General features: G+C 47.2%; 43 protein-coding genes (2 of these 43 cut by a window edge). 12 read left to right on the top strand and 31 right to left on the bottom strand.

What is annotated here, in order from left to right; genetic code table 11:
* Together ACO08K_RS03555 and ACO08K_RS03550 are read right to left on the bottom strand one after the other, a co-directional pair.
* On the bottom strand, nucleotides 1–459 hold the 5' end (the start) of the coding sequence (locus tag ACO08K_RS03555; protein WP_421795021.1) for a T9SS type A sorting domain-containing protein. The gene continues 1,782 nt to the left of window position 1, outside the view; the window shows 459 of its 2,241 coding nt (coding positions 1–459); the start codon lies at nucleotides 457–459; its stop codon lies beyond the left edge, outside the window.
* Nucleotides 460–592: 133 nt separating this feature from the next.
* The gene (locus ACO08K_RS03550; protein WP_421795020.1) at nucleotides 593–967 is read right to left on the bottom strand and encodes a winged helix-turn-helix transcriptional regulator; all 375 of its coding nucleotides are present in this window, start codon (nucleotides 965–967) and stop codon (nucleotides 593–595) included.
* A gap of 99 nt (nucleotides 968–1,066) precedes the next feature.
* Here ACO08K_RS03550 and ACO08K_RS03545 point away from each other — a divergent pair, with 99 nt between their 5' ends.
* Together ACO08K_RS03545 and ACO08K_RS03540 are read left to right on the top strand one after the other, a co-directional pair.
* Nucleotides 1,067–1,297, top strand: a complete 231-nt coding sequence (locus ACO08K_RS03545; protein WP_421795019.1) for an SDR family NAD(P)-dependent oxidoreductase — start codon at nucleotides 1,067–1,069, stop codon at nucleotides 1,295–1,297.
* A gap of 58 nt (nucleotides 1,298–1,355) precedes the next feature.
* Entirely contained in the window at nucleotides 1,356–1,706 is a 351-nt protein-coding gene (locus ACO08K_RS03540; RefSeq protein WP_421795018.1) for a SnoaL-like domain-containing protein, read from the top strand.
* 160 nt (nucleotides 1,707–1,866) lie between these two features.
* On the opposite strand, the gene ACO08K_RS03535 is transcribed toward ACO08K_RS03540, so the two are convergent.
* Nucleotides 1,867–2,157, bottom strand: coding sequence for a hypothetical protein (locus ACO08K_RS03535; RefSeq protein ID WP_421795017.1), 291 nt, complete (start codon nucleotides 2,155–2,157; stop codon nucleotides 1,867–1,869).
* 371 nt (nucleotides 2,158–2,528) lie between these two features.
* On the opposite strand from ACO08K_RS03535, the gene ACO08K_RS03530 reads away from it, so the two are divergent.
* The gene (locus ACO08K_RS03530) at nucleotides 2,529–4,976 is read left to right on the top strand and encodes an ABC transporter permease (RefSeq protein ID WP_421795016.1); all 2,448 of its coding nucleotides are present in this window, start codon (nucleotides 2,529–2,531) and stop codon (nucleotides 4,974–4,976) included.
* A 13-nt stretch (nucleotides 4,977–4,989) separates the two neighbouring features.
* On the opposite strand, the gene ACO08K_RS03525 is transcribed toward ACO08K_RS03530, so the two are convergent.
* Both ACO08K_RS03525 and ACO08K_RS03520 read right to left on the bottom strand, forming a co-directional pair.
* The gene (locus tag ACO08K_RS03525; RefSeq protein ID WP_421795015.1) at nucleotides 4,990–5,814 is read right to left on the bottom strand and encodes an RNA polymerase sigma factor; all 825 of its coding nucleotides are present in this window, start codon (nucleotides 5,812–5,814) and stop codon (nucleotides 4,990–4,992) included.
* Between the two features lie 66 nt (nucleotides 5,815–5,880).
* Nucleotides 5,881–6,876 (bottom strand): quinone oxidoreductase family protein, encoded by a 996-nt coding sequence (locus ACO08K_RS03520; protein ID WP_421795014.1) that lies wholly within the window; start codon nucleotides 6,874–6,876, stop codon nucleotides 5,881–5,883.
* Between the two features lie 166 nt (nucleotides 6,877–7,042).
* Here ACO08K_RS03520 and ACO08K_RS03515 point away from each other — a divergent pair, with 166 nt between their 5' ends.
* The 4 genes from ACO08K_RS03515 to ACO08K_RS03500 are packed head-to-tail and all read left to right on the top strand — an operon-like array spanning nucleotide 7,043 to nucleotide 11,315.
* A complete protein-coding gene (locus ACO08K_RS03515; protein ID WP_421795013.1) occupies nucleotides 7,043–7,483 on the top strand; it encodes a DUF1905 domain-containing protein in 441 nt (146 codons plus the stop codon).
* A gap of 1 nt (nucleotide 7,484) precedes the next feature.
* The gene (locus ACO08K_RS03510; protein WP_421795012.1) at nucleotides 7,485–8,090 is read left to right on the top strand and encodes a DNA-3-methyladenine glycosylase family protein; all 606 of its coding nucleotides are present in this window, start codon (nucleotides 7,485–7,487) and stop codon (nucleotides 8,088–8,090) included.
* Entirely contained in the window at nucleotides 8,087–9,268 is a 1,182-nt protein-coding gene (locus tag ACO08K_RS03505; protein ID WP_421795011.1) for a DUF763 domain-containing protein, read from the top strand. Before ACO08K_RS03510 ends, ACO08K_RS03505 begins: the two co-directional genes overlap by 4 nt.
* 34 nt (nucleotides 9,269–9,302) lie before the next feature.
* Nucleotides 9,303–11,315 carry a beta-galactosidase trimerization domain-containing protein gene (locus tag ACO08K_RS03500; RefSeq protein ID WP_421795010.1) on the top strand — a complete coding sequence of 671 codons (2,013 nt, stop codon included), beginning with the start codon at nucleotides 9,303–9,305 and terminating at the stop codon, nucleotides 11,313–11,315.
* A gap of 14 nt (nucleotides 11,316–11,329) precedes the next feature.
* Here the strand turns inward: ACO08K_RS03500 and ACO08K_RS03495 are convergent, their stop codons facing one another.
* Entirely contained in the window at nucleotides 11,330–11,620 is a 291-nt protein-coding gene (locus ACO08K_RS03495; protein WP_421795009.1) for a hypothetical protein, read from the bottom strand.
* A 138-nt stretch (nucleotides 11,621–11,758) separates the two neighbouring features.
* On the opposite strand from ACO08K_RS03495, the gene ACO08K_RS03490 reads away from it, so the two are divergent.
* Both ACO08K_RS03490 and ACO08K_RS03485 read left to right on the top strand, forming a co-directional pair.
* Complete coding sequence (locus tag ACO08K_RS03490; protein ID WP_421795008.1) at nucleotides 11,759–12,181, top strand: acyl-CoA thioesterase; 423 nt, start codon at nucleotides 11,759–11,761, stop codon at nucleotides 12,179–12,181.
* A gap of 181 nt (nucleotides 12,182–12,362) precedes the next feature.
* On the top strand, nucleotides 12,363–13,457 hold the full coding sequence (locus tag ACO08K_RS03485; protein WP_421795007.1) for a serine hydrolase domain-containing protein: 1,095 nt from the start codon (nucleotides 12,363–12,365) through the stop codon (nucleotides 13,455–13,457).
* A 238-nt stretch (nucleotides 13,458–13,695) separates the two neighbouring features.
* Here the strand turns inward: ACO08K_RS03485 and ACO08K_RS03480 are convergent, their stop codons facing one another.
* From ACO08K_RS03480 to ACO08K_RS03435, 10 genes are all read right to left on the bottom strand, one after another.
* Nucleotides 13,696–17,217 carry a DUF1553 domain-containing protein gene (locus tag ACO08K_RS03480; protein ID WP_421795006.1) on the bottom strand — a complete coding sequence of 1,174 codons (3,522 nt, stop codon included), beginning with the start codon at nucleotides 17,215–17,217 and terminating at the stop codon, nucleotides 13,696–13,698.
* A 23-nt stretch (nucleotides 17,218–17,240) separates the two neighbouring features.
* The gene (locus tag ACO08K_RS03475) at nucleotides 17,241–18,671 is read right to left on the bottom strand and encodes a DUF1501 domain-containing protein (protein WP_421795005.1); all 1,431 of its coding nucleotides are present in this window, start codon (nucleotides 18,669–18,671) and stop codon (nucleotides 17,241–17,243) included.
* Nucleotides 18,668–20,206 (bottom strand): c-type cytochrome domain-containing protein, encoded by a 1,539-nt coding sequence (locus tag ACO08K_RS03470; RefSeq protein WP_421795004.1) that lies wholly within the window; start codon nucleotides 20,204–20,206, stop codon nucleotides 18,668–18,670. The genes ACO08K_RS03475 and ACO08K_RS03470 overlap by 4 nt, the downstream gene beginning before the upstream one ends.
* Nucleotides 20,207–20,470: 264 nt before the next feature.
* Complete coding sequence (locus tag ACO08K_RS03465; protein WP_421795003.1) at nucleotides 20,471–22,168, bottom strand: GMC oxidoreductase; 1,698 nt, start codon at nucleotides 22,166–22,168, stop codon at nucleotides 20,471–20,473.
* Complete coding sequence (locus ACO08K_RS03460) at nucleotides 22,161–23,378, bottom strand: Gfo/Idh/MocA family protein (RefSeq protein WP_421795002.1); 1,218 nt, start codon at nucleotides 23,376–23,378, stop codon at nucleotides 22,161–22,163. The genes ACO08K_RS03465 and ACO08K_RS03460 overlap by 8 nt, the downstream gene beginning before the upstream one ends.
* 5 nt (nucleotides 23,379–23,383) lie before the next feature.
* A complete protein-coding gene (locus tag ACO08K_RS03455) occupies nucleotides 23,384–24,343 on the bottom strand; it encodes a phosphotriesterase family protein (RefSeq protein ID WP_421795001.1) in 960 nt (319 codons plus the stop codon).
* A gap of 1 nt (nucleotide 24,344) precedes the next feature.
* Nucleotides 24,345–25,691 carry an FAD-dependent oxidoreductase gene (locus tag ACO08K_RS03450; RefSeq protein WP_421795000.1) on the bottom strand — a complete coding sequence of 449 codons (1,347 nt, stop codon included), beginning with the start codon at nucleotides 25,689–25,691 and terminating at the stop codon, nucleotides 24,345–24,347.
* A 5-nt stretch (nucleotides 25,692–25,696) separates the two neighbouring features.
* Nucleotides 25,697–26,503 (bottom strand): sugar isomerase domain-containing protein, encoded by an 807-nt coding sequence (locus ACO08K_RS03445; RefSeq protein ID WP_421794999.1) that lies wholly within the window; start codon nucleotides 26,501–26,503, stop codon nucleotides 25,697–25,699.
* A gap of 47 nt (nucleotides 26,504–26,550) precedes the next feature.
* Complete coding sequence (locus ACO08K_RS03440; protein ID WP_421794998.1) at nucleotides 26,551–27,330, bottom strand: SDR family NAD(P)-dependent oxidoreductase; 780 nt, start codon at nucleotides 27,328–27,330, stop codon at nucleotides 26,551–26,553.
* Nucleotides 27,331–27,353: 23 nt separating this feature from the next.
* The gene (locus ACO08K_RS03435; protein ID WP_421794997.1) at nucleotides 27,354–29,480 is read right to left on the bottom strand and encodes a PQQ-binding-like beta-propeller repeat protein; all 2,127 of its coding nucleotides are present in this window, start codon (nucleotides 29,478–29,480) and stop codon (nucleotides 27,354–27,356) included.
* Nucleotides 29,481–29,615: 135 nt separating this feature from the next.
* Here ACO08K_RS03435 and ACO08K_RS03430 point away from each other — a divergent pair, with 135 nt between their 5' ends.
* On the top strand, nucleotides 29,616–30,500 hold the full coding sequence (locus ACO08K_RS03430) for an AraC family transcriptional regulator (RefSeq protein ID WP_421794996.1): 885 nt from the start codon (nucleotides 29,616–29,618) through the stop codon (nucleotides 30,498–30,500).
* Between the two features lie 67 nt (nucleotides 30,501–30,567).
* Here ACO08K_RS03430 and ACO08K_RS03425 read toward each other — a convergent pair whose 3' ends face one another.
* Nucleotides 30,568–33,168, bottom strand: coding sequence for a glycoside hydrolase (locus tag ACO08K_RS03425; protein WP_421794995.1), 2,601 nt, complete (start codon nucleotides 33,166–33,168; stop codon nucleotides 30,568–30,570).
* Nucleotides 33,169–33,217: 49 nt separating this feature from the next.
* On the opposite strand from ACO08K_RS03425, the gene ACO08K_RS03420 reads away from it, so the two are divergent.
* Nucleotides 33,218–33,745 (top strand): AraC family transcriptional regulator, encoded by a 528-nt coding sequence (locus ACO08K_RS03420; RefSeq protein ID WP_421794994.1) that lies wholly within the window; start codon nucleotides 33,218–33,220, stop codon nucleotides 33,743–33,745.
* 30 nt (nucleotides 33,746–33,775) lie between these two features.
* Here ACO08K_RS03420 and ACO08K_RS03415 read toward each other — a convergent pair whose 3' ends face one another.
* The 5 genes from ACO08K_RS03415 to ACO08K_RS03395 form a co-directional block, all read right to left on the bottom strand.
* Nucleotides 33,776–35,047: a polysaccharide pyruvyl transferase family protein gene (locus ACO08K_RS03415; RefSeq protein ID WP_421794993.1), complete on the bottom strand. Its 1,272-nt coding sequence runs from the start codon at nucleotides 35,045–35,047 to the stop codon at nucleotides 33,776–33,778.
* 79 nt (nucleotides 35,048–35,126) lie between these two features.
* Nucleotides 35,127–36,812: a RagB/SusD family nutrient uptake outer membrane protein gene (locus tag ACO08K_RS03410; protein ID WP_421794992.1), complete on the bottom strand. Its 1,686-nt coding sequence runs from the start codon at nucleotides 36,810–36,812 to the stop codon at nucleotides 35,127–35,129.
* Nucleotides 36,813–36,844: 32 nt separating this feature from the next.
* Nucleotides 36,845–40,231 (bottom strand): SusC/RagA family TonB-linked outer membrane protein, encoded by a 3,387-nt coding sequence (locus ACO08K_RS03405; RefSeq protein WP_421794991.1) that lies wholly within the window; start codon nucleotides 40,229–40,231, stop codon nucleotides 36,845–36,847.
* 32 nt (nucleotides 40,232–40,263) lie between these two features.
* Nucleotides 40,264–41,268 carry a FecR family protein gene (locus ACO08K_RS03400; RefSeq protein ID WP_421794990.1) on the bottom strand — a complete coding sequence of 335 codons (1,005 nt, stop codon included), beginning with the start codon at nucleotides 41,266–41,268 and terminating at the stop codon, nucleotides 40,264–40,266.
* Between the two features lie 50 nt (nucleotides 41,269–41,318).
* Nucleotides 41,319–42,017 (bottom strand): RNA polymerase sigma-70 factor, encoded by a 699-nt coding sequence (locus tag ACO08K_RS03395; protein ID WP_421794989.1) that lies wholly within the window; start codon nucleotides 42,015–42,017, stop codon nucleotides 41,319–41,321.
* Nucleotides 42,018–42,157: 140 nt separating this feature from the next.
* Between ACO08K_RS03395 and ACO08K_RS03390 the strand changes: the two genes are divergently transcribed.
* Nucleotides 42,158–42,622: a YybH family protein gene (locus tag ACO08K_RS03390; protein WP_421794988.1), complete on the top strand. Its 465-nt coding sequence runs from the start codon at nucleotides 42,158–42,160 to the stop codon at nucleotides 42,620–42,622.
* Between the two features lie 88 nt (nucleotides 42,623–42,710).
* Here the strand turns inward: ACO08K_RS03390 and ACO08K_RS03385 are convergent, their stop codons facing one another.
* From ACO08K_RS03385 to ACO08K_RS03345, 9 genes are all read right to left on the bottom strand, one after another.
* Nucleotides 42,711–44,093, bottom strand: coding sequence for a sulfatase (locus ACO08K_RS03385; RefSeq protein ID WP_421794987.1), 1,383 nt, complete (start codon nucleotides 44,091–44,093; stop codon nucleotides 42,711–42,713).
* 92 nt (nucleotides 44,094–44,185) lie between these two features.
* Nucleotides 44,186–46,588, bottom strand: a complete 2,403-nt coding sequence (locus ACO08K_RS03380) for an alpha-L-rhamnosidase N-terminal domain-containing protein (RefSeq protein ID WP_421794986.1) — start codon at nucleotides 46,586–46,588, stop codon at nucleotides 44,186–44,188.
* 101 nt (nucleotides 46,589–46,689) lie between these two features.
* A complete protein-coding gene (locus tag ACO08K_RS03375) occupies nucleotides 46,690–48,282 on the bottom strand; it encodes a sulfatase (protein ID WP_421794985.1) in 1,593 nt (530 codons plus the stop codon).
* Nucleotides 48,283–48,450: 168 nt separating this feature from the next.
* Nucleotides 48,451–49,953, bottom strand: coding sequence for a RagB/SusD family nutrient uptake outer membrane protein (locus ACO08K_RS03370; RefSeq protein ID WP_421794984.1), 1,503 nt, complete (start codon nucleotides 49,951–49,953; stop codon nucleotides 48,451–48,453).
* Between the two features lie 160 nt (nucleotides 49,954–50,113).
* The gene (locus ACO08K_RS03365; protein ID WP_421794983.1) at nucleotides 50,114–53,668 is read right to left on the bottom strand and encodes a SusC/RagA family TonB-linked outer membrane protein; all 3,555 of its coding nucleotides are present in this window, start codon (nucleotides 53,666–53,668) and stop codon (nucleotides 50,114–50,116) included.
* 138 nt (nucleotides 53,669–53,806) lie between these two features.
* Nucleotides 53,807–54,817, bottom strand: coding sequence for a FecR family protein (locus tag ACO08K_RS03360; protein WP_421794982.1), 1,011 nt, complete (start codon nucleotides 54,815–54,817; stop codon nucleotides 53,807–53,809).
* A gap of 7 nt (nucleotides 54,818–54,824) precedes the next feature.
* Complete coding sequence (locus ACO08K_RS03355) at nucleotides 54,825–55,382, bottom strand: sigma-70 family RNA polymerase sigma factor (protein ID WP_421794981.1); 558 nt, start codon at nucleotides 55,380–55,382, stop codon at nucleotides 54,825–54,827.
* Nucleotides 55,383–55,725: 343 nt separating this feature from the next.
* Entirely contained in the window at nucleotides 55,726–56,721 is a 996-nt protein-coding gene (locus ACO08K_RS03350; RefSeq protein WP_421794980.1) for a ThuA domain-containing protein, read from the bottom strand.
* Between the two features lie 4 nt (nucleotides 56,722–56,725).
* A protein-coding gene (locus tag ACO08K_RS03345; RefSeq protein WP_421794979.1) for an alpha-galactosidase crosses the window boundary here: on the bottom strand, nucleotides 56,726–57,671 show its 3' portion. 1,127 nt of this gene lie beyond the right edge of the window; the window shows 946 of its 2,073 coding nt (coding positions 1,128–2,073); the start codon falls outside the window, past its right edge; the stop codon is at nucleotides 56,726–56,728.

Here is a 57,671-nt window from a genome sequence, read left to right as displayed (position 1 = left end):
GAACTTGGCTCCAGTTACATCCAGGGCTGCACAAATGTTGCCGCCGCCCTGGATGAGTAAGCCATTGACGTCAAAACCCGTAGTTATGCCGGGCTTGACAATGCTCAAATCCAGGGTACTGGGATTGTACACTAGAGTGTGAATGGTGTAATTGGCATCAGGGGTTACGCGGAAATAGGGAAAGCGGCTCACGCCCTGAATGACCAGGCTGTCTCCTTTGGTCAATACATAAAGTACTTGAAATCCGGTGGGTACACTGGGCGCTACTACTTGGGTAGCCTGCACACTGTTGCTGGTGCCGATTTGACACATTTTGAGGTCACCCAAACGGCCTACACTTGCGCGGCAACTGTTTTGGGCCTGGGCTGAGGTAACAATACTAAAACTGAAGAGGGTTAAAAAAAGGCTGTAGGCAAAGCTCCGCCAGCCTCTTGAATTGAGGTGAACTTTCTGATTCATAATGGTTTCGGTTTTTAGAAATCTGCTTTTCCTAACTAAAAAGAGCGGTGATTGTTGACGGAAAAATGGAGAAACAACAATTTTGTCACATACATGACTTACTACCTATATTAACTAAACAAATACAAAGGTGTTATTTCTGAATACCAAGTTTCACTTTCTCGATGATATCGTTTTCTACACCCCAGGAATAAATGTGATCCAAAATTGGAATAAAAGATGCCCCTAGTTTGCTCAGGCTGTACTCCGTTCTGGGCGGAATTTCACCATAATCTTTTTTTAAAACCCATCCATCTTCCACCAAGACCGATAATTGCTGGGTGAGCATTTTTTCTGAAATGTGGGGTATACTCCTTTGCAGCGCTTTGTAACGCAAGGGCTGTTCCCGCAGATTCCACAAAATAATCAGTTTCCAGCGTCCTCCAATCACTTTGAGGGTAGCCGCAATAGGGCAATCATCCGTAATGGACTGCTCATTGATGAAATTGGTAGAAGTTTCTTTTCGCATAATTACACGCACTTTTTTGTAGGTACCTTACTTTTTGTGAGTAAAGATAATTCTCCTCAACTTTGTCCTATCATTTTATTTAAAAGAATTTCAATGGAAATGAAAAAAAAGAAAATCATCGTCATTGGAGGCAGTTCGGGCATCGGCAAAGCTGTTGCAGAGATGGCTGCTGAGTGGGGCAATCAGGTCATCCTGACCAGTAGATCGCTGGAAAGAGCTGAGGCTACTGCTCGTGCAATAGGTAGTTCAGCCATTGGGCGAGCCCTGGATATATCAGATGAAGCTCAGGTACAAGCTTTTTTTGATGTCAAATGCCTCCATAAATGGTGAGACCATTCATATAGACGGAGGTAGCCGATTAATCTAATCTTTTCAAATCTATCTAATCATGTCAACAATACAAATTGCAACTTCGGTTGAGGAATTGGTTTCATTGGCTCTGGAAGGCAAGTGGGAGCTTGCTTTTGAAAAATTTTACCATCCAGATTTTGAAAAAACCGACTTGGATGGTATCCCAGTTGTGGGGATGGAGCAAAATTTAACCAACGGCCGCGCCTTCTCGGCCAAGATTTCTAATGTGAGAGATTTTTCGTGTACGGGAAAAATCGTCAAAGACAACCGCAGCTTTATTGTCTGGTCTTTTGACTTTGATTTGGATGGTAGTCCGTTTAAAGTGCTCGAAGTAGCCATCCAGGATTGGGAAAATGGAAAAATTGTAAAAGAGCGGTTTGTAGCTTAAAACCGCCCATTGGCACAGCGTCAAGTTTTATGCATAACTACTGGCAATTTCCAATCGCCACAATTTTATGTGTAAACTTGACGGTGCTAAGGGTCTTTAATGCTCTACGGTTTTTGAAAATTTGCTAACAAAAAATCCTGGGGAATCAGAAAAATTTTGCTTATCCTAATTGAGCTTTAAGGTCGCCAAGAATGGAATTAGGATGAGCATCCAGGATTTTTATCCCAGAATTGATGGCCGGAAAAAGGTTGTGAAATAATGCTTTACTTTCTGCATCCACTCCGCCACCAATTACCACAGCATCAAAGTTTCTAATCCTGAATAAATCAATGGCTTCCTCATTTTGATTGGCCCCTGTTGCGTCGTAGCCATTTTTTTCAAGCAGGACAATTACCTTTTCCATGATCGCAGGATGTCGACCAATAATGAGTATTTTTTTCTTTTGCGCCATATCACTTTTTAAATAGATGGTTCACAACTTTATCACTACCCCTAAAATTTGACCATAAGAATATTGAAATTTAAAATCCGACATAGACAACGCTTAAACATGCAACAAATTTAGGTGATTTATATGGGATTAGCCAGTTATTTTATTAGCTGACTCATATAATTGAATCATACAACTGATCAGGCGTTTAACAAATCCGAACAGCTTTGTCCGAATCTGGACATGTATTTTTTTTAATATTTTGTAAAGAATTGATATTCATTTTTTTTAAAAATATGGCATGTTTTATGGAGTTCTTCTATAACAAAGCTTGAGATTCTCCAATCGAACCTTTGTTTGATTTTTCGGTTACACTCCAAAACTGCTCATTTATGTTCAGCACGCTCTTCAAATTATCCCTGCGGCGGTTCCGTCAGAATCCATTATTTAGCTTGTTGCAAATCGGCGGCTTAGCCCTCGGGATTGCCACTGCGTTGTTGCTTTGGACGTACATCAGTGCTGAACTGTCTTTTAATCGTTACCACCAAAAAACCGAACAATTGTATCGAATCCTGATTGAGGACAAGGATGGCACAATCAGCGATTATACGCCCCCTGCTTTGGCACCCTGGCTGAAGAAGGAGTTCCCTGAAGTTCAAAATTTTGCCCGTACCAACAGCAACAGTGAGGGCGTGGTATCTAGTTTTGGTACCAGCCTTAACGAAGACAAGCCCCGCAATGCTTTTCGGGAGGTGAGTACCATTGCTTATGCAGACGGTGAGTTATTTCGCCTCTTTAGTTTTGAATCAAAAAGCGGAAAGGTCAATATTGACCGGGCCCAGGAAGTAGCTATTTCCGAATCCTATGCCAAAAAATATTTCGGCGAAGATGATCCATTGGGCATGACCCTGAAGTTGAACAACCAGTTTGGTGCACTGCCTTATACCATCACCGGGGTCTTTAAAGACATGCCGGAGACATCAGACTACCGCTTTGATCTTCTGTTTTCCCTACGCACCCTGGAGAATCCCGCTAATTTGAACGGAAATGATTGGGCCGCTTTGGATACCTGGTATTCGGCGTCGTATGCCAGTTTCCTGGAGCTGCGTGACGGCATAGCTTTGGATCGATTGGAGCAAAAAATCAATGCGGGTTTAAAAAAAGTATTGCCTGAAAATGAGTCTCGGGTACGGTTACAGCCACTTGCAGAAATGCACCTTGGAAAAAGTAATGACGATCCATATCCTACTTTTGGCAATCGCAGCTTGATTTTGGCTTTGGGCGCCATTACCTTTTTGATCCTCTTTATAGCATGGGCCAATTATGTCAATTTGTCTACGGCTCAGGGGTATCAGCAAGTTCAAAATGTAGGTATTCGCCGTACCATTGGTGCTACCCGAATCCAGGTAGCTGCACCTTATTTTATGGATTCTTTGCTATTAACCGCTTTTGGCGTACTGATTGCTTTGCCCTTGATTGCGGCATTTCGTCCAATGGTATCTGCCATGATCGGACGTGATATCAACCCCTTTAGCCTTTTTGGCCAATCTTATTTGTGGCTTTTTGTTGCCGTAGTTTTGCTAGGCACTGCTACGGCTGGAGCTTATATAGCCTGGTTGCTGTCGGGAGTTAAGCCGGTTCAAATGCTGAATAAACAAACCCAAGGCGCTCGCTCGGGAATAGGAACCCGGAATGTATTGGTAATTGTACAATTTGCCATTTCTATCTTGTTTATCATCGGAGCTTTGGTTATGCAGCGTCAATTGCACTTTATGCAAGGCAAGAACCTGGGCATGAACCTCGAACAAATTTTGGTCATTCGCGGTCCTGAAAGTGGTGAGGCAGAGGCAAGAAAACAAAACCTGAATGTACTGCGTAGTGAGCTGGAAAAATATGCCTGGGTAGAGGATTTTTGTTTTACCGGCTGTTTACCAGGCGCTACGTTCAACCAAAACTTCTCCACAGCAGGGTTTGCTTCACAGTTTTCTACCCCTGAGGACACCAAGAAGAGTTACACCATGGCCATGGTTGATCACTTGTTTCAACCTACTTATGAAATCCCCCTCCTCGCAGGCAAAAACCTCACGGCTGAAGATGCCCGCAATGGATATAGCCAAAGCAATTCCCTTATGTTGAATGAAACAGCCGCCCGGCAAATGGGATTTGATCGTCCCGCGGAAGCGGCAGGCCAGTTGATTAAGTGGAATGATCAAAATCTGTTGGTAAAAGGCGTACTCAAAGATTACCACAACCGGGGCTTGCAACAAGCCATCGAGCCCATGGTGTTTTTGCCATCCACCAATTCTAATTTGATCAGTATCCGAGTGGGTACGGAGCAATTAGCCAATCACTTAACCCAACTTAAAGAGCTGTATAATAAACTTTTTCCTACCGAGCCATACGAGTATTATTTCGAAAAAGACGACTTCGACAAGCAATACCTGGCCGAGCAACGCCTGGGCAATATTGCCACTGCTGCTTCTTTTATGGCCGTGTTGTTGTCTTGTTTCGGTTTGTTGGGCTTGATTATCCATTCGATTGGTCGGCGCACCAAAGAGATTGGGATTCGGAAGGTATTGGGCGCTTCAATAGCAAGTATTACCAATATGCTTACGCTGAATTTCCTCAAACTGGTGCTGATTGCGATTCTCCTGGCAAGCCCAATTGCCTGGTATTTCATGCAGCAATGGCTGAGTGGTTTTGCTTACCACATCAATCTGGATTGGTGGATTTTTGCTTTGGCTGGAACCATGGCTTTACTCATTGCCGCCATTACGGTGGGTGTTCTTAGTGTAAAAGCGGCAATGACCAATCCAGTGGAGGTGTTGAAAACAGAATGAATTGGGGGGGCGCTCATTGAGATTCCTCCATTGCCAGACGGTTACAACCTAACAGCACCTCCTGGAGTTGGGAACCCTGTGAGCGCAAAGGATCGATTCCTTTGACCAGCCTTGCCCTTAAAAAGTACAATTCTTCCCGATTGTATTTTTTTGAGCCTCTAACCAGGTCATTTTTGATTAACATTTCCTGCTGATTTTGTTTGGGGTTGAACCAACCGTTCAATTCCGAACATTGATGGCAAACCCCGTTTTTATTTACTAAGGCACAACGGTGGTCGAATATTTCAGTCATGGTTTTCCGGCCATCCTGCAATAAGTATTTGATCACACCTTCTGTCTTGTCAAGGATGATGCAAATCTCGGCAACTGAAAAGTCATACACGTCTTTCAACAGAACTGCAATTTGATTTTCAATGGGGAGATTTTTGCCAATGCAGGTAAAGCAGGTATCAATGTGCTCATTCATCTCATACCTTGAATCTACTGCGCTTTCGTGAACCTGGACAATCTTTGCGCGTAAAACTTCGTTTCCGAGCACCAGTTTTTTTGCCTTTTCACTCACATCAGCTGTCCAGCGTTTTTGCCTTTTTAAGTAATTGTACGCGAGGTTGGTAGCAATTTGAAAAACCCATGTTTTTAGAGAGGACTCGCCCTTAAACGTCGATAATTTATCAAATGCCTTGATGAAGGTATCGTGAAGGATGTCCTCTGTATCATTGCGATTGGCCAAAAGTCGATACAGATAGGATTTTAATTGTGCTTGAAACCCGATAAATAGTTCTTGAAAGGCATTGATGTCACCTTCTATGGCCTGTTTTAAGGTTGTTTCTTCTTTCATTTTCAAAATTGCTAACTGGGTACAGCGAATGAGCTATACCCAGTTTGAATGAATATTGCAGGATTTTTATTTGGTAGTCAACACTACTTTGCCCGTCGTTTTGCGGGCTTCGATTTGACGATGGGCTTCCGCAGCATCTCGCAATAAAAACGAATGGGGCGTGGAAATATGCAATTTACCCTTAGCTATCATTCCGATTACTGCGCCTAATGCTTCTTGCCAAACCGCAGTTTGATGGGTGATGAAATGCGCCAAATTAAAACCAATCTGACTCAAATTTTCATCCACAAAATACTCTGGATGGACAGTGCCCTGAATTCCACTGGCGCAGCCATAGATAACAAGTTGCCCTCCAGGTGCCAATGATTTTACAGTTTCATCATATACATCGCCGCCTACCATTTCAAAGGCAAGATCTACACCTTTTCCATCATTTTGATTTTTAAGTTCAATACCCCAGTTGGGCTTAGAGTAGTTGATGAGCACATCGGCTCCATTTGCTTTGGCTACTTCCAATTTTTGATCAGAACTACTCGCAGCAAAAACTTTGGCGCCACCCATTTTGGCCAACTGTACCAATAAAGAACCCACACCTCCAGCAGCAGCATTGACCAATACGGATTTTCCTTTTACGTCTTTAGCTACCTGTGCCATCATCAATTGAGCGGTAGAACCTTGCACAAAAATAGCCGTTGCTGCTTTGGCATCCAAGTGTGGAGGGATTGGTACACAATATTGGGCGTGGGCAGTCACACATTCGGCGTAGCCCCCACCAGCAGGAAGTATTGCCAATACCCTTGCACCTAGGGTGTAAGGCGCAACAACACCTTCACCCACCGCAATGATTTCCCCTACAACTTCCGAACCCAACACATGGGGTAGAGGAGTCGGCATAAAATACTGGTTGCGCCTGCGCAGGGTGTCGGAATAGTTTACGCCGATGGCTTCCGTTTGAAGAATGACTTCGCCTGGTTTGGGTTGTGGAATCTCTGCTTCAACCAAGGTTAACACCTCTGGGGCACCATAAGCACTAAGCAGTACTTGTTTGAATTTGTTTGTCATACTGAATAAATTTTGATTGTTGCAGTTGTGACAAACGAGGAGGTGGAAACGGATGAAAAAAGAGATGTATTGTTGAACAAAGGTCTGGATTTTTTTTTATGATCATACGCGATTAATACATCACATCAACATGATACTTTTCAGTGATCAACAGTCCATTGGGCAATTGGAAAAAAGGAAGGGAGGTTATTTTTATCTTACCCTCTCTGCTGAAACTGTCAATGGTTTCCAAAACAAGCGCAATACTCGCTTACTTTGCACCCTGGATCAACAATTGACTTTTCAATGTGGTCTTAATCACCTGGGCGACGGGAACTTTTTTATCATCATTAGTGGAAAAAACTTAAAAGCCATCCATAAACAATTGGGCGATGTGGTCGCTTTTGAGCTTCGAGAAGACCCCAATCCTTTAGGGGTTGACATGCCAGAGGTTTTGATGGTACTACTAGAGCAGGATGAAGAGATCAACGCTCTATTCCAAAAATTGTCTTTAGGCAAACAACGGCATGTGATCCACGCTATCAAGAACCTTAAGGACATTGATAAACAGATTGGAAATGCGATAAATATAATTCAAACTCATACTGTTTCAAAAAGAAATTTATAGCATGTCAACTCAAGGCAAAATATTCCTGTCGACGGCTGATGAAAAACTCGCCCACATCATCAGCCTCATTCCCGAGCCTTTGGTCGAAAGTACCGGGGATGTATTTTTTGACCTGATGAGTTGTATTCTGGAGCAGCAAATTCATTATCGGAGCACCAAGAAAACTTTTGCCAAAATGCTTCAACGGGCCGAGATCGACCGCTTGACTCTACAAAACTTTCCTGCTTTCGAAGCAAAGGCCTTGGGGGATGCAAAATTATCGCTCAGTAAGTATGAGACCGTACTTGCTGTGCTGGATTTTTTTACAGAAAACAAGTTGGATTGGAATGCCCTGAGTGATGATGCGATCAGGCAACAATTGTCTTCTATCAAAGGAATTGGCAAGTGGACGATCGATATGATCTTGCTTTTTACGCTAAATCGACCTAATGTTTTTCCTTATGATGATTTTCACCTCAAACAGGTCATGCCCCGGGTCTATGGCCTGGATCCAAGTTCGAAACTAAAAGCACAAATGTTGGAAATAGCCAGTTTATGGGGGAATCATCGCTCTTTAGCCGTAAAATACTTATTGAGTTGGAAAGACCATCAAAACAAAGTCAAATGAAGCGTTCAGGTACAGCGGATCTTAAATTGATGGGGGGAAGTATTCCTGCATGGTTGTTTGAAAGAATGATCAAACTGAGCCTGCCGATTGTCCAGTCAATCGTTTTGGAATATGGGCAAAAGGAGTTTTTGCGCAAACTTTCTGACCCTTTTTGGTTTCAAAGCTTTGGCGCAGTCATCGGCATGGACTGGAATTCTTCCGGTGTAACCACTGCGGTAATGAGCGCTTTGAAAAAATCGCTGAACCCCCATGCTCCCGAACTGGGCATTTACATCTGTGGAGGAAAAGGTAAGGAGTCTTTACAAACGCCACATGAACTGCTCAAGATTGGCGAAAAAACGGGCTTAAACGGGGATGAATTGGCCAAATGCAGCCGCCTGACCGCCAAAGTGGATAATACTGCTGTTCAGGACGGATTTCAGGTTTACCTGCACAGTTTTATCCTCAGTGCCGAGGGTGATTGGTCGGTGATCCAGCAGGGGATGAATACCGATACTGCACAGGCCCGGCGTTACCACTGGAATTCGGCCAGTTTGCACTCTTTTGTGGAGGAGCCCCATACGGCCATTTGCGGCGAAAACCAGGGTGAAATTTTAAACCTGACCGATAAACGGGCACTACCTGCCCAAAAAGCCATGCTGGCCATCGCTCAAGAACATCCCGATAAAATTTTGCAGGAGATCCCTCACATGAAACTGCCTGACTATTGCGACATTAAATCCAAAGATGTAGATTTGAAGCGCCTGGGTAGTATTTTGTGGCTTGCTCAGGAAAGCCAAACCCAATCCTTTGAAGATTTATTGTTGCTCAATGGTTTGGGGCCAAGAACTTTACAGTCTCTGGCTTTGGTCAGCGAAGTCATCCATGGCACGCCTTCCCGTTTTTCAGATCCGGCTCGCTATGCTTTTGCCCACGGCGGAAAAAGTGGCCGCCCCTTTCCGGTACCCATCAAGGTGTACGATGAAACCATTGAAACTTTGACTAATGCGGTAGAAAAGGCAAAACTGGGGGATTTGGACAAACAAGAGTCAATCAAAATGCTTAGCCTGCTGGCACAAAAGGCTGAAAAGGACTTTACGCCCCAGGATAATTTAGATGCACTCCTCAACAAAGAAAAAGAGGATGCCTGGAAGTACGGGGGCAGGACGATTCATGGATTGGCTAAGCCGAAGCACTGAACAAATGCTTATACCAAGACCAATATCGATCACCATGCGTAACCTACTTTTTATCCCCCTGTTCGCCCTGCTCTGCACTCAGTTGCTCGCGCAAAAAACGCCTTTGCGCCGCGCGGACAGTTTCTTTGGCCTTCATTTTGATTTTCATGCCAATACGGGAGATAGCCTGGTTGGGAAAACCCTTACCGAAGGGATGATCGATAGTTTGTTGAGCGCCGTCAAACCAGATTTCATTCAAGTTGATTCCAAAGGCCATCCGGGCGTAGTGAGTTATCCGAGCAAGGTAACCAATGGCACAATGGTCAAAAGTTTTGCCAAAGATCCACTGGCCTTGTTTCGCCAGGTGACCCAAAAACACGGAGTTGCGCTTTATGTGCATTATTCCGGTGTGTGGGACGATGCTGCCCTCCGCAAACACCCCGAATGGGCTGCCGTGGACGCCACGGGGAAGGCCAGCACTCAAAAGACCTCGGTACATAGTCCTTACGTGGATGAACTCCTGATCCCTCAGCTAAAAGAAATAGCCGATTACGGCGTGGACGGGGTATGGGTAGATGGGGACTGCTGGGCAACCGTGCTGGATTATGGGACGCAGGCCCTGGAAAAATTCAAACGCAACACTGGTATCAAAACGGTACCCAAAGCGAAAACTGATCCCGATTACCCCGCTTTTATGTATTTTGCCCGCGAGTCGTTTAAAAGCTACGTGGGACGCTACACCGATGAGTTGCACCGCTACAAACCTGGTTTCCAGGTGGCTTCCAACTGGGCTTTTTCTTCCTTCATGCCCGAACCCGTTGAGCTCAATGTAGACTTCATGTCGGGTGACCTGGCACCCATGAATGGCGTCAATTCAGCCCTTTTTGAAGCCCGCGTTTTGGCGGCGCAGTCTCGGCATTACAACAAGCCCTGGGATTTGATGTCCTGGAGTTTCAATACCCAGTGGGGTACAAGCAATCATTGTGCAAAAACGGCGCTTAACCTGAGCCAGGAAGCAGCCGAGGTCATCGCCATGGGCGGGGCTTTTCAGTGTTACTTCACCCAAAACCGGGATGCTTCGATCCGGGTGCAACAGGTCAAAACGATGGCGGAGCTGGCTAAATTTGTACGCGCCCGGCAACCCTTTACCCAAGGTGCCCGAGCCATTCCCCAGGTCGCCTTGCTGTATTCGCTGGCCAGTTACCACAAGTACAGCTCTAGCATTTACGGAAACGGGGTAGCCGAGGCTTCGAAAGCCATCCTCAGCGCGCTGATGGATGCTCAGCATGCGGTTGAGGTATTGTCGGAGCACCACCTGCGGGGCAATTTGGCCAAGTACCCCTTGGTCGTGATCCCGGAGTGGGCCTATTTGGAGGAGGATTTTTTGCAAGAACTCAAAACCTATGTGTACAATGGCGGGAAACTGCTGGTGATCGGAGCTGAGGCCTGTCAAAACTTCAAAACTGAACTGGGGATAGAACCACAGGGCCAAGCCCTGAAAAGTCGGTTTTGGGTCATGGGAAAAGGCAATCTCGGCTTGGGTAACGATTGGATACAGCCCGTCAAATTGTTGAGCCAGGTGCGTAGTTTGGGATCGTATTATCTTCAGGAAGATTCACGCTTTCCGGCTGGCAGCATTGCGTCGATGGCGGATTATGGCCGGGGAAAAATCGCTGGTATTTATGGCAATCTGGGCTCGAGTTACCGCAACTTTCAATCACCACAGTTACGCGATTTTTTGGATGGGATAGTAAAACAATTGTTCCCCCAGCCCTTGGTGGAGGTCAGTGGCTCCAAGCTCGTGCACCTGACCGTAAATGAGTTGAACGGTAAGCTGACCATTAACCTGGTCAATGCTGGAGGGAACTACAACAGTGACAAGGTCTCGACTTATGATGAACTGCCCGCTTTGCGGAACCTGACCCTTAAAATTCGCAGCAGCCAAAAGCCGCTGCGAATCATCCAACAACCAGAGCAACGGCCCCTGGCGTTCAGTTATGAGCGTGGAATCGTCACGGTGAAGGTGCCAGAGGTGGGGATTCATTCGATACTTGTGGTATCAAAGTGATTTCATTTTTTTCCTCATTTCATACCGATCGATACTGCTACTACCACACCGTGTTCATTCACATACTCAAGATTGATGACGTCTTTGGAGGTGTAATCGCCCATCATCAGTTCACAGTCAAGCGTAGGTGTTCTTTTGGAAAAGTCAACTCCTTCGATGCGCTGGATTTTCCCATTAATGAATTCAATGAGGATGGTATCATGAAAAACCTTGGGAAATACCTTGCCTTTATTCAGCGTGTTTTGCGCTTGTAGGAAACTAGCCACAAAGACGATGAACAGTATAACCAGCAGTCGATTGATCATGTCTAATTGGATTTTGGTTTATAAATGTTTTAGCTAAAATTGTATTGCTTTGGATGCTTCAGATTGTACAATTGATCAATTATTTCAACATTTGTATTCCGATTCTGTTCTTTTGAATACCCAAAACATGGATTCCCAATGAAATTGTTAGCCCTTCACGATTTCCCTCTCCAAGCGTTCGACAAGCTGCGCTATGCCGACACTGATCGTCAGGGTCATGTCAACAATGCCAACTTCTCTACTTTTCTGGAAACTGGACGGGTGGAGTTTTTATACCATCCAGAAATACCCATTTTGCAGGATGGCTTCAGTTTTGTCATTGCGGCGCTACACTTGAATTTTATCGAAGAAATGACTTGGCCGGGACGGGTGGACATTGGGACCGCTGTACTGAAGGTTGGCAATAGTTCGATCACCCTTTATCAGCAATTGTTTCAACAAGACAAATGTGTAGCCAGTGCGGAAACAGTGATTGTGCAAATGGACGACAATAGTCGGAAAAGTGCTCCGCTTGGTGCCTTGGCAAAGGATAAATTGGATCGGTGGAAAATTGAGATTTAGGTATACTCGAAAGCATTCGTTCTTTAAGGAAAAGCCAAGGTTTGTCCGCATTCAATTCCGATTTTTCGTTTGAGCATCGGTTCAAAACTCTGCGTTCATCCCCGTTTTTCGGCATTCCTGTAAATTGATTTTTAACCCTTATCTACATTCGATATTTTGGAATCATCAAAAAGACGCCAAAATGTTTGCATGCACTAAGATTCTATTTATTGCCATTGTCAGCTCTTTGCTATTGACTTCCTGTCAATTGGGACGCTTTGTTTTTTACAACTTCGCTGACATCAATGACCACAAAAAATTCCAGTCGAGACCATTAAAAAGGGGCGCTGATACATTTAGCTTTCCTAAGGCTAGTAGGGGCAAAGTCCCCAAAGAAATTTACAATGGTCCGTTCGACCAGTACCTTGAAGACCATAAAACGGTAGCGTTTTTAATCATCAAAAACGATACGATTCAATATGAAAAGTACTTCAAAGGTTATGACCACGAAAGTATTGTGCCCTCTTTTTCAATGGCAAAATCGGTAACTTCTATTCTAATCGGCTGTGCCATCGACGAGGGACTCATTCAATCGGTTGATGAGCCAATTGTGAAATACATACCCGAGCTAAACAAGGTTGGATTTGATCGGGTAACAATCAAACATCTTTTGCAGATGACCTCTGGAATTCAATTCAATGAAAGTTACGCCAACCCTTTTGGAGATGCCGCTTCCTTTTACTACGGGCTCAACCTGAGGAAACAAATTGAGAAAATGAAGTTAAAAAGTGAGCCTGGAAAGCAGTTTGAGTACATCAGTGGCAATACTCAGCTATTGGGATTGATCCTGGAGCGTGTGCTGAAAGGAAAAACAGTCACCCAATATTTGCAGGAGAAATTATGGACTCCACTCGGAATGGAATATGACGCAAGCTGGAGTATTGACCGAAAAAAAAATGGCCTGGAAAAAACATTTTGCTGTTTAAACGCTAGAGCCAGAGATTTTGCCAAAATAGGACGACTGTATAAAAACGAAGGCAATTGGAATGGCCAGCAAATTGTTTCGCAAGCATGGGTTGAAGCATCCACAAAGTTGGACACCACGAATGGTAGTGTCAGGTACTATCAATACCAATGGTGGTTGCCAACCCCAGGTGAAGACTTTATGGCAGAAGGAATACTGGGCCAATTTGTATACGTAAATCCAGCTAAGGATTTGATCATCGTGAGACTTGGGAAGAATGAAGGCAAAGCAGATTGGTGGACGATTTTTACGGCTCTGGCCAAGGTGTATTGATTTTTTTAGGGCGTCGATTAGCCAGTGACAAGGGTAGTTTCCCACAACTGCCGAATTTTTCATAAACATACAACCAGTAGCTGCCATCACAATTAAAGCGCGTTTGAAAATCGGGGGCATTGTTTTTTGTAGCGTCAAATCTTCTTTTACTCGTTGCTAAACGTTTGTACCAATAGTGAGATTAGGGCCGTTCACGCCTAAAGAACGGGCGAAATAAAGTTACAGCAATATGCCAAAATTATCGTTTTACAGAAAACTCATCAAAATTCATCAACGTAGAAGCCACAATGGTGTAAGCAGCCACCTCCAACTCGTTCAATTGAGCATCACGGGGGTATTCGCCCACTTTCAGCAATTGACTGGCCAACTCAGGATGTTGTTGGAAATAGGTCAATTGTTTTTCAAACAAACGACTCAACTCCAACAATTCATTTTCCCGCGGTTTGCGACTGATCAAGGCTTGAAACCCATACTCCAGGCGCTCGGCGGCCTGGGGTGCTCTTTTGACCATTTTTTCGGCCAAAATCCGGGCGGCCTCCACAAACTGTGGATCGTTCATCAGCACCAGGGCCTGTAAGGGCGACGCCGTTTTTTGCCGCCTCACCACGCAGTACGAGCGATCGGTGGCATCAAAATTGAGCATAGAGGGTGGGGGAGCGCTGCGTTTCCAAATCGTATACAAGCTGCGGCGGTACAAACTATCGCCGTGGTTTTGCACATAGTTCGTAGCATTGCGGGTTGCCAAGGCTTCCCACAATCCGGTAGGCTGGTAGGGGTACACACTGGGTCCACCAATTTGTGGTACCAAAAGCCCACTGGCGGCCAGGGCATTATCGCGCACCAACTCTGCGGACAAACGATGGGCAGGGTAGCGGCTATACAAGTTATTGCTGAAATCCAGTTCTTTGGCCGCAGGACTCGGGGTGGACGATTGCCGGTAAGTCGCCGAGAGCACAATTTGCCGGATAAAGGCTTTCACATCCCAGTTTTTGGCCCTGAAATCAAGCGCCAGCCAATCCAACAAAGCAGGGTGGGAGGGAAGTGCCCCCTGGTTGCCAAAGTCCTCCTGGGTTTCGACCAAACCTTTGCCAAAAAGCATTTGCCAATACCGGTTTACAGCTACCCGAGTAAACAATGGATTTTCGGATGCCAGCAACCATTGCGCCAAACCGAGGCGGTTGCGCGGGTATTTTTTTTCATCAAAAGGAAAAACCTTGCCGAGGGTGCCTGGAGTCACTTCGATGTTGGAGGGCGCATCGTAGGCACCCCGATTGAGGATATAGGTTTTGCGGTAAGTTGGGCGATCGCGCATAACCATCACCTCCTCCTGATCGGTCACCAACTCGTTTTCCTGTTGGCGCAAAGCCAATAAACTGGCCTGGCTAGCGGCAAATTCCGGCTGGAGTCCCCGGAGCAGGTAAAACTCCAGTGCTTGTTGTTGTTCAGTCGGATTGAGGGTAGGTTTAGCCAACAGTTTGCTGAAACGTTCCTGACCGTCAAAAAGCTCCAATACTTCGATTTCCGATAATTGCCGTTTGAACACCTGCAATTCATCCATCACAACATGCTGGATCGTTTTGGAGTTGTTGCCCTGCTCCATCCCCAGCATGAAGTTCTTTTTGGCGCGGATGAATTGATGGCGGGCAAAAACGATGCTTTTTTGCAAATCATCAGTCAACAGCTCGTAGCGGGGGATGCTGCCATTGACCCAAAAGCGAACCCCTGCCGCTTTACTGCTGCCATCATAGGTGAGGGCAAGATGGGTCCACTGGCCCACTTTAAGCGAATCGAGGGTTCTAAAATCGATGGCATTGGCTGGCCAAACGTGATTGAACTGGAAGGACAAAGTGCCGTCCTTATTCAATTTACAAAGCCAGCCGCGGTAGCCCTCTGCATCCCCATTGGTGCGGTTAAAAATGGGCCCTTCTTCTCCTTTTTTGAGCAATTTGACCCAAATGCTGACTGAAAAAGGCTGCTGGCGGTCATAATTGAGCGCTGGGCCAGTGTACAGCCCAGCGTCGCCCCGGAACAAAACGCCGAAGCCTTTTTTGCCCTGGGTTTGTTGGGGGTATTTGTCCCGATCGCCTAAAAATGAAGCCGCTTTGAGGCTAGTGTCGCTTTTTTCCAAGTTCCAGAAGCCTTTAATTTTAGGTAAGGGTTTGATTTTTACAGTACTGTCCTTTTTGCTTTTTTCAATTTCTTTGGCGCGTTTGGCCAGTTCTTCTTTAGATGGCGGGACAATATGGTCAACGGTAAGAGTGCTATCCAGCTTTTCAAAATCGAGGTAGAGTACCCGGCCTGAAGGCTGACTAAAGGCAGTTTTGTCCTCGGTTTTAAGCGCCTGCATCCATTTCTCCAGGTCTTGGAGATATAGTTTGGACACTTGTACTTTGGACAAATGGGGCTGCATCAAGGCGCGCAAACTGTCCAGGCTTTTTTCGGCAGCGGGGCTAGGCAGAATAATGGTAGGCGAAGCCTCTCCGTTGTAAGGCACAATCCCCGTATCGTTGTTCTGGTTAAAAAAAGCGAAAAGGGAATAATAATCTTTGTGTTCGATGGGGTCATATTTGTGGGTATGGCAGCGGGCACACTCGGTGGTGAGGCCCAAAAAAGCTTTGCCAAAGGTGTTCACCCGGTCGGCCACGTATTCGACGCGGTATTCTTCATCCACCACGCCCCCTTCCTGGCTTTGTTGGTGGTTGCGGTTGAAACAAGTAGCCAGGAGCTGATCGCGGGTAGGGTTGGGCAGGAGGTCGCCCGCCAGTTGCCAGGTGATGAATTCGTGGAAGGGTAAATTTTGATTGAAGGCCCGGATCACCCAGTCGCGATAGGGGTAAGTATTGCGCAAGCCATCGTCCTGATAGCCATGGGAGTCGGCATAACGCGCCACATCCAGCCATTCCAGCGCCATTCGTTCGCCATAATGCGGGGAGGACAACAAACGATCCACCAGGTTTTGGTAGGCCAGGGGAGAGGGGTCATTCACAAAAGCACGCACTTCGTCCACGGTGGGAGGTAAGCCAGTGAGATCCAGGTATAGTCGCCGTATCCAGGTTTCTTTGCTGGCCTCCACATTGGGTTTGAGGCCTTTTGCCTCCAGTTTTTCGGCAATAAAATAATCGATGGGATTTTTGACCCAGGCTTTGTTTTGGACGGCTGGGACAGGATGGATTGCCGGAGGAATAAAGGCCCAATGCTGTTGGTATTCCGCACCCTGTTCAATCCATTGGATGAGTAAGTTTTTTTCGGCTTCGCTGAGGCTTAGATTGGATTTGGGAGAAGGCATTACATCATCTGGATCGGTAGTCAGGATCCGTTTGACCAATTCACTTTCCTGGGGTTTGAAAGGGACAATTGCCCGTTTGCCCGATTCCAAAAGAGCGGTAGCTTTTTCAAAGGAAGTGAGTTGGAGACCAGCGTCTACCTTGTTTTCGTCGGGGCCATGGCATTTGAAGCAACGGTCGGCCAGAATGGGTTTGATTTGGCTGTTGAAATCGATTTTGGGTTCGGTGGGGATGTTGGATACCCGGATTTCGCTCCTAATGGGGCTCTGACCGGCAAAAACGCTTGATTGCTGCGTTGCTTGTGCGTCGGAGACGCGGGAATAATCGGTACAAGTCAGAGACTTGTACCAGCCCAAACAGTCCAGCCAGCTAAAAACAGGGTCTGGATTTTGCTTCTTTTCCACCCAAAACCAGGACTGCACGCCAAAAAAGAAGATCAGTGCTACGAAACTGAATAATGTATTGCGATAGCTCATATTCAAGCATTGTCGATAAAAATTTACAATAAAAGGTCTTTCACCACGTGCCCGGCCACATCGGTCAGTCGATAACGCCGGCCCTGAAACTTGAAGGTAAAGCGCTCGTGATCGATGCCCAGGAGATGCATGATGGTGGCCTGGTAATCGTGCACATGTACCGGGTCTTTGATGATGTTGTAGCCAAAATCATCCGTTTCACCGAAGGTAAACCCTTTTTTCACCCCGGCGCCAGCCATCCAGATGGAATAGCAGCGAGGGTGGTGATCGCGCCCATAATTATCGGGGGTCAATTTGCCCTGGGAATAACAGCCCCGGCCAAACTCCCCACCCCAAATCACCAGGGTATCCTCCAGCAGACCACGTTGTTTGAGGTCCAGGATCAAGGCAGCCGAGGCCTGATCCACATCCTTGGCCAGTTTTTTTATGTCGGTAGGTAAATTGCCGTGTTGATCCCAGCCCTGGTGGTACAACTGTACAAAACGCACGTCGTTTTCAATCAATTTACGCGCAAGGAGGCAATTGGCAGCATAAGTTCCCGGTTTGCGAGCCTGGGAGCCATAGAGGTCGAAGACCCAATCCGGTTCCTTACTCACATCCAAGGTATCGGGCACCGCAGTTTGCATGCGGTAGGCCATTTCATACTGGGCAATGCGGCTATTGAGTTCGTCGTCGAGTACGGTTTCCAATTGTTGTTTGTGCAATTTGGCCAATACATCCAGCATGTCCCGACGGGTCACTTTATCGACTCCTGGCGGGTCGTTGAGGTACAAAATCGGATCATCGCCAGAGCGGAACAAGACCCCTTGGTGTTCAGAAGGCAAAAAAGCATTGTTCCACAACTTGGCGTACAACGGTTGGTCGTAGCTGGTGGAACGCGATAAAAGCACACAAAAAGCGGGCAGGTTTTTATTTTCAGAACCCAGCCCATAGCTGATCCAGGAACCAAAACTGGGCCGTGCCCCTTGCTGGCTACCGGTTTGGATAAAAGTCACCGCAGGGTCGTGGTTGATGGCTTCGGTATGGATCGACTTGACGACACAGAGTTCATCGGCGATTTGTTGGTGGTAGGGTAGGAGGTCGCTGAGCCAAATGCGGCCCTGGCCGTATTGGCCGAAAGTAAATTTACCAAAAGCAAGGGGAAAGGAGCGCTGATTGGCCGTCATGCCGGACACCCGCTGTTCGCCCCGAATGGAAGCAGGCAATTCCTGCCCAAACATCTCCTTCAATTTGGGTTTGTAGTCAAACAACTCCAATTGGGAAGGTGCACCACTCTGGAACAAATAAATCACCCGTTTGGCCTTGGGCGGAAAATGGGGCAAATTGTTGTCGTTGGTCAAAAACTCATTGCCCGTCAGCAAGCTGCTCAACGCGGTAGCACCTAAACCCAGCACACTTCCGGATAAAAATTCGCGGCGATTGACCTTGCTGTTGTATTCTTCGAAGATGTTCATTTTAGTGCTTGTTTGTTACCTGAAGGAAGTTCTTTTTTGCCCGGACCCATGGAGTCGGGTTTGGCAAATTGGAATCCCCCCATCACGATTTGTAATTGCGGCATGGCCTTTTTCAATTGTTCAACCCCCTGAGGGCTGACTTTGGTTTGCCATAAGTAGAGCGTTTTCAGGTGCACACACTGCGTCAGTGCCGGGAGTCCTCGATCTGTAATGTTCGTTCCGTACAAGTTGAGTTGTTCTAGGTTGGGCAGGTTTTGCAAATGCGCCAGACCTGCGTCGCTGATGTTGGTTTTTTCCAAATTAAGCCAGGTCAAACTTTTAAAACCAGCCAGTTTTTTGAGGTCATCGTCCTGCACCGGTTGATTGCTCAAGCGGATTCTCAGCAATTGCTTGTTGATGTTATTTAAATCATCCAGCAAGGAGGAACTGTATTTTTTTACATTGACAAAATTCGCCATGAGGTAATTGCTGCCCTGGCCAAAATCGCTGATGATGATGTTGTTTTGTTGCAATTGGGTCAAAGCCGTGGGTGTTGCTGCACCGACGGGGGTACTCAGGATACTGGCCTCCTGACTGGACCTATTTATCGAGGCATTGAGTGATCCTTTGGCCACTAAACTATCAGCGCTGGGAGCTTTGGGGAGTTCAGCCAATTTGAGGCTAGGGATTGCCAGAGCAGTCGGGTTGCTGCCTGCGCCAATGGTAATGGTTTCGATTTGTTCCTGGAAAGATGCCCCCTTTTTGATCCAAAAATGCAAGGCGGCAATTTCCTGTTCGCTGAGCTGGGGTTTGCCTTTGGGAGGCATGTGCTTGTCATCGTCGGCGGGGAGCAGCAAGCAGCTGAAGATGCTGCTGGCGTTGGGGTTTCCGGGACTCAGGATGCTGCCATTTTTTCCCCCTTTTTTAATGAAGGCTTCGGTATCCAGGCGCAGACCACCTTTCATTTTGGTAGCGGAGTGACAACTGTAGCACTTGTTTTCCAAAATGGGCACCACATAATCCTGGTAGATAAAGGTTTTTCGCTCAACGGTTTGGGGGACAGCTCCATTTTCGGTATTTGCGGTTTGGCCAGCAGTAGTACTGGCTAATTCTGCGATTTGCAGACTATCCAGATTGGGGATGTTAACCCGTTGCGCGGTTTTCTTTTTGGGAAAAAGGTAGTCTTCGCCGTGGGTCAGGTTGCCCCCGTAATGGCCAGCTAAGGTCAACAAAATGACGGTGCTGGTCATCAAAATCCAGCGGAAACGTTTAAGCGCAAAAGCCAGTGCAGCCATGGCTGTGGTCGCAATACCGGTCCATTGGTGTTTGGCAACCAAAGCTGCGTCGTATTCCCCAGATTGCGCCAAAATCCAACCCGCCACACAAGCAGCAACCGAGCATAGCGCACCTGAAAACAACGCAAAGCCGATCACCACCTCAATGTCTATTTTTCGGATGCGCTGAAAAACCATCATCGCAAAGGCAAAAAGCAAGATGCCGATGGGCAAGTGGACAATCAGTGGATGGAAGCGACCTATCAGTTCGGTTGGTAGCATGTAAACGAGCGTATTGGTAAGCAATGATGTAGTTGTCTTCTGTTCTCTAAAAGACCTGTAAAATAGATTTTAGCCCTTAGAGCATGTCTAAATATTTTTGTTTTGCTGCAAATGGCCTGGTTTAGGGTCTAAAAATCGGTAAAGTATAGGTGGGATTTTTGCACAATCTTATCTTAATGATGGATTTTTGGGGTGTGGGATATAATCTTACTTCAGCCATTGAGTCCAGCGAATAAACCGAAAGCCAAAAAGCTGCATAATCATCTATAATCTTGCTGCTTTCAATTCTTTTACCGCAAAATCTGCTGCCCGGGCCGTAAGGGCCATATAAGTCAATGATGGATTTTGAGTAGAAGTTGAAGTCATACAGGCCCCATCAGTCACAAACACGTTTTTGCAAGCATGCAACTGATTCCAGGCATTGAGCAAAGAAGTGTTAGGATCTTTCCCCATTCTTACCCCACCCATTTCGTGAATATCAAGCCCAGGAGCCTGATGAGAATCTGAGGTTTTGAAATTGCTGAAACCAGCGGTTGAAAACATGGCCTCGCTTTGCTCAAAAAAGTCTTTGATCATCTTTTCATCATTGTCGTCGTAGTCGATGGATATCTTCAACTTTGGCATGCCAAAAGGATCGAGTTGTTGCTTGTCTAGGGCCAAGAAGTTGCTGGCTTTGGGAATGGTTTCACCCATCATCAACATGCCAACTTTCCAATTGCCCAGACGCCTGGTAGTAAGGTTGTTTTTTAAATCAACGCCAAGGCCATCCGAACTGTAGGCTTGATCCCGTTCAGCCCAGAGAACAGTAGCGTAACCGCGCAGGAAGTCCGTTTCCTGTTGGTATACGTTCCTAAACCGGGGCATGTAGCTGCTACCAGGACGTTTGCCATCAGTAGTACGATCCATAAAGCCATCGTATTCGGCACTCACCCGGGCGCGGTAATTGTGAAAAGCGACATATTTGCCCATGAGGCCATTGTCGTTACCCAGGCCATTGGGAAAACGATTAGAGGTTGAATTGAGCAGAATCAGGTTGGTATTGAAAGCCGCCGCGTTAACAAAAATGATGCGGGCATAAAATTCCATCATCTCCTTGGTTTCGGAATCAAAGACCCGTACCCCCGTTGCCCGTTGTTTTTTTTCATCATAAATAATAGAATGAACCACCGAATTAGGACGAAGGGTCATTTTACCCGTTTGTGCAGCCCAGGGTAAAGTAGCAGCATTGCTGCTGAAATAAGCACCGAAAGGGCAGCCACGTTGACAAATGGTGCGATTCATACATTTACCCCGGCCTTGTTGCAAATGAATGGGCTGCGGCTTGGTCAAATGAGCCATTCTTGCACTTATGACATGGCGATTGGGGTACTTTGCCTTGATTTTTTCTTTGAAGTACGTTTCTACACAGGACATTTCAAAAGGAGGCAAAAACTCCCCATCAGGTAATTCCTCCAGCCCGTCGCGATTACCGGCAATGCCAGCAAATTTTTCAACGTGACTATACCAAGGTGCTACATCATTGTATCCAATTGGCCAGGCAACAGCGAAGTTGTCCCGAGCGGGGCCTTCAAAATCGTACTTGCTCCAACGTTGGGTATGGCGCGCCCAAAGCAAGGATTTGCCCCCGACCTGGTAGCCTCTAATCCAGTCAAAAGGTTTATCCTGGATATAGGGATGCTCTGCATCTTTGACCACAAAATGGGCTGCATCCTCTTTAAAAATGTAGCAACGATTGGCGATAGGATTGGCTTTTTGAACCTCCAGCGGCAGTTCTTCCCGGTGCTCAAATTCCCAAGGATGCATCAAGGTGGTAGGGTAGTCCTCGATGTGTTTAACATCCCGACCCCGCTCCAAAACCAAAGTTTTTAAACCTTTTTCACACAGTTCTTTTGCAGCCCAGCCTCCACTAATGCCCGATCCAATCACAATGGCATCGTAGGTACGTTTTTTCATGCTATTCATGAGACTTTTGGGTTTTTAAGGTTTCAATTTCCAATATTTCCCCGGATGCCTTTTTTTTGACGATGACTTTTTTATCGCCATTCGGCAAAATCTCTTCCTTAATGAACCAGTGGTCCTGATCGTAATCCTGATATACGGAAGGTTTGCTCAATCCAGTTAAACCACGCCAAACGGGTAAGTCCACAGGTTCCCACAATTTGCTTTTGGCTGATTTGTAGGCAGCGTCGATGATCGCATTCACCACATAACCATCATAGAAAGTTTCGCTGGGTTGTTGGCCTGTTTCAAAAGCATCGAACATGTCGATGAACATATTGGTGTAGCCCAATTCGTGCGCCTCATCACCCACTGGAAATTGCCAACCGCTGGAACTCTCCGCTTTTTCGACCACGTAGCCCCCCTCTCCGGCACCGCTGGTGAACATTTCAAAACCCGTGCGCAGCCAGGAGTTCAACCAGATGGTACCTTCGGTGCCCATCACTTCATCGCGTAAATCCATGCCGCCACGAAAAGTCCAGGAAACTTCAAATTGGCCGATTGCTCCATTTTCATACTTCACCAAACCAATCGCGTGGTCTTCGGCGTCGATGGGTTTGACTTGCGTATCAGCCCAACACATGACTTCGACAGGTTTGACCTCCTTTCCAATAAAGTTTCTGGAAATTTCCACACAGTGACAGCCCATATCCAGAATGGCACCTCCACCGGCATAATTCAGATCCCAAAACCAATCGGAGTGGGGTCCGGGGTGCGTTTCTCTGGATTTTGCCCACAAAACCCGTCCGATGGCACCACTCTTGACACTGCTCAAAGATTTCAAAAACTTGGGTGTATAACACAAATCTTCGAGGTAACCCGCAAAGATGCCAGCCTCTTCACAAGCCTGCATCATGCGCAGCGCTTCGGCGGCGTTTCTGCCTAGGGGTTTGGTACACAAGACCGCCTTTTTGTGTTTTACGCACAAATGGACCGCTTCCTCGTGTTGATAATTGGGTAAAGCAATGATCACCAAATCGGCACCCGGGTGTTGAACGGCTGCTTCCATGTCGGTAAAATAGTGGGGAACGGCATAATCCGCTGCAAAGCGCGCTGCCGAGGCTTCACTGCGGGAAAAAACAGCAACTACCTGATCTTTGCTTCGTCTGCCGCATAAAGATTCGGCATAAAAACGCCCGATGAAGCCGCCACCCAGAATGCATAGGTTAGCCATGTTGTTTATGGTTTGATTGGTTCAAAACTAAAAATCCGTGCAGGATTGTCAATAAAAATTGCTTTGAAAAAATGGCCTAAACCCCGTTGATTCAGTTCCTCAACAAAGGTGGTCAGCAAAAAATCCAGACCAGGTTTTCCACCATAAGCGCGCCAATAGCTGTTTTTGGCAGCATCCATACCTGCTGTAATTTGCTCAGGATAGGATGGCAGCAATTTTTCCAATAAAGTATAGGTCCAGTTTTCCTCACCAGTTTTCCAGCGAAAAGCACTGTCGTATTCTACACTCACCCCCGTTTGCATCAGGGCATGGTGATAGTCCAAATCCCGATTCCTGTCCACATGCGAAAGCACAATGTGCTGAAGATTAGCCCCCAGTTTGGCAAAATATTCAGCTTGGGCCAAGGCGTGTTTGCCAGCGTTGGTATGGGTGAGGATTGGAACACCAGTTGCCAGATGAGTATTGACTACTGCCCGAAAAATTTTCTCCTGATGCCTGGTGATTGGTTCATCACCAGTAGCTAATTTGATTAATCCAGCACGATGGGCAGTCCGATTAACAATGGGGCCGTTGTAATCAAACTGATCAATACCCAGTTCAATATCAGCAATGAACAAATCGCTCAATTGCTCTTCGGTGTAGGTATAGCGCCAATGGCTGGCCGGGTAGTACTGTTCGAGGTGGATGCCAGTGGGGACGATGAGCTGGATGCCCGTTTGGCGGGCAATGACAGCAGACTTGATAGGGTTTCTCCCGGCGTTGACTGGCATGGTGTCTACCATAGTCGAACAACCCAGGGTTTTTAAGCCCGTCAACTCGGCTGAGATTTTTTTCACGTCATTCAGCAAAAACGTTGGCTGATTCAGGGTGACATAATTTTCCTCAATCACCACGTGTTCATGTGAAAAAGTGATGCCCATTTTTTCGGAAGGCAAATCGCCTAAGATGGTTCGAATAAAGGACATATCATTTAAAGTTGAGTTTCCATTGGTCTTTTCCGGTAAAAGCAGCTTGATCTGGCGTTTCCAAAACCGCGCCCTGTTGCAGTAGGCTTTCGCGCAGCCTGGTTACATCCAGTAGGCCAGCAGAACTGTCTGTGTCCAGCGATTGCAGAGCAGCCAAGCCGGCAGCCTGCCCCATAGCCATGGTTTGTGCCATGGAGCGACAAGAGGCATGCGCATCGTGTGTGGCGGAGAAGCACCTGCCTACCACCCACACTGTCTGGCTGGTTTTGGGGACTATGGTGCCATAGGGGACCCCATAAATACCACCTGCGGGGATGTATTGCCAGTGCGTTTCACTTTCGCCGTTTTTGCCTTCCCGGTGGTCTTCAATGGGGGCCCCACAGAGCAGAATAGAGTCGTTTGGAATCTGTGCGGCCATACATTCCGCTTTGGTCAGGCGCCATTCACCATACACCCGGCGGGTTTCGCGTACTCCAATTTGGGTAGACAAGCCAATGATTTTGGCATCGGCGTATCCAGGCACCTCCTTTTGAAAAAACGCTTCAAATACAAATGCCTGGCGGCGGCCTTCTACCTCCGCTTTAGTAAGGTCTTGTACATTGAGCGCATTGAGCCCGCCTACTTTTACTGCTACGGTAGAGATACATTTGGGCATATTCATGGCGTGTGCTGAACCTTCTTTGCGGGGTAGGGGCTGGCTGGTTTGCGCCATGATTTGTGCCAGGGCTTTTTTCCCGCCGGCCATTTCAAAAACATCCAGGTCTACATTGGCCATCCGAAATGTGGTGGTCATACTTTGGGCCGGTTCTTGTTCACCGGCGATTTCGTAGTCAAAACCTGCCAGGTGGCAAAAATCAGCATCACCAGATGCGTCGATGATGCGTTGGGGGGTTATTTTCCAAAAACCGGATTTGTTCCAAAAAATACACTCGTAGCGGCCTTCGGAAAGCGGGTTGACGTCGATCAAGGTGGTATGCAACAACATGTCGACTCTAGCTTGGATCAGGAGCTGGTCCCACACATTTTTAAGGCGTTCGGGGTTGTAGTTTACCCCGGTTCCCGCTCCATAAGTATTGGGGCGCAAAAAAATTTCGCCGTGATCATCCAGGGTATTGACCACTACATCTGGCCAACCAGCAACTATCTTTTTTGGCGTTTCGCTAGGGGTGAAAAAACCGTAAAAAGTGTCCAGCATTTGGGTAGATGACCCGCCCAAAAAACCATAACGTTCCACCAGCAATACGCGGTACTTAGGAGAAGCGGCCGCCAATGCAGCGACACAACCGGCCGATCCTGCACCGACCACAAGAATGTCAACTCCTTCAATGGTTTTCAGGTTCCTGTACATCGTTTTTATAGATTTTGCTCAGAAACGTAGCTGGGAATCCCCACTTTTTTGTACATCCTCGAAATGCGGTGGGCATGCTCGTCGTAAGCTGCCTGAAACAACTCCGTTGCACGTTCGGCACCAATTACGGCTCCGGCAGTCAATACTTTGGGCGGGTGGCCAGCCTGGGTCAACAAATTGGCCAACTCGGCTTTAATGCAATTGATGAGCATACAAGATCCCACTGTGGAGCCTGGTGCCACGGGAGTATCCAGGTTTTTAATACTGACCATCGCATCGCCAACAGGTGCACCCGAATCGAGTACGATGTCACAGAAGTCTTGTAGTTTCAGGCCATCCGGCCGTTTGCTGGTACTGGCTTCGGAATGCAGTTGGGAAATGATGCCCACGGTTTTGATGCCTTTTTGTTGGAACAATTCAGCCATTTCGATGGGCACCACATTACAGCCAGAGGAAGAAATGATGAGGGCGGCATCCAGGTCAGACAGGTCAAAGTTTCGCAAAATTTGCTGAGCCAGGCCAATTACATTTTCCAAAAACATGGCTTGCCGTTGCCCGTTGGCACCCACCACCAGGTTGTGAAAGGTCAGGGACAATTCTACGATGGGGTTAAAACCGGGGAAAGAACCGTAACGGGGCCACATCTCTTCTACCATGATGCGGCTGTGGCCGCTGCCAAACACGTGAACCATGCGGCCAGCGAGGATGGAGTTGGCAAATAAAATAGCTACTCGCTGGATGTTTGCTTCTTGCCGGGCTACGGTTTCCAGTAGGCCCTGGCATTTTTGGAGGTAGGTTTGTGTATAAGACATTGGATCTTGCGATTCTGTTGAGTTGATTTAATTTAATGGAAAACAAGTTAATATTGCCCCTCCGAGAGCTCCCAACCCCCATCCACATACAAGGTTTGGCCCGTAGTGAATTTGGAAGCATCGGACATAAAATAAATGGCCGCACCATCCAAATCTTCAGGTCGACCATTTCGGCCCCCATCCAGCGGTTGTTTGGTTTTGACAAAACTCAGGATGGCCTCATCCTTGCTGGCGCGCTCCGACATGGGTGTTTCCACCAATGCCGGGGCCAATAGGTTGACCCGAATGTTGTCGGCAGCGTAATAGGCGGCAATGGATTTGGTAAATCCAATGACGGCTGATTTTGTCGCTGCATAAGCATGCGTAACAAAGTATTTAGGAGAAGGAGAAAACCCCAATACTGAGCCCATATTCAGGATGGTCCCGGCTTTGCCCAAAGCCCGAAACCTGCGGATGGCGGCCTGGTTGGAAAGCATAAGCCCCGTAAGGTTCAGCTCAAAGGTTTTGTTCCAGCCTTCCAGGCTCAGTTCATGCAGCGGGCCGTCGCCAAATTTACGGCCACTTCCCCCCGCTACGTGGTACAAGCCATCAAAATCACCAAAAGTGTCGAGGCATAAATCAATGGCCTGTTCCGCAGTGGCAGGATCGGAGGCATCGCCACTGTACACCCGGGCAGCATCGCCCAGCAAAGCTTGAGCTGCCTGGCCGCTTTCCGGGTTTCTGCCCACTAAAACCACCTGGGCTCCTGCCTGAACAAAAGCTCGGGCAGCCGATAAACCAATGCCCGTGGTGCCGCCGATGATCACAATTTTTTTATCTTTTAGCATAGTTTGCTCAGTTTAAATTACCTCTAGTCGAGGCTATAGGTAATGTATCCACCCTTGTATCCTTTACCGGGATTGGGGCTTACGGCAATCGTGAGGTACTGCTTTTGGCCAATGGAATACGTCGAAGGGATCGCGGTGCCATTGCCCGGTAGTTGGGTCTCCCAAACGATTTCACCATTTGCTTGGTCAAAAGCCCGAAACATTCCATCAGCGGTAGCGGCGATGAAGATGAGCCCTCCGGCTGTCGCAATGCAACCACCCCGGCTGAACATTCCGGACTGTTTGATGCCCATCTTGGCCAGTTTGGGGTCTTCTCCCAGGGGCACTTGCCAGAGGATTTCGCCCCGATTGAGGTCGATGGCATTGAGTGTACCGTAGGGCGGTTTGATGGCAGAGAATCCCCATTTGTCCCGATAAAAATCATATCCTGAAAAGCCATAGGGTTCGGTACTGGCGGATTCCAATCCAGCCTCTCCATTTTTGGTTTCTACTGGGGTTCCTTTCAAATAGGACACGATGGCATTGATTTGAACAGGGGGCAAATGTTTGAACGAGGGCATCGGTTCGGCGCCTCTTCTGATGATGTTTTCGAGTTTTTTGGCCGAATACAGATTGATTTTTGTGCTGATATCGGGGCCTGGCCCCGCACCCTTTTTATCCATACCGTGGCAACTGCTGCAGTACAATTTGAATAAGTTTTCGCCCGTTTTGTCGTTATTCGCGCTCAAACTTTTCATTTCTTGCAGCTTTAAAAACCAGGGCAAATCAACCGAGTTGACAAACATTACCCCAGAATGAGGGTTAACAGCAGCCCCGCCCCAATTGGAGCCCCCATTCGCCGAGGGGACAATGATTGAGCCCCTAAGGTTCGGTGGTTCATAAATACCCGTATTGTATTGTTGGCTAGCGATCTGATCCTTGATGTATTGTTCTGATTCCGGGCTAATGGTGCTGTAATATTCTTTTTTGAAGCCCTGACGGGCAAAAGGGGCAGGTTTGACTGGGATGGGTTGAGTGGGCCAGGGCTTTTCTCCAGGCATCTCACTTGTGGTGGGTACCGGCACCTCTTCAATGGGAAAAATGGGAACACCCGTGTCTCGATTGAATACATATACGTAGCCCATTTTCGTGGCCAGGGCTACAGCATCCACTTTTTTGCCATCTTGTTCAAGGGTTACCAAATTGGGCGGTGAACCATTGTCGCGATCCCACAAATCGTGGTGGGTGGTTTGGAAATGCCAGATGCGTTTGCCTGTTTTGGCATCCAGCGCCAGGAGGCAGTTGGCAAACAGGTTTTGTCCTTCGCGGTCAGCGCCATAAAAATCAAAAGAAGGAGAAGCCGTAGGTACATACACGATGCCTCTTTTTTCATCCAAAGCCATGCCTCCCCAACAATTGGCGCCGCCGTTTTTGTTGCGAGCTCCCGCAGGCCAGGTATCGGCACCATATTCACCGGGTTTGGGGATGGTATAAAAAGTCCAAACCAACTTACCTGTATTCACGTTGAAAGCGCGGATATCTCCGGATGTGGAAGGCAATTCATCGGGCACTTTACAACCAATAATGTACAGGTCCTTGTAGATCACGCCCGGGGCATTGCTGCTGATGGCCACCTCGTTGCGCCGAGCCTTACTTACGCTGAGGCCGGTATAAAAGTCGACTCTCCCGTTTTTGCCAAAACCAGGAATTGGTTTCCCAGTGGAGGCGTCAATCGAATAAAGGGTTGATCCTGAAACGAATAAAATGGCGTCAGGTTTACCTTTGCTGCCGTGGCGATAAGCTATTCCTTTGGTCCAATTGGAAATATCTGAAGCATCTGGCTCAAATTCCCAAATCAATTTTCCGTTGCTACCATCCAGGGCGACCAATTTTTTGGAAGGCATCAAGGCGATCATTTTGCCTTTGATGACCAATGGATTCAAAAAGATACTCGACCCATCGGCGGATTCCTGATGGTGCCAAACCTCTTTTAGTTGTTGCACGTTTTTGAGGTTGATCGCATCCAGTGGTGAAAATTTGCTGTGGCTCGGGTCGTACCCGTAATGAGCCCAGTCTCCTCCATTGTCTGGTTGGTCAAGCTGTTTGGGCAGATTGCCTTGCCAGAGGGCGAGCAGGGGCAGAAGAAAGAGGAGAAATGGTAATTTTTTCATCGTGGTCTTGCGAATTTTGATGTAGAGTTTGGTCAGAATAATACCAATGTGTTGCAATTAAACCAGCTCCTGATTGCAAAAAAACAACTCCTTTAACTATCTTGCCACTACAAATAAACTTTTAACGATACTATTTTGACCAAAATAAAATTAAATAAAAACGCCCTTTTCCAGAAACTTCCCCTGGTTGCCGGGAGTTCGTTCATCGTGAATCGTTACGAGTCGCCGTACTTCGAAACGCCCTGGCATTTTCATGAGGAGTACGAACTAGTGTATTGTGAGCGCGGCTTTGGCATGAAGTTCATCGGCAACAGTTTTTCGACCTATCAGGAAGGCGAGATTGCCTTGATTGGCAAAAATGTTCCCCACCTGTTTAAAGCCGATGATACCTTTTATCAAGTTGAATCCAATGTCAAACCCAGTTCCATTGTGATCCAGTTTTTGGAAGGCTTTTTGGGTAAGCAATTTTTTAATACCCCCGAGATGATAGAGATGAAACAGGTGCTGGCTCTGTCGATGAATGGCATCATGGTATTGGGAGAAACGCGCAGGAAGATCAAAGCCCTGATGTACGAGATGTTGGAGGCTGGGAAAATTGGACGATTGAAAGGTTTGATTGAAATTTTTGGTCTCCTGTCTACCTCCAGCGAATTGCAACCCCTCTCCATCAATACCATCAGGGGCATCAATATTAAAGACAGCCTAAAAATGCACAAGGTATTGGAATATGCGCTGCTGCATTACAAAAACGACATCACTATCCAGGCGGCAGCCAGATTGGCCAATTTGTCCGAATCAGCCTTTTGCCGGTATTTCAAATCACGCACCCAAAAATCCTTCCTCAGCTTTGTCATCGAAATGCGCTTGAATGAGAGCAGTCGTTTGTTGAAAGAAACCGACCTCTCGATCCTCGACATTTGTTATGAGTCGGGCTTTAAAAACCTGTCGAATTTTAATCGGTTGTTCCGTAAGCAGTTTCAGGAAAGCCCGGTGGAGTATCGGAAAAAAAGAGAGGGGTGATTTTGTAGTTGGAGACGAGTAAATGAAATCCATCAATACTGTCCCATCACTTAACTCCAATCCCCCTCTATTTCAGCATCAAGCGATAAGTCTTCAACTGTTGACCCGTTAAATCGAGCTTTAAGATACCCTTAACCGGGCTCAACGCCACTTCATTTGTTTCAACATGAGAGGTATGCCAGGCTTGCCGAATGGGTTTGCTCAGTTGCAGCTTCGGGCTCACGGCTGTAGCATTGAAGTTCCAAAAGCGGGTGATCAAGCCACCCTGGATGCCTTCTTCAGCGGGTTTGACACTCCACAGCAACACATTTGGGTCATCAACCGAGATCAGCGAAAAGTTGTGCGCGCTACTGCCAGTTTTACCTCCATCTACCCATGCTGTGACCAAGGGGTTTTGATGGGCTAAGGCGAATTTCATGGCGGTGCCGGGGTCAAAAGCCGATTGGTGTGCACTCAAGGCAAATTGGTATAAAAAAGCCGATTGGCCATTTTGATTAAAAATGCCCATCATCCCCTTGTCTTCCCTTTTTCTATCCACTTGTCCTCCAGCTAGGGCATGCAGTTCAGCGGAGTTTTCCCAGAGGGAATCAACACTACTTTCCCCCAATTTGAAAAAACTACAATCCAGATTGGAGAGGGTAATGCCGTAATCGCTTTCACTTAAGTCGGCAAAATGATTGAAGGTTTGCCAATCATAGCGGGCGTTTTGAGCGGCATAATGTCCACCCCGGGTTTCTTTTTTTACGGTCAAAACCGCACCCAGTTCTTCGTGGCGAGTGACCTGATTTTTCAGATCAAAAGCAAAAGACCAAGTTTTTACGTCCTTAAAATTAGCCTGGATGCTGTCTTCCACTTCGATGCGCGGGCTATTGGCGTACAAAGTCACCCGAACGGTATGCAAAATGGGGTCCGTCGAAACCGCCTTGAGAGTGACGGACACGGGCCCAGCGTTTTCAATCACCACTGGATTACCGGAATTGAGTTGGCTTGCGCCCAAATCGTTGAGGGATTTCCCTGGCATGACCAAAGCTTTGTCGCCGGCACGGCGGTCGTAGCATTCGGTGATGGCCCCGGAAGGACTCAGGCGAAGTTTGTAATAGTCATTGCTGAGGTACTCCCCTGCAAGCGTTGCCGCCAGGGGGCGCGAACTAGCTAGGCCCTTACGGATTTCAAAAACTTTATAACCCAAGGAAGGAATGTCCTTTGCTTCAATTCGCAGGAAGGATTGTCCACCCTTGACAATCATCTGATGGCTTACTTCACGCTGGTTGCTGAGGTCGATCACTTTAATGGCTTCACTCGCGTCGTAGGGCAAATCCGCCACATCATCGCGGGCCCAGCTGAGGGGATTGAACACGTAAAACCGAGGATTGGCCGATTTTTTGATTTGTTTCCCCAAAGATGCGCTCGAAAGAGCAAAAAGTGAATCAACATAATTGGCGAGTTGCTTTTGTAGTTTGATCTGCCATTCGGCGCGGATGGGGCGGGTTACTGGGCCATCGGCGGTCCAGTTGTGCTCCCAATAAAAGCCCAAAGCCTCCCAGGCTTGTTGCCGAGCATGGTTGAGCGAGGCAGCAAAATTGGGGTTGTTTAACGCCACAATCGAGGCCATGGCTTCGGCGCTGCGGAGTTTTTCCAGGGATCGCCGTACTTGAGCGGTGGTTTCATTCATCGAAGCACAATACAAGTCCCACTCGTTGCCGTAGCTGAGTGATTCAGTGGGGAGATTGGGATAAGTTCGGGCTACGTCTTGGAAAAAATCTTCTTCGTTGGACACCCGCACTTTGCGGTTCGCATTGGTTCCGTTTTGAGCCGCCTGAATAAAAGGGTTGGAAATGAAAGTAGCCAAATCGTCGTGCCCCCAGCCAAAGGCTCCACCGACATTGAATCGATGGGTGGATTGGGGCGAAAGGGTATCACAAAAGGCATCCAGTTCATCCACGATTTGCCCAATCTCTTTCACTGCGTCCTTTGATTTGATGATCAGTCGGCATTCCGCATAACCACCCAGCGGAGTATGCGCATTGGGCTTGCCATTGTAATTGTACCATTTCATCAACACACTTGAACCATCCAATCCCGCGTAGCGGTACAACTGATTGCGGCGATTGGAGCGGTATTCATAGGTCATTTGACTGCCGTAACCCCCGATGCCTTTCCAACTGTATTTGGCACCTGAACCCGCCCACAAGGAACTCAGACCCAGGGGGATGGTATTGTTCTCCATGGCCGTTGCGAGGGTAAAGCGCAGCTTGTGCTCGCGTTCCAGTTGCCCGGCATAATACATCCCGCGCAGCACGGCCTCGGTGGGCTGTGCACCATAAGTACTCACCAGGGAATTCAAAGGGCTGCTGAGGTGCCCCGAGCGGATGGCTGCAATCAAACGATTGAACTGTGCCGGCGAGCGGTATTTTTGATAAGCCCTTAGCCAGTAGCTGCCATCACAATTGTAACGCGCCTGAAAATCAGGAGGATTATTTTTGGTCGAATCGATCTGATGCAGGTAAAAATCGAGCATTTGTACAAAAGCAGAATCGTAGGCTGCTTCATTCGCGGTCCACATGTAGTCGGTATGGTCATCGTTGGCGATGTACAGGCGTTTGACTGGCTGCGCATGTAGGGCCAAAGTGACTGAAAAAATCAGGAATAAGAATACATTGTGCTTCATGATACCTCCGTGATTTTCCCTCCCACAGCAAAGGTTTCTTCAATCCCTGATGGGTCAGCCTACTGAGGTTTTCCGAACGGTACAGGTGGGATTTTCGGAGGAAAGGAACGAGCTGTTCAAACAAATCGCCAATGCTTTTGGCAAGGGATTTAGCATCGGAAACCTATACTTTGCCAATCAATTGTTTCCGCATTACCTCAGCACCTTTATTACCTTGGAGCATTTTCAGCAAAAAAATACCAAGAACCAGACCATTAGCTCAACTGATCGGGCCATAAAGTTGATGCAAGACAACTTGTTACAATCCCTAAGTTTGGAGCAAATTGCCCAATCGGTGCACCTTTCAACTTCCTTTTTTTCGAGAAAATTCAAAGAAGATACTGGTTATGCCCCGATTGAATATTTCAACCAATTGCGCATCCAAAAAGCCTGTCAATTGTTGCATTTTAGCGAGTTGCGCATCAATGAAATTGCCCTGCAAATTGGCATCAGTGACCCCTTTTATTTTTCGCGGTTGTTTAAGCAGCAGATGGGGGTGTCGCCCGCGAAATACCGCAAAATGGAAGGGCAAAAATGATTTATGCTATATTGGTCTTTCCAATTAAATTCAAACCAGCAGCTTCTTCACGCGCTCAGTGCCCGTTTTATAAATAGCGGCTACTTTGTCCATGGAGGTTTTGAGTTGAGCATTGGCTTTTTTGTAGTTTGTCCAAACTTCCCTCAGGCGGTCGGCAATTTGTTTACCCGTAGCATTGTTGATTTCAAATACCCAATCATTGAAACCCAAATCGTAGTACATCTGCCCTTTGATGGTATCTTCGGGTTGGCGTAAATAAAAACAAGGCGTACCGTTGGCAGCAGCTATGATGGGTGAATGGCACTCAAAACTCAGCACGGCATGTGCTTTGGCGTAAATAGAAGCGGCCTCGTCGGGTAACCAGTAGCCCCGTTTTACAACAAAGGGTTTTACGTCGTCGGGCAGGGGATTGATGAGTAGTTCGTCCATGATTTCTACCTGATAGGTCATTTCAGGGCAAACCAGTACCTTATTGCCCGTTTCCCGGACCCAGGCTATCATTGCTTCCCGCAGTTTAGCGTGGTCGATTTCCTTGTATTTTTCGTTGGTTTCTTCTACCAGTTTTATTCGCTCAGCGTTCCAACCGTTGTTGTTGGGATTGAATTTATGATAAGGCGTGTACCGCAACCTGGGCACGGCGCAAATGAATTTTTTATCTTTCAACCCATTGGCTTTCAAAAAAGAATTTCCTTTTTCATCATTTCTGATGTGCATGAAAAACGTAGCATCGGGAGCAAATTGCACATGGTCGCCAGCGATGCCCACCTTTTTCAAATGTTCGATGGATTTGGTTTCCCTGGTATAGATGAAGGCCGCTTTTTGCAAAATGCTTTGGTGGTATTGGCTTGGGTTTTCGAGGGTGGTACCATAAATGCCGAAAGGTTTGGTGGTATGTTTCATCCAGCTCGCCAGGTTATCCCCGCCAACCAGGGATGGCCCCGATCCGTGAATCATCACATCCGCTTTTTTGAAAACTTCCATGATTTCGGGGTTATCCACGTCTTTATCTTTGTTTACACCGCCATAAATGATTTTAACTTTCGGAAAGTTTTTATTCAGCAATTTCTTCACCTCTTCACCATTGCTTCGTTTCCACAAAATAATGGTGGCTTTGGGAATAAAGGTCTCCAGAACGTGTAGCAAGCCAGGCGTATGCCCGATGTCGCCGATATTCACATCTTGCCAACCCGACACCAAAAGTAGGGTAGGGTTATCCTTTTTTGCTACTTGTGTGATAAACGGATTCAGCAGAGACCCTATTGACAATAAGGTAGTTTGTTTGATGAACTCACTTCTTTTCATACGATTGGTATTTTGAGAATGGACTGGAAATGATGATGGTCCAAAACTGTATTTGAACCATCATCTCGTTGACCTGCTTTTAGGCACCAGGATAACCCGGGTTTTGCGCCAATTTTACATCCCGGTTGGCATCAATGGCTTTTTGCGGAATCGGCCAAAGCTCATGGTGGGGCTTCATCGTGGCTTTGGCGTCCCAGTTGTGGATAATGGCTCTTTTGTACAACAGGCCCAATCGAACGAGGGTTCTGCGTCTCGCTTCTTCCACAATGAGTTCCCTGGCTCTTTCGTCCAAAATATAATCAATGTCCACGGCAGCTGCGTCAACCGGCTTGGCATTGGCCCGGGCACGCACCACATTGACATCTGCTGCTGCCAGGGCTGGCTGACCTTTGTGAACGTAGGCCTCTGCCCGCAGCAAATAAGTTTCGGCCAAACGCATTCTGATTTGGTCGTTGTTGGTTCGTCCATTGATCGCTCCCTGTTGCATGGTGCCTTCGATTTTACGAATCATCGGATACCACCAACGCAGGGTATCCACAGCAATATTAGTGGGCGTACCGTTGGGATTGGCCACAAAGGCTTTGCCATTCACCAGTACATAGCGGGCCTTTTGCCCTTTAAACGCCGAGCTTGGGTCATTGTAGTACCAATCCCTACGAATATTGTGCCTTGAATTCCGAATGTCATTGTTGAAATTGTCCTTCCAAATATCGTAGAAAAAGTAATTGGTAGGGCGGTTGCCACCCTGACTGCGACCAATGGAATCAGTAACTAAAATCCTTTTGTTATCCGGAGAGCGAATGTTTTCAAACTGTGGGCCCCACCAGCGTAAATCATGGTTTTGGCTTTCGGCACCGCCTACGGTCAAAAACTCATACTGCACCGCCCAAATGGTCTCCAGGTTCCCCGAAGCTCTATTTTGCTGACCCGTCCAAAATAAATCTGAAAACACATCTCCGGCTCTGGCCGTATTCCCAAATCGTTTGGTCATCAGGCTATACGATCCCGCACTACCGTTGATTACTTTGGTAGCAGCTTCGATGGATTTATCGTAAAAAGAGGCGTCTTTTGTTTCCAAACCCAAGCTGATGTAGACTTCAGAAAGCAAATGCAAGGCCGCCGCCTTATAAATTCTTCCATCTTTGTTAGGGCCCGTTTGTACATTGGGTAGCCAGGTTGAGGCAAACTCCAAGTCGGCCTGGATAAATTTCAAAACTTCCAACCTTGATGCGCGGGTAAAATCGAATCTGGGTTGGGTCAACTCCTTGTCTACAATGGGTACTCCGCCAAACAGATTGACCAGCACATTGTAGGTAAAGGCTCTAAAAAACCTGGCTTCCGCCACCACTTCATTTTTCTCCTTTTCAGTCCATTTCACGGCGGGATTTTCAGCGCGGGAAATAATCAGGTTCGCATTTTTGAGCATAATGGTATACGCCCAATCCCAGTAATACACCACAATCTGGTCTTCGGGCAATAAGAGCGAATAATCTTTCATAAATCTGCCGTCGGCTACACCGCTCGTACACAAATCCGTCCCTGTTCCCATTTGGTCGGGGCGGTCAAGGGTTCTTTCGTCGCGGGCAGCTTTATGCAGTGCCACGATGACCGTTTCAAAACCTGCTTTTGACGTCAGCAGGTTTTCTGGGCTGAATCTGTCCAGAGGTATTTCGTCCAAAAAACTGTCTTTACAACTGCCGCACAAGAGCAACAATAGGCACAACAGGCTTTGACTTACTTTTATAGGATGTAATGAAATTTTCATTGGTTTACGATTTTAAAAGTTTTACCATAAGACTACAAACCGATGTTTAAACCCATTATCCAAGAGGACAACAGTGGGCCGTTGGCAGGTGTCCGCCCACCCGAGCCATGTTCAGGGTCCCAGCCGTCCCATTTGGTCCAGGTTTTGAGGTTTTTGCCGCTCACATACACTTTCACACTGCCGATTTTGGCTTTGGAAAGTACATTTTTGGGCAAATCATAACTCAGGCTGATGTCCTGAAGACGCACGAACGAACGGCTTTGGTAAAAACGATAGCCAAGGGGATTGGGATAGCCGATGCTTGGTCGGTCGCTCAAAGGATTTTCAGGAGTCCAGTAGGGCAAATCCATCAAATTGGTTCGGTCGAAGAAATTGGTACCATGATTTAAGAGGCTGTTGGGGCTATACCCACCAATAACCGCATTGAAAAAGATGGACAATGACAGCCCTCCGTAAGAAAAACGGTTGGTAAGCCCCGCCAAAAAATCGGGTTGGTTAGAATGTAAAACCTGTCTGTCCAACGGAGTGAGTTTCCCATCGCCGTCCACATCCTTAAATTTTACGTAGCCTGGTTTGGAGGTGGGGTCCAATTTATTGTCTTCACCCACTTGCCAGATGCCGTCCCAAACGTAATCAAAGTTGGTGCCGAGGGGTTTTCCAATAAATCTACTGCTGGCAATGTCGTCATCTTCAACCCCATCCTTGTTCAAATCCACGCCCGACAACTTGGTGATCTTGTTGCGGTTGAATGAATACACAAGGTTGCTTGTCCATTTAAACTTAGCTTTTGAAAAGTTTTGGGTGTTCAAAGAAATTTCCAAGCCTTGGTTGTTGGTGCCACCGATGTTGGTAAAATAGGTTTCATAGCCGGTCATATTGGGAATCCGCAATTGTAGGAGCAAATCGGAGGTGTTTTTGGAGTAGTATTCAATGCTACCCGATATTTTTTCATTCAGGATGCTAAAATCCAGGCCTAAATTGGAAGCTACGGTTGTTTCCCAACCCAAGTTATTATTGGACATAGAGGTTGGAGTAATCCCGATGGAGGTAACACCAGCATCGCCAAAAACGTATTGATTGCCCGTTTGGGTGAGGTTCGTTTGGGATGAATAAGGCGAGATGCCCCGGTTCCCATTTTTGCCATAAGTGTACCTTAGTTTTAGGTAACCAATCAAAGGCACATCCTTCATGAACTTTTCTTCCGAGATCAGCCAGCCTATACCCATCGAAGGGAAAACGCCATACTTACGCCCCGATCCAAAAGCCGAGTAGCCGTCCCGTCGGACCGTAGCGTTGAATACATATCGGTTTTTGAATTTGTAGCCAATACGCCCCATGTAGGAGTTTGCGGTTGATTTTAAAGCCGAGGAAGATACGGTTGGATTCTCGCCAATGCCCAGACCGTTGTAAGAAAGGGCGTCGTTAAAAATATTGTTGCTCGAAAGAGAGGAGCCACTTTCGTTGGTCATTTCAAAACTTTGCAACAAGGTTAAATCGACATTGTGGTATTGACCGAGTGCTTTTTGGTATTTCACAATGTGTTCAAGCGTCAAATAATGATGCTTGCGGTGGCTTTTGCTGCCACTTGCCAATCGAGACAAACCATCTCTGGGTTCGTTTATGGAAGGTGTAAAATTGGCATCATCGTTGAACCGGAAATTGTTTCCCAAGTTCAGCCGATACGATAAACCCGAAATCGGCAGGGCCAGGTCGGCGTAAAGGTTATTGAAAAAAGTATTGGTCAACTGTAAATTATCATTCGAGAGCGAAGCCCGAATGGGGTTAGGAGCAATTCCATCGCCCATGGGCAGGTTTCTGATGGCGCCATCTTCATAGAAAAATGAAGAAAAGGGACTCAAATAACTGGCAAACTCCAAATTAGCCGGAACCCCAGAGTAATCTTTTTTGGTATACCCTGAATTGGTACCAATGTTTAGCCAGTCGGTCGCAGCCACTTCAAGATTGAGCCTTGCCGAAAGACGGCTGAAATTATCACCGATAATTCGGCCCTTCATGTCGGTATAAGATCCTGAAATGTAGTAGTTTACTTTTTCGTAACGCCCCGATACGCTCAATTCATGGTTGGACATGGGGGCAGATTGGGCAATGGCTTGCCAGGGGTCAATGGAAATACCCGCGTTTACATTCGCTTCTTCGATTGCTTGTAGGGTAATGGGCCTCCCTAAAAAGGCAGAAGCATCTTTTTTCATTGCCAGATACCGTTCGGGGCCCATCAGTTGTGGGGTATGCGAATAGTCCGACATACCGTAGTAGGTATTGTAATTGAATTTTGGTTTAGCACTTGCTCCCTTTTTGGTGGTAATCAAGATGACTCCGTTGGTGGCTCTTGAACCGTAGATGCTTGCTGAACTCGCATCTTTGAGGATATCCATAGATTCAATATCATTGGAATTAATGTCTGATAGTCCGCCGGTATAAATAATGCCATCCAACACAATCAAAGGTGCATTGCTGGCAGAAATGGATGAATTCCCACGAATCGAGATCGTTCCGTCGGCACCCGGGCGGCCACCGTCGATGACTCTAACCCCCGCTACCGATCCTCGCAGATTTTGCACTGCATTTACATTGGGGCTACTTTCATTTAGTTTGGGGTCTATTCTTACCACGGATCCGGTCAGGTCTTTTTTCTTTTGAGTACCATAACCTACCACCACCACTTCACTCAATGCTTTAGCGTCTGGTACTAAAGTCACCACCAAGGGTAGCCCTTCTTTGGCGGTAAGCTCCTGCGTAATGTACCCTACGAAAGAAAAAACCAGCTGAACCTGTGCCTCAGACAGTTCTATTCTGAAACTCCCATCCACATCTGTGGTAGTACCCAATTGAGTGTTTTTTACCAAAATGGTCACCCCGGGTAAACCTTGCCCGGTTTCATCCATTACTTTTCCAATTATGGTTTGAAGGGGCGGTTTTGAGCCAGGGGTTTGTTGGAACGGGTCTTGAGCAGTGTTGGCACTGGGTTGAAGTTCCAAAGCCGCCCGGTTCAATTGAGTCAATTCATTCAATGACCTGATTTGCTCTATACTTCCGGTTGTTTTGGGTTTTTTATTTTCTTTGACCACGTACGAAGTGCGGTTGAATTTTTTGTACTTCAACCCTAAAGGCAGCAGAAGTTTGTCCAGATTTTGTTCCAAACTTAGGGCCAGGTCAATCGATTTTTGCCGAACTACGATCCCTTCCACCGTTTTTAGTTCAAAAAGGATGTCCACGCGGTATTTTTGTTTGAGTTCCGTCAAGGCGTCACTCAACTGAATGCTGCGGATTTGGGAACTATTGCTATAAGTTGTCTGTCGGTTTTGAGAACTGGCCTGCATTTGAGCGTTTCCAGGAAACCCGAACAGCAATAAGATAGCCATTAGCCCCAAGGCCGGGGCTTTTTGGAATGATTGTATCATGACCTGATGCTTGTAGTAGTGAGTGAAATAAGTTATGGTTCGATCAGCTGGATTTGTTTACCTTCTCGACGGATCTGGATGTCCATCAGTTCAGAAATAGCTTGCAAAAATTCGTCTACATTTTCGGCATGGAAGGAGCCCATTAGTTTGCGTTGTAACAAGGACGAGTCAACGGAAACCTGTAAACCATAGGTTTCTTGCAGGATCAATGCCAGCTCGCTCAAAGGCGTCGCTTGGAAATTGAAGCGTTTCTCCGCCCAATCTGAGGATTCGGAAGGCTCGGCATTGTGCCGGTGCGACATTTGATTTTTTTCATCAAAAGCCACCACATCTCCAGGTTTCAGGATAAGCGTTTGTTGGGTTGATGCCTTTTGATAGTTGATTTTGACTTTTCCTTTGTTCAAAATGACCTTGGCACCGCGGGCGCGCGCAAAGACTGAAAATTCGGTACCCAGAACCACAACCTCAAGGTTTCTGGGAGTCTGGACGATGAATTTTTGATGGTGCTTCAAGTGGGTTACCGCAAAAAATCCCTCCCCTTGCAAATGCACTTTACGATTGTGTTGACCAAAACCCCAACGTGGAACTTTTAGCGTGGAATTTGCATTCAGGGTTACCTTACTTCCATCAGGCAGCACCCATGATTTTACCTCTCCATATTGGGTATGGTAGGTTTGGTAAATCAACCCGGCACGAAAAATCCATAAGCTGGCACCCACCATAATAAGGATTGCAGCAGCTAAGTACCAATAGGCGGTAAATCGCCGAAAGGAAACCTGAGGCTCGCTTACCTCAACCTGTTCCTGAGCAAGGGTTTCAACTGGATGGCTATGCAGGAAATCGAGATACCGTTGAATGAGTTGCTCGCTTTGGGGCAGGTATTCAAGGTTATTGTTTTCCCACTCCTCCAACCATTGATAGTACAGTTCTTCGTTGGCTTCCAGGTGCAACCAGGCGTCAATTTGCCGCCGTTGCAAGGGAGTGCTTCGGTTGGCGAAATGTTCAAATATTAGTTCTTTTGTGATCTCAGCTTCCATGCTTGATGTTTTACTGTTTTGAGAGACTACGTTTTAATAAAAACACCTTATTAGCTCAACCAATTTTTTAAATACAAAATCGATAGGCCAAAGAGCACGATGAGGTAGTCTTTCAAACCTTTCCGAATCAAACTCAGGGCTTTTACCAAATGCACTTCTACGGTCTTGATGGAGAGCCCCATTTCATCGGCAATTTCTTGATAGCGTTTGCCTTCAAATCGGCTTTTGAGAAATACTTTGCGGCATTGTGGGGGCATGGCTTCTACCAATGCTTTGAGCCGCTGACTGGTTTCTTCATATTGGGTAATGTAATCTGGCCGTAACTCCTGCGAGCTTTCTAAACCTACAATGTTTTCAAGGTCAATGGATGGCTTAAACTCGGAACGCAAGTGGGTGTAAGCTGTATTCCGTACACTTCTGAACAGATAAAACCGAAAGGAAGAAGTAACGGAGGCATAAGCTTGAGTTCTCCAGAATTTACAAAAAACCTCACTGACGATGTCTTCGGCCAATTCTTTGGAATACACAAAGCGAATGGCATGGCTGCACAAAGCAAGGTGATAACGCCGAAACAACAATTCGCATCCCCGCTCGGGACTCACTTTAAAAGCCTGTCGGATGAGTGCCTCATCGTTGGTATCGGTCCCTTTCACACTGTATTCCGCCGATACATCTTCCTCTTCCGAAAGCAATCGCAACTTTGCCTCGGAGGTCTTTTGATCAGCATCTTTTGGTAATCTTGCTTGCATTTGACCTGTGAATTTTGGACTGATGTGAGGTTTGGGTTTACCCAACCAAAATTTAATCTTTCAAGACCACAGTTTAGACAAATCCCCTTAGTCGAAAATTGATTTTTATTTTAATAATATATGGATTCAAGTACCAAGACATGAAAACAAGTACGACGTTTGTGCTCTTGCTCAGTCTGAGCAGTTGGGCCTGTTCCTCTATTGAACCTAATGAGGATGCGGAAACCATTTTTAAACAAACCAAGGCGGCCAATGATTCCTCATTACAAGGACACATTGAAAAAGATGCCGAAAAGATTATTGCAGTGTACACCGATGATGCAATCGTTTTGCCCCCGGGAGGTGTAAAACCCATTGTAGGGATCGACAGCATCAGAAAGTACTACCAACAAAATTTGGCCGGGTCGGGCCGTAGCGTCAGCATCAAAACAGAGAACATCCGCTTTGATGTGAGCAGTGAAACAGATGCGACAGAACTGGGTAGATATGTCATCGACTATCAAGCTTCCGATACCTCGGCGGTCACCCCAATTAAAGGTGAAATGCTGATTGTGTGGAAAAAAGTAGATGGTCAATGGAAGATTTATCTGGACATGTGGCACTAGATAATCAACTTACTTCAAATCTATTGATTATCTGAGGTAGTAGCGGCAAAAAATAGCGCATGGATCGGTGGATTTATTTGCTATAAAATCATTTTTTGATGGGCATATTGGCCTTGACCTCGTGCCGCCAGTGCTGCAATTTCCGATGCAACTCTTTCACCTTGGCGGGATATTGGGCAGCCAGGTCATTTTCTTCGCCCAGGTCTTTGCTCAGGTCGTACAGCTCCAGGCACTGATCCTCGTAGTGTTCCACCAATTTCCAGGGGCCTTCGCGCAGTGCCGCTGCTGGTCTACTCAGTTGATTGCTGAAATGCGGATAGTGCCAGTACAAAGCCCCTCGGTTGATGGTCTTTTGTGGAGCTTCCAATAAGGAGAGCACGCTTTGTCCATCCAAACCCGCAGGCACTTTTTCGCCAATCAGCTCCATAAAGGTGGGCACATAATCCACATTGCTGAAGTACTGATCACAAGTTTGTCTAGGCATAATTTTACCTTTCCAAAAAAACAGCGTGGGTACCCGAATGCCTCCTTCGTACACATGGCCTTTCCATTTGCGCAAGGGGGCAGAGTTGGTGGGGATGGGACCCAGTTCTGGGATGCCCACACCGCCATTGTCAGAAGTAAATACGATGAGGGTGTTTTCGAGCATCTGCTGTTTTTGCAATTGTGCCAAAATGCGCCCCACTCCCTCATCCATACTTTCGATCATGGCTCCGTAATCGGGATTGTAGTAGCCCTTGAATTGTTCATATTTACGCAGGTATTTGCTCAACTTATCTGCCCTGGGTACCAGGTAAACATGGGGTGCAGAATAACAGAGGTACAGAAAAAAAGGCTGTTGAGCAGTTTGTTTCTCCAGAAAGGAAAGGGCATAATCGCTCAATTTATCGGTCAAATAATGGCTGCCTTTGTCCACAAAAGTTTTTTGGTAACCATCCTCGTAGATGTTGTAGTTATAGTAGTCCAGGCCATTGCGACCAATCATACGGCTAAAATCAAAACCCTGTCCCCAGGGCGCAATGGAGTCGCCTCCTCCGAGGTGCCATTTACCGATCATGCCAGTTTGGTAGCCCTGGGCTTTGAGCCTTTCCGCGAGGGTGATTTCACGGGCAGAAAGGTACTTTGTCCAAGGCGCCGGGAGTAGATTGGACATTGAATCGCGGCGCTCACCTACCAGAAAATTGGTCAAGTGCAAGCGAGCAGGATGTTTGCCGGTAAGAATGGCCGCCCGTGAAGGGGAACAAACCGTACTGGCTGCATAAGCTTGGGTGAAGCGCAGGCCACCTCTCGCCAGCGAATCTATATGTGGAGTTTCATTGAATGGGTTGCCATAACAGCCCAAATCGGTATAGCCCAGGTCATCGGCTAGAATAAAAATGATATTGGGTTTGGGTGCCACGGTTGCAGATGGAGCGTCCTTCAGCAACCCCAGACCTAGCGCGAGAAAGATAATGGTCCAGATTTTTAGCATAAACTACAATTTTAAGGTAAATTGACGGAGTGACTCAAAGCCACTCCGTTAATAGGTTGAAAATCAATTTTTTATTTTAATCCATTATTCATTTAATCCAAAATGATTTGTTGCTTACCTGTTTTCAGGGGAATCATTTTTCCCGCCCAAATGAACTGCCCACTGATGCCTGGTGGCAAATCCAGTTCGGCTTCGATTCCGGTTTTGCCCTGGCGCTTGAGCTCAAAACGAATATCACCCAGTAGCGTAGGATAGAGTCCTGAAACTTGCTGGAGCATGCCCAGATTAGGGGCAATTTTTAATTTGGAAAAACCTAGCCCAGTGGGCTCTATTCCTGCAATGGTTTTGTAGTAAAAATATGCGGGGGCTGTACTCCAAGGATGACATTCTGAGCGAGTAGGCTTTTTGCCACTTTCGAAGCGCTCCAAGGCCGTCGTCAGGTTTAAATTGACCAACTCTTTCCAGGGTTCTTGGGCCAATTCGAATAAATCGATGGCCTGCGCTTTGTGAATCGCTTCAAAAAGATAGTAGCGATAATAGTAAGTAGCGGGACTAATGCCCTCCTCCTTGAGGATTTTGCTCAGGATGCTCTGGTGCAAGCTGGCAGGAGCAGCATCGGTCAGCACGGCCATGATGTTGCTGTGCTGGTCATAGAAAGACTTATCGGGACGCTCCGCAAAAATCCCACGTTTGGCATCAAAACATTGCTCGTAAACCTTCTTTTTGATGAAATTGGCTCGAGTCAGGTATTGCGTAGCTTCAGTATTTCGGCCGAAGATTTGAAAGATTTTTGCGGCACTTTGCAAAGCATGGACGTAGTGCAAAGTCACCACGGCTGAGTTTAGCCCTTTATGCCCAGGGCCAAGTCCACCTTGGGGACTTTCTACGTACCAATCTACAAAATAATTCCAGGAAGTAGCACCCGCCAAACCATTAGGCTGAATAAGGGCGTCAAAGCTCGCTAATGTATGTTGGATGCCCGATAAAAATTGCTGGGTATAGGCCTTATCGCCGCTGTATTTTAAATAATCGTACACCATATCGACCCAAATGACCGAGTAAGTTGGGTGTACAAAAGTGGATTTTAGCGGATAACAGCTGGTTAAATTTCCATCGGGAAGGCGTGAATAATGAAACTGTTGAAGGGCATTCCGCGTATGCAAATCATTCCCCGTCATCGATTGCCATACCGGGATGTGTACTTTGGAGTCGCCCAGGTATTGCATGGTTTCGTAGTAGGCATCACTTAGAAAATAATCTTGGGTACAAAGCTGAACGGTGCGCTGACAGAGGTCGAAGATTTTGCCGTGCATGGGGTCGTTCGTACTAAACGCAGCCCTGATCGGGATGGAGCTTCCTGTTTTCAGGTTGTAAAAATCAAGCAACTGCAGGGGCTCCTGCTGGGTGATGACATCAATTTGAATAAATCGGAAAGTACGTAGCCACGTAGGCTGGTAGCGCCGATTGAGGCTGCCATCAGCTACAAGCACATCCTGGTAGCCCACCAGTTTTTTGCCTGCTATGTCGTTGCGGTCCCCTTTACTTTTGTCGGGATTGAACAGGTTTTCAGCATAGCTGATTTTGATGCGGGCATTGCGGCCACCTGAGAATTTTAGCTCAGGATATCCTGTTGTCAAAAAGGTTTGATCAACCAAGAAGGAAACTTTGGTATTGGCGGGAATGAGCAAGGGGGATTTTCCCTGTAAAAATGTGACCGGCACGTCAATGCCTTCACTGCGGGCAACCTTGGTCAAACGTTCCTCGGTTTGGACTTGTTGAGGCACATTGCGCGGCTCCAATACCCAACCAAAGGACCCACCAAAAGCACTGGCGTTTTCTAAAAATATAGACTCCTTCCAGGCCGCATCATTGAAATTCAACTGTTCCCAATCCCAGGGGTAGTCGGCGGCTACCAGGCTATCGGTTGGATTACAAGCATAAAAGCCTCCAATGATGTCGGGATTGGCTACGCGCCAGCGTACGGGTTTTTCATGCACGGCTTTGTTCCAAAAAGTTTTCCAGCTGCCCCCCAGTGTATTGACAATTTGTTCTTTTTCCGAAAATCCATTAATGACCAACCCGGTGTGAACCGATTGCATGCCAAAAAAGCGAAAATACCCCCAGTTGATCACTTCGACGGCCAGCACGTTTTCGCCTGCTTGCAAATAGGGGGCGATGTCGATGGTTTCGTAGCGCCAGTGACGAATGTCGGACAATTGTGGGCCAAACCCTACTTTTTTACCGTTTACATAGAGCTGATAATGGTTGTCGGCAGAAACGCTGATGATGAACTGCTGGGGGCGATCGATCAGGCTAAATTTTTTCCGAAACAGAACCACAGCGTGTTCTCCTCCACTAAGGTCCGGGTGGGTAATCCAGCGGGCTTTCCAGCTGGGATTGGTGTATTTGGCGGAAGGCACATTGAGTTCGGGCGCTTGCGCAAAAGCCAAGTGCACCCCAATGAACAGCCACAGGAAAAGGAGTTTTTTTTGCATGACAAAGGAGTTTTAGTAACGCAGAAACATTCGTCATCCCGAATTTTAGGTGAAAAAAGCAATTAGAATCACGGAGTGATTTAATCTGTTTTGCGTCATGCTTATTTAAAGGTGACGATCTCACTGGCAGTGTATCCAATGCGCATAGCCATTGCCTCGATGGACTTTTGCGGCTTGGGGATAGGTCGGGTATAAACCTCCCAGGTGCTGCTGCCTTTTTCCCGAAAAGCGATGGAAGCGCCCGGGGTTGTACAACTGATGCGCAGTTCATTAACTGTCGCCTGTATTGATGGGGCGGAAGTAAGAGGAGCTTGGTCGCCACCATTCCACATCTGTTTGACCAGTTCTTTTTCGGGAATCCCGCCCAAGTCCTTGGTTTGTAACAACCACTGATCCATCGCCTTGCGCATCTTTTTGAGCACAGTCTGGTACTGGGGTTGCGCAGCGAGGTTATTGAGTTGGAAGGGGTCTTTGCCCCAATCGTACAATTCTTCGGCGGGTTTGTTGGGTTCAAACCACAGCAACTGGGCACCACTCAAGGCACCCGCATCCTTCAGCCGCAACATTTCGGCCATCATGGGTTGTTGAATGCGGAATTCAATGTTCTGATAGCGCGGTCGCTCGGGGTAAAAATTGCGGACGTACTGAAACTGCTTGTTCATCACCGAGCGGCTGCGGTCGTACTCTGAATCCATCCGATCACGGGCAGCGAATACCCACTGGCGCTCTTTTTTAGCAGCGAATGGTCCTACAAAGGCTTGACCATCCATTTGTTTTGGCGTAGGTATACCAGCTAGAGAGAGCACGCTTGGCCCTAGGTCAATGGCACTGATCAGGCGTTGGCTGCGGGTGCCGGCCTGAGACCGATTGGGATAACGGATGACCAAGGGGATGTGTAATCCGCGACGATACACCTCACGTTTGAAAAAAGGCAACCCGTCGCCATGATCCGTCCAAAAGAAGATGATGGTTTTGTCCAAGAGACCGTCTTCTTCCAGTTGTCGCAACACTTCACCAACCTGATCGTCCAGTTCGGAGACATTGCTGTAGTGCCGCGCTACATCCTTGCGCACAATGGTATTGTCGGGATAAAAGGGAGGCAAGAGCACTTTGTTTGGATCAACCCTCAAAGGATTTTTGCTGCGTGCCCATACCTGCGATTCATGGGTGGTGGTAAAATTGATGACTGCAAAAAAAGGTTTGCCTGCTGGCCGATTGCGCCAGGAAGCTGTTTTACTGGATTCATCCCATACAGTGGGAGGCGCAATGAATTGATAATCTGTTTTTTCGTTGTTGCAGGTGTAATACCCCGCAGCACGCAGGTATTCCGGGAAACAGCGGATTTCGGGTGGAGGCACCACATTGTATTCTTTAGGTAATCCGGTTTTTTCAGGAAAAGTATTGTACAAAGTGCGCATGTTGTGTCCGCCCACCCGGGTTTGGTAATTGCCAGTGATGATGGCGCAGCGGCTGGGCGCACAAACGCCAGCGGTGGTGTACACCTGTTCATAAACCACACCCTCCCTGGCCAGGCGATCGATATTGGGCGTTTTGACCGTATTGTCGCCATAGGCAGAGAAATGCGGGCTCAAATCTTCGGCAGAAATCCATAAAATATTGGGACGTTCCTGGGCAAAAATTTGCTGGAAACAGCCCAATAAAATCAAGAGTAAAGTGGTATAGAACTGATGCATGGTAGGATAGGTTTGCAAACAAGATACGGAACCCAATAGAACAGGCAACGAGGAAACCCTTTGCTTTCCCCGCTGCTGTTCGCAATAGTAGTAGGACTAACCTGCTAGTTCAATAATACGGTATGGAGTGATTTAAACTAACCTGCATAGTTATGAGCCCCTAAATCATCAGTAGCCAGGGTTCTGTTTGACATTGGGATTGTTGTCCGTTTCAGACAGTGGAATCGGGAACAACAAATGTTTATTGACATCGAAGGCGAAATTGGCGGGTTGATCGGTGCTGAAATCCCAGTTGGCCAAATTGATTTGTCCCCCTTTGTGCCAGCGGCGCAAATCAAACCAGCGGTGCGATTCTTCCCCGGCCAACTCCAAAAAACGCTCTTTTTGGATGGCTGCGATGGTTTCAGCGGCAGTTAAAGTAGTAGGTAAGTCAGCTGGAACCAAACTCCCCACCTTCGTATTGCGGGCACGGGTGCGGATTTGATTGACCAGACCGATGGCCTCGGTGAGGTTTCCTCCGCTTTGAACAATGGCTTCGGCTTTGAGCAAGAGTACATCGGCCAACCGCAAAATGCGAGGATTATTGGCGGATGCGCCGGGTTGTTGGGTTTTTTGGTCTTTTTGCCAGTATTTCAAGAAGAAGCGATTTGCAGGGTTCAAGGTTGAAGCCAGGCGAGGGTCATCTTTATCAAATGCTGCCACCAGTTTTTGGGTTGCCAAATAACGAGGCGAACCAAACATAAGGGAATTGTTTTCGTAAAAACCCCAGAATCCCGATACCGAGCCAATACCTCCGGGTTCAAAATCGTCGCCAAAAGCCACAAATACGTTGTCATTGTTCGGTGGTTGACTGGCCTGGAATTCAAACAAGGATTCGCTGTTGTTTTCCTTTTTTGCATCAAAATTATCGGCAAAATCGGGCATCAAGCTGCGGTTTTTAATTTGATCAAAAGCTTGAATGGCTGTGGTGTAATCGGCAGCACTTTTGCTGATGGTGGCCCGAAATACCAGGGCTTTGCCCAACATGCCATAGGCTGCGTTTTTGTTTACACGCCCGGCGTTGCGGGCATTGTAGGTTTCTGGCACCAGTTTAGCCGCTTCCGTAAAGTCGCGAATGGCCTGGTTGAGCAATTCGCCTTCGGCTACACCAGGGTTGCTGGTTTGGGCTAAATCCTGGATGCGCTCCACGATCAAGGGTGAAGTGCCTACTGTATTGGCCAGATTGAAGTACATCAAACCACGCAGGAAAAGTGCTTCCCCCTGGTGTTGTTCTTTTAAGCCCGGTGTCGTATAAACCCCATCGGCAACCGTGGCGATTTTTTGCAAAGCCGTATTGGCACGGGCAATCAGGCGATAGCTGGAGGAGTAAAAAGCAGTCCAGCGCCCTTCCGCAGGCTGAATGGTGGCAAAAGTTTCAAAAGGATTGGTTCCTGCAGTAGTGATGTCATCCCCGGGCAAGTGCCTAACGGGGTGTACCCAATTGCCCTGGTTGTAATTGTACAGCTCGGTAAGTTTGGCGTAGACCCCCCGAATTAAACCTTCAAAATCATTTTCAGCTGTAAAAAAGATGTTTTCGGTGGGGTTTCCGGGCGCTACTTCCAGGTTATCTGGATTACAAGCAGACAAAGCCAATGCAAGTGCGAAACTGATGCGTAGGATTTTATTTTTCATGTGTATATTCTTTTGGAAAAAACCATTAATTAACGCAGAAAAATTAACTTCCCGATTTGGGTTTTGAATAGGAAGTTGAACGGTTCATTTCAAGTGAGCTTCCTATTCAAAAGCCTCAAAAAAAATCGGGAAGTAATTTTTTGCGTCATACTAGATCGGTTTAAAATGCAAAGTTCAAGCCCAAAATCCAGGCACGGGCAGGGGGGATACTGTCTACCTCTGGATCCAGCCCGGAATAATTGGTGAACGTGAACACGTTATTTCCAGTTAGGTAAATGCGACAACTCGATACCAACTTACGCTTGCTCAACAGCGAACTGGGCAGCGTATAGCCAATCTGCAGGTTGCGCAAACGCAAAAAGTCGGCATTTTCAATCCAGCGATCCGAGAAACGTGTATTGCTGGCAGGGTCACCAATAACTGCCCGAGGCAAGGTTGTTGAAGGTGTAGTAGGTGTCCAACGCCCACTAACGGAGGTCCAGGAGTTGATGTTTTCGCTGTTCATACTCTCACCCGCACGGCGCTCGTCGTTGACCCGCTGCACATCGCCAATTCCCTGAAAAAACAAAGAGAGGTCAATGCCTTTAAACGCCAAACCAACATTGAAGCCATAATAAAAGCCGGGGATGGTTTTGCCCAAAAAAGTCCGGTCGCCAGCAGCATTGATGACTCCATCGCCATTGAGGTCTTGAAAGTAAAGATCGCCAGGCACTACTTTGTCTCCATTGATGCCATCCTTGGCCACCCGTGCATCTATTTCGGCCTGATTTTGGTACACGCCCGCCACTTTGTATCCAAAGAAATAGCCGATGGGTTGTCCTATTTCGGTACGGCTATCGCTGCCAAAGGGTAGATCGCGGTAAAGCTCGCGCACTTCATTGCGAACGGTGGTAAAATTGCCGGATACGGTGTAACTCAGGTCCGCACCCAGATTTCCGTTCAAACCCAATTGCACTTCTACACCGCTGTTGCGCACCGAGGCAATGTTGTTAACGGGTGAAAACCCAGCATCCAAACCCACACTGGGAGGGAGGGTCACTGCCTGCAAAATCCCGGAAGTCAGTTTGTCGTAATACTCTACAGTAGCCGTCAGTTTGTTGTCAAAAAATGCAGCATCAAAGCCGATGTTCCTGGTCAAAACCCGTTCCCAGGACAGATTTTCTACCGGAAAATCGGGCAAACGAATACCATTGGCCAATGCGCCAAAAGCATCACCATTGACGCCAGAACCATAGGCGTAGTCGGGGTTGAAATTCACTTGAGAAAGGTAGGCAAAGAGGCGGGTCTCCTGGTTGCCTAGTTCACCAATCCCGGCGCGGATTTTAAGGTCCGACAGCCAGTCCTGGCCCTTGAGAAAAGGTTCGGCACTGATGCGCCAGGCCAACGCCAAAGAGGGGAACATCCCCCAACGATAATCTTCCGCAAAACGGGAAGTACCATCGCGGCGTAGAGTGGCATCCAGGTAGTATTTGCTTTTGTAGTTGTAACTCACTCGTGCCATGTAGCCCTGGAGGGCATTGTTTTCCTTGATGACCAAAGCGGTAGAAAAGGGTGGTGTATTGAGCAAGGTACGTGCGTCAGGGTTGTCGGAATTGATTTGGGTATTGTTGGCTTGGGTAAAGGAATTGCCATATACCTGATCCATGGCATTGAGCAAGAGGTCGATGCGGTGCCCGGCAAAATCGCGGGCATAATTGATCGAAAATTCCTTAACCAGGTTGTAATTGCGTGAAATACGTTGGTTGTAGGAGCCTTTGGAGGTGCCATTGGTACCTGCATAAGTGTTGGAAAAGGGAGAAATATAACGGTACGCTTCAATGGCCTGCCAAACATTGCGGGTATTGGTATACAAGTCTGTACTCAATGTACCTTTTAGTTTTAGGCCCTTCAATATTTCCAATTGGGCATAGGCGGAACCCAAAACGCGCAGCAGGTTGTAATCGGTTTGTCGCACGTCATGCAAGCCAAATACATTGGAGCGGGTTCCTGTGCCGTAAAGCAAGGCATTGTTGCTGACGTTGAAAGGTGAACCGGGGCTGACCAGGGTCGGATTAAAATTGGGATTGGGAGTGAAAGTGGGGTTGACCACATTGGCCAAACCTCCTTGTTGATCCTTAATGGGTTGCCAGGGTACGTATCGCCAGGCAGAGGACAGGTCGGTTTGTGAATTGTCCAGGGCTTCTACAAAGCTGGTGCGGTTGGTCAGGCCTATTTCCAGTCGCTTGCCGATGCGGCTGCTGATGTTGGTGGCCAAGGAGTAACGTTTGAGGTTGTTCTCGATGATGGGACTTTCGGTATTGGCAAAGCCCGCAGAGAAATAGTAGTTCGTCCCTTCACTGCCACCCGATACCTTGGCGCTGTAATCTTCGGTTACTGCGTCTTGGTTGATGATGGCCTTTTGCCAATCGGTAGTGGTTTGATTACCGAGGTAAGCGGCATTGCCCTCTTTGTAAAAATTGGGGAGGTTATTGGCCTGAGCCGGGTTGTTGGCATAAGCTTCGCGGACCAGGTTTACATATTCGCTGACGCTGAGTACTTCAAAAACTTTGGGCAAATTTTGAATGCCTCGTGAAGCGGAGATTTCAACTTTAGGTTTGCCCAGTTTGCCTTTTTTGGTAGTGATGATCACTACACCATTGGCCGCACGAACGCCATAAATGGCTGCGGCAGAGGCATCTTTGAGCACCGAAATAGACTCAATGTCATCGGGGTTGATCAAACTGAGCACGTTGATCGTACCCCGAATATCGCCAGCTTGAGCCGAATTGGCCTGCGTGGCACCGTTGGCAAATTCCGTAACGGGCACGCCGTCGATAACGTAGAGAGGTTCGTTGTTACCCAGTGTATTGACGCCACGGATACGCACCGTTGGGCGGGCATTGGGTGCGCCACCTGCTGAACCTACAAACACTCCCGCCAAACGCCCTTGCATGGAAAGCTCAGGATTGATGGCCTTGGCTTTGGTGATGTCTTCCGAATTGACTACGGATACTGCTCCGGTCAAATCGCGGCGTTGGCGCTCGCCGTAACCAATGACCACTACTTCTTTGAGGCTTTTGCTGTCTTCTTTTAGCTGAATGGATAAATTGCTGCGCGGGCCAACCACCTCTTCCAGTGATATAAATCCAACATAGGTAAAGACCAATACAACATTGTCTTGATCGGGGATAGAGAGTTGAAAATTACCAGACTCATCGGTAGCGGTGCCCGTTGAACTTCCCTTGATCAAAATACTTACCCCGATGAGAGGCTCCCCTTTTTCGTCCCGGACCGTACCAGTGACGAGGCGTTCGGGGCCAAGGTAGCTGCTTTTTTGGCGCTGCCCAATTTTGGGGCTGCTCCCGATGCTGTGCTTGGTTTTTTTCAGCACAATAAAATTATCCACTACTGAAAAATGGATGCCACTGTTGATAAAGAGTTCTTTGAGAATGGATTCTAACTTTTTATTGTTGGCTTGGATACTGGTTTTATAAGCGGCATCGATGGCATTGGAACTGTAGACAAAACGTACATCTGCCTTTTTTTCCAAAAGGTGGAGTATTTTTTTGATTCCCAAATCTTTGGCTACGATAGATACCGAGCGATCCAATACATCCTGCCCCAAGGACTTGTGCCCGTAGAGGATACCTGAAAACAGGATGCAAAGCAGCAGTTGATGGACTGAAAATTGCATAAGCTTCCAAAGGATTTTTGGAATGGGTAAATTTTTCTTCATAAATTGGACTGTTTTAAGTTTGGAAAAGACTTGAAAACGGGTGTACTACCACGTTGTGACGAACGCGGCCAAAGTGTTTATTTTGGCCAGTAGTACACGGCAAGCCGATAATGCGCCAACATTATCGGCTCTTTCTTTTTATTCACAATGGTCGCCGAGGATGAATACCGAAGTTCCCCGGATTTCGTAGGCAATGTTGAAGGAGCCACAGAGCAGATCCAATTGTTTTTGCAAGCTTAAACCATTCAAATTGCCTGTAAACTTACAGGAGCGAATGTGCTCATTGGTCAGCACCAATTCAATGCCATATACCTTTTGCATGATGCGGGCAATTTGCTCCAGAGATGTATCCTCAAATTGGAAATCAGCATGGGCCAAATCCGGGATCAAAACCTGAGGCGCATCCACAATGGCTTGCTGGATGATTTTGGATTCCTGGTGAAAAATTCCTTTTTGGTTGGGGGTCAAGATCAGGCCATTGCGCTTTTTGTTGGGTAAAGTTTCAGTGGTGTAAACCGAAACCCGCCCACTGTGCACCGATACTTCGATGGTTTTTTGCAGGACCTGGGGCTTGATGCGAAAACTGGTGCCAAGCACCTCTGTAACCAAACTTTCGGTAAATACCAGAAAAGGTTTTTGGGGATTGGGTTTTACTTCAAAATAGGCTTCACCTTGCAAATACACCTTGCGGGTGCGTCGCCCGTAGTGTTCATCTACCACAATGCTGGCATTCTTTTCCAAAATGATGCTACTCCCATCTGCTAAAACCAGTTTTTGGCGGTGTTGGGAGGTATTGATGCTTTCGATGCCCTGTTGTTGGGCAAGTTCGCTGTAGTTTTTTTGTGCGGTAGCCTGATTTTGCCAATAGAAATAACCCAAAAGCAACAACAAGGTAGCAGCAAGTCCCGCCACAATGCGTAAGCTGAACAAAAGGTGCCTACGGCCTCTATCCATTTGAGTGCTGTTTTGGATGCGTTGCCATAGGCGTTTTTCGGTAGTTGTTAAGGCTTGAGTATCCGCAAAGAGCTCGGTTTGCTGGCTCGACTCGTATTGGGCCTGGTACCAAGTCTCCAATAAGCGTATTTCTTCAGGGCTGCAAGCGCCGCGCAAGTATTTTTCCGACAATTGATCGAATTCTCGTTGGGTCATGGAATACTTAGTTGTTGGATGAAAAATCTTGCAGGTGTTGACGTAGGATTTTGAGCGATTTGGTGATGTGGTACTCTACCGCTTTTTCGCTCAAGGACAGTTGTTCAGCAATGATTTTGTTCGGCAACTCTTCGATTTTGCTCATTCTAAAAACATGGGCAGTTTTTTCGGGCATTCTTTTCATCACTTCTTCAATGGCACGAACCAAATCATTGTGCCGGATGAGGTTTTCGGTATCGTAACTTTCCATCACTTCGTGTAAAATCTGGTATTCTCTGAACTTGCGGAGGTTGATCTGGGATTTGATCAATTTGTTGCATTGATTGCGGGCAGCGATAAACAGGTAAAGCCCCAGGTTTTGGATATTGGATTGCTGTCGATTTTGCCAGAGCCGCGTCATGATCTCATGCACAATCTCTTCCGCGTCTTCGCGATTGCCCAACTGCAAATAAACAAAGCCATACAGGTGCTGCCAATGCCGATGGTAGATGGCCTGGAAAGCACGCGCATCGTCCTTTTTTAATAAGTCAGTTAAGGCATCATCGGGCAGTTGGCCATATTGCATGAGTCGATGTAGGTTTGATGGGCTAAGGCACGATGAAAAAATAAATTTACATTTTGCCTGGACACTTTTTTGATTTTGCATCGTTACCCTTCAGTTGCGTAGGCTCGCTATGCGCCTTCCTCATGCCTTGCCAAATCAAAAAATAGCCGAGTCAATTCTGTAAATTTATTTTTTCATCGTGCCTAAGGTTCTCTAATTGACAAATTTCCCTAAAGCGGATGGCCTTTTTTTTACATTTTTTTTCTGTGGAAAGGATTTTTAAGAAATAAGCAATTGAAAAACAGGATGCTCAAAAAGATAGGTTTAAAAATGACGCAGATTTAAATCGTCTTGGAAGTGAGATTTATGGTTCTACCCGAGCACCCAAGATGCTCAGCGGGGCCAAACGATCCATAGGTTGACGAGTAGCCCACATCATGCCCCTGAAGATGAGAATCCGATACAGGGGATCATCAAAAGTCCAGGTATGGTGGCCAGGCACGCTCACAAAGACCCGCCCTGCGCAGTGCTCCAGCGTCCACATTTGGGGTCGCAAATTCTCCTCTTGCAGGTTATTGGCCAAAACCTTCGCCCGTGAATCAAGATTCCCCGCAAAGTCCCAGTAACATTCATCTGGAATCTGCAAGTTGCTAAAGCCTTTAGCCAAGGGGTGGCTGGGATCAATTAGCCATTCTTTGGTCAGTTTATAACGGGTATGCCCCCGATGTAAGGCCAGACCCGTATAGTTGGCCAAAGCTTTGGCATTGGGTCCATTGGGCCCAGCATTTAAGGCAAAATGAATAAAGACGAGGCCGCCGCCGCGAGCCAGGAATTGTTCCAGTTCCTGACTCCGGTCTTTGAGCTTCAGCGAATCTTTTTCCAAACTCCAAGTTGGGTTATAGGAGTTGAATACGATGAGGTCGGCATTTTGCCATTGTTCGGGGCTGGGCCAATGGATAGCGGGTTCTGCTTCAACGTGCTGGGCCATATTCAACAATCTGGTCCAGCGGGACTGCCACAGCGGATAATCGTGCAAGCCTACTTTTGTATGGCTCGGATCTTTCTCTGCGGCACAAAGTACGATACGAAGCTCTGCCAGTTTTTTGTTGTTTTTATTTTTTAAGGCTGTGCCCAGAATTTGCTCCACCTCGCGCAGCTTGCGGGGCGGGGGAGCGCCTTCCAGCGTCAGTGGCGCGGGCAAGAAGGGTGATTTCCCGGTATCAATCTGAGTGGAGGGTGCTACTTTTGGTTGAGAAACCCCTAAGCCTGGATTAATCTGGTTGAACTTGCCTGGTTGAATTGGAAACTCTGGCCAGACCAAGTTCAATAAATTGATGAAAACAAACCACAAACACAGCATGGCTTTACTTTTCGGTGATTGAATATTGGTACAAAGCAAAACTGTTTTTACTGGACAATTCAAAGGTGACACTACCTTCGGCTTGAACCAGGGCTTCAAAAGATTTCCCGGCACCAGCGATCAGCGTACATTTTACTTTTTTGCCCGTAGGCAACCAAGTTTTTACGGCCTTTCTGGCTTCCGTGGTCGCCTCACGAAACACCAGGAGGTACCCAGATTGGGCATTGCCGATCGATTGGAAGCCCGTCCATTGCAGGCCATCCGGTTCGTTGCCGATCGGGAAAATTTGGCCAGCGTGAATTTTGGTATTGTGCTGGAGGTAGGTCTTTATCAGCTTAGAAGTCGAAGACGCCTCTGGTGGCAGCCCTGTAGCCTCAAACCAGGCCAGGGGCTGGGCAAACATCGCAATGGCAAAAAGATAATCAAAAGAGTAGTTGTTGGGGGCAAAAGGGTCATTGGCCGGGTATTTATCCAGGTTGCGCCATTTGTTCAAAAACTCAATCTGAAAGTTTTGTGCCGGGACGTATTTCGACAACATCCACAAGTTGCGCAGGGTAGTGTAGGGGTAATAATTGGTCCAATCCGTATAGCGGTTTTCCAAAAAAATATTGCCATACTCATTGAGGTAGTGGTAGCCTCCCCGGCGGTTGGCGGTTACATCCAGGTTGAACACCACCTGATGATCTGTAGCCTGGCTGACTTTGTCCAGAAACTTCCGAAAATTCACCTCTGCCAGTTTATCCGGCAATGCCACCCCATCAATTTTGAACGTACGGATGCCATATTTCTGGTAGATTCCGATCAAGACATCAGCGTCTTTTTCCCAATATTCATTGCTGTTGTCTCTACTGGGATTGAACCACAGGCAAACCTCAATGCCCAGTTCTTTGCCTTTTTTTACTACGGGAGCGAGCCCATTGGGGAATTTTTCAGGATGTGGTTCCCAGTAT

Origin of the sequence: Haliscomenobacter sp. (assembly GCF_965225875.1) — a bacterium.
Taxonomy (GTDB): domain Bacteria; phylum Bacteroidota; class Bacteroidia; order Chitinophagales; family Saprospiraceae; genus Haliscomenobacter.
The sequence above is the reverse complement of the archived record's forward strand: the minus strand, read 5'-3'. Positions and strand labels throughout refer to the sequence as shown.

Excerpts from the sequence above, each read along its gene's own strand:
- ACO08K_RS03550 (WP_421795020.1), bottom strand. The coding sequence starts at position 967 with ATGCGAAAAGAAACTTCTACCAATTTCATCAATGAGCAGTCCATTACG.
- ACO08K_RS03545 (WP_421795019.1), top strand. The coding sequence starts at position 1,067 with ATGAAAAAAAAGAAAATCATCGTCATTGGAGGCAGTTCGGGCATCGGC.
- ACO08K_RS03540 (WP_421795018.1), top strand. The coding sequence starts at position 1,356 with ATGTCAACAATACAAATTGCAACTTCGGTTGAGGAATTGGTTTCATTG.
- ACO08K_RS03535 (WP_421795017.1), bottom strand. The coding sequence starts at position 2,157 with ATGGCGCAAAAGAAAAAAATACTCATTATTGGTCGACATCCTGCGATC.
- ACO08K_RS03530 (WP_421795016.1), top strand. The coding sequence starts at position 2,529 with ATGTTCAGCACGCTCTTCAAATTATCCCTGCGGCGGTTCCGTCAGAAT.
- ACO08K_RS03525 (WP_421795015.1), bottom strand. The coding sequence starts at position 5,814 with ATGAAAGAAGAAACAACCTTAAAACAGGCCATAGAAGGTGACATCAAT.
- ACO08K_RS03520 (WP_421795014.1), bottom strand. The coding sequence starts at position 6,876 with ATGACAAACAAATTCAAACAAGTACTGCTTAGTGCTTATGGTGCCCCA.
- ACO08K_RS03510 (WP_421795012.1), top strand. The coding sequence starts at position 7,485 with ATGTCAACTCAAGGCAAAATATTCCTGTCGACGGCTGATGAAAAACTC.
- ACO08K_RS03505 (WP_421795011.1), top strand. The coding sequence starts at position 8,087 with ATGAAGCGTTCAGGTACAGCGGATCTTAAATTGATGGGGGGAAGTATT.
- ACO08K_RS03500 (WP_421795010.1), top strand. The coding sequence starts at position 9,303 with ATGCGTAACCTACTTTTTATCCCCCTGTTCGCCCTGCTCTGCACTCAG.
- ACO08K_RS03495 (WP_421795009.1), bottom strand. The coding sequence starts at position 11,620 with ATGATCAATCGACTGCTGGTTATACTGTTCATCGTCTTTGTGGCTAGT.
- ACO08K_RS03490 (WP_421795008.1), top strand. The coding sequence starts at position 11,759 with ATGAAATTGTTAGCCCTTCACGATTTCCCTCTCCAAGCGTTCGACAAG.
- ACO08K_RS03485 (WP_421795007.1), top strand. The coding sequence starts at position 12,363 with ATGTTTGCATGCACTAAGATTCTATTTATTGCCATTGTCAGCTCTTTG.
- ACO08K_RS03480 (WP_421795006.1), bottom strand. The coding sequence starts at position 17,217 with ATGAGCTATCGCAATACATTATTCAGTTTCGTAGCACTGATCTTCTTT.
- ACO08K_RS03475 (WP_421795005.1), bottom strand. The coding sequence starts at position 18,671 with ATGAACATCTTCGAAGAATACAACAGCAAGGTCAATCGCCGCGAATTT.
- ACO08K_RS03470 (WP_421795004.1), bottom strand. The coding sequence starts at position 20,206 with ATGCTACCAACCGAACTGATAGGTCGCTTCCATCCACTGATTGTCCAC.
- ACO08K_RS03465 (WP_421795003.1), bottom strand. The coding sequence starts at position 22,168 with ATGAATAGCATGAAAAAACGTACCTACGATGCCATTGTGATTGGATCG.
- ACO08K_RS03460 (WP_421795002.1), bottom strand. The coding sequence starts at position 23,378 with ATGGCTAACCTATGCATTCTGGGTGGCGGCTTCATCGGGCGTTTTTAT.
- ACO08K_RS03455 (WP_421795001.1), bottom strand. The coding sequence starts at position 24,343 with ATGTCCTTTATTCGAACCATCTTAGGCGATTTGCCTTCCGAAAAAATG.
- ACO08K_RS03450 (WP_421795000.1), bottom strand. The coding sequence starts at position 25,691 with ATGTACAGGAACCTGAAAACCATTGAAGGAGTTGACATTCTTGTGGTC.
- ACO08K_RS03445 (WP_421794999.1), bottom strand. The coding sequence starts at position 26,503 with ATGTCTTATACACAAACCTACCTCCAAAAATGCCAGGGCCTACTGGAA.
- ACO08K_RS03440 (WP_421794998.1), bottom strand. The coding sequence starts at position 27,330 with ATGCTAAAAGATAAAAAAATTGTGATCATCGGCGGCACCACGGGCATT.
- ACO08K_RS03435 (WP_421794997.1), bottom strand. The coding sequence starts at position 29,480 with ATGAAAAAATTACCATTTCTCCTCTTTCTTCTGCCCCTGCTCGCCCTC.
- ACO08K_RS03425 (WP_421794995.1), bottom strand. The coding sequence starts at position 33,168 with ATGAAGCACAATGTATTCTTATTCCTGATTTTTTCAGTCACTTTGGCC.
- ACO08K_RS03420 (WP_421794994.1), top strand. The coding sequence starts at position 33,218 with ATGGGTCAGCCTACTGAGGTTTTCCGAACGGTACAGGTGGGATTTTCG.
- ACO08K_RS03415 (WP_421794993.1), bottom strand. The coding sequence starts at position 35,047 with ATGAAAAGAAGTGAGTTCATCAAACAAACTACCTTATTGTCAATAGGG.
- ACO08K_RS03410 (WP_421794992.1), bottom strand. The coding sequence starts at position 36,812 with ATGAAAATTTCATTACATCCTATAAAAGTAAGTCAAAGCCTGTTGTGC.
- ACO08K_RS03405 (WP_421794991.1), bottom strand. The coding sequence starts at position 40,231 with ATGATACAATCATTCCAAAAAGCCCCGGCCTTGGGGCTAATGGCTATC.
- ACO08K_RS03400 (WP_421794990.1), bottom strand. The coding sequence starts at position 41,268 with ATGGAAGCTGAGATCACAAAAGAACTAATATTTGAACATTTCGCCAAC.
- ACO08K_RS03395 (WP_421794989.1), bottom strand. The coding sequence starts at position 42,017 with ATGCAAGCAAGATTACCAAAAGATGCTGATCAAAAGACCTCCGAGGCA.
- ACO08K_RS03390 (WP_421794988.1), top strand. The coding sequence starts at position 42,158 with ATGAAAACAAGTACGACGTTTGTGCTCTTGCTCAGTCTGAGCAGTTGG.
- ACO08K_RS03385 (WP_421794987.1), bottom strand. The coding sequence starts at position 44,093 with ATGCTAAAAATCTGGACCATTATCTTTCTCGCGCTAGGTCTGGGGTTG.
- ACO08K_RS03380 (WP_421794986.1), bottom strand. The coding sequence starts at position 46,588 with ATGCAAAAAAAACTCCTTTTCCTGTGGCTGTTCATTGGGGTGCACTTG.
- ACO08K_RS03375 (WP_421794985.1), bottom strand. The coding sequence starts at position 48,282 with ATGCATCAGTTCTATACCACTTTACTCTTGATTTTATTGGGCTGTTTC.
- ACO08K_RS03370 (WP_421794984.1), bottom strand. The coding sequence starts at position 49,953 with ATGAAAAATAAAATCCTACGCATCAGTTTCGCACTTGCATTGGCTTTG.
- ACO08K_RS03365 (WP_421794983.1), bottom strand. The coding sequence starts at position 53,668 with ATGAAGAAAAATTTACCCATTCCAAAAATCCTTTGGAAGCTTATGCAA.
- ACO08K_RS03360 (WP_421794982.1), bottom strand. The coding sequence starts at position 54,817 with ATGACCCAACGAGAATTCGATCAATTGTCGGAAAAATACTTGCGCGGC.
- ACO08K_RS03355 (WP_421794981.1), bottom strand. The coding sequence starts at position 55,382 with ATGCAATATGGCCAACTGCCCGATGATGCCTTAACTGACTTATTAAAA.
- ACO08K_RS03350 (WP_421794980.1), bottom strand. The coding sequence starts at position 56,721 with ATGCTGTGTTTGTGGTTTGTTTTCATCAATTTATTGAACTTGGTCTGG.